General features: G+C 32.7%; 54 protein-coding genes. 10 read left to right on the top strand and 44 right to left on the bottom strand.

Annotated elements, in window-relative coordinates; all coding sequences use genetic code 11:
* Positions 1 to 328 precede the first annotated feature (328 nt).
* The 6 genes from FM121_RS14325 to add form a co-directional block, all read right to left on the bottom strand.
* A complete protein-coding gene (locus FM121_RS14325; RefSeq protein WP_086952877.1) occupies positions 329 to 1,147 on the bottom strand; it encodes a Cof-type HAD-IIB family hydrolase in 819 nt (272 codons plus the stop codon).
* Complete coding sequence (locus FM121_RS14320; RefSeq protein WP_086952876.1) at positions 1,140 to 1,760, bottom strand: sugar O-acetyltransferase; 621 nt, start codon at positions 1,758 to 1,760, stop codon at positions 1,140 to 1,142. Before FM121_RS14320 ends, FM121_RS14325 begins: the two co-directional genes overlap by 8 nt.
* Positions 1,761 to 1,778: 18 nt before the next feature.
* Complete coding sequence (locus tag FM121_RS14315; protein ID WP_086952875.1) at positions 1,779 to 2,789, bottom strand: ROK family protein; 1,011 nt, start codon at positions 2,787 to 2,789, stop codon at positions 1,779 to 1,781.
* A 108-nt stretch (positions 2,790 to 2,897) separates the two neighbouring features.
* Entirely contained in the window at positions 2,898 to 5,531 is a 2,634-nt protein-coding gene (locus FM121_RS14310; protein ID WP_086952874.1) for a MucBP domain-containing protein, read from the bottom strand.
* A 120-nt stretch (positions 5,532 to 5,651) separates the two neighbouring features.
* On the bottom strand, positions 5,652 to 6,035 hold the full coding sequence (locus FM121_RS14305) for a YccF domain-containing protein (protein WP_086952873.1): 384 nt from the start codon (positions 6,033 to 6,035) through the stop codon (positions 5,652 to 5,654).
* Positions 6,036 to 6,122: 87 nt separating this feature from the next.
* Positions 6,123 to 7,142: an adenosine deaminase gene (add, locus tag FM121_RS14300; RefSeq protein WP_086952872.1), complete on the bottom strand. Its 1,020-nt coding sequence runs from the start codon at positions 7,140 to 7,142 to the stop codon at positions 6,123 to 6,125.
* 123 nt (positions 7,143 to 7,265) lie between these two features.
* Here add and FM121_RS14295 point away from each other — a divergent pair, with 123 nt between their 5' ends.
* Entirely contained in the window at positions 7,266 to 7,757 is a 492-nt protein-coding gene (locus FM121_RS14295; RefSeq protein WP_086952871.1) for a MepB family protein, read from the top strand.
* Positions 7,758 to 7,784: 27 nt separating this feature from the next.
* Here the strand turns inward: FM121_RS14295 and FM121_RS14290 are convergent, their stop codons facing one another.
* Positions 7,785 to 9,212 (bottom strand): glycoside hydrolase family 1 protein, encoded by a 1,428-nt coding sequence (locus FM121_RS14290; protein WP_086952870.1) that lies wholly within the window; start codon positions 9,210 to 9,212, stop codon positions 7,785 to 7,787.
* A 99-nt stretch (positions 9,213 to 9,311) separates the two neighbouring features.
* On the opposite strand from FM121_RS14290, the gene FM121_RS14285 reads away from it, so the two are divergent.
* Positions 9,312 to 10,073 carry a MurR/RpiR family transcriptional regulator gene (locus tag FM121_RS14285; RefSeq protein WP_086952869.1) on the top strand — a complete coding sequence of 254 codons (762 nt, stop codon included), beginning with the start codon at positions 9,312 to 9,314 and terminating at the stop codon, positions 10,071 to 10,073.
* 250 nt (positions 10,074 to 10,323) lie between these two features.
* Positions 10,324 to 10,791, top strand: a complete 468-nt coding sequence (locus tag FM121_RS14280) for a hypothetical protein (RefSeq protein WP_086952868.1) — start codon at positions 10,324 to 10,326, stop codon at positions 10,789 to 10,791.
* A gap of 25 nt (positions 10,792 to 10,816) precedes the next feature.
* Here FM121_RS14280 and FM121_RS14275 read toward each other — a convergent pair whose 3' ends face one another.
* The gene (locus tag FM121_RS14275) at positions 10,817 to 11,071 is read right to left on the bottom strand and encodes a DUF3977 family protein (RefSeq protein ID WP_086952867.1); all 255 of its coding nucleotides are present in this window, start codon (positions 11,069 to 11,071) and stop codon (positions 10,817 to 10,819) included.
* A gap of 180 nt (positions 11,072 to 11,251) precedes the next feature.
* On the opposite strand from FM121_RS14275, the gene FM121_RS14270 reads away from it, so the two are divergent.
* A complete protein-coding gene (locus FM121_RS14270) occupies positions 11,252 to 11,728 on the top strand; it encodes a GNAT family N-acetyltransferase (RefSeq protein WP_086952866.1) in 477 nt (158 codons plus the stop codon).
* A gap of 336 nt (positions 11,729 to 12,064) precedes the next feature.
* Here the strand turns inward: FM121_RS14270 and FM121_RS14265 are convergent, their stop codons facing one another.
* The 5 genes from FM121_RS14265 to FM121_RS14245 form a co-directional block, all read right to left on the bottom strand.
* The gene (locus tag FM121_RS14265) at positions 12,065 to 12,424 is read right to left on the bottom strand and encodes a hypothetical protein (protein ID WP_143597103.1); all 360 of its coding nucleotides are present in this window, start codon (positions 12,422 to 12,424) and stop codon (positions 12,065 to 12,067) included.
* A 79-nt stretch (positions 12,425 to 12,503) separates the two neighbouring features.
* Positions 12,504 to 13,283, bottom strand: coding sequence for a MurR/RpiR family transcriptional regulator (locus FM121_RS14260; protein ID WP_086952864.1), 780 nt, complete (start codon positions 13,281 to 13,283; stop codon positions 12,504 to 12,506).
* Positions 13,284 to 13,372: 89 nt separating this feature from the next.
* A complete protein-coding gene (locus tag FM121_RS14255) occupies positions 13,373 to 14,704 on the bottom strand; it encodes a 6-phospho-alpha-glucosidase (RefSeq protein ID WP_086952863.1) in 1,332 nt (443 codons plus the stop codon).
* 24 nt (positions 14,705 to 14,728) lie between these two features.
* On the bottom strand, positions 14,729 to 16,315 hold the full coding sequence (locus tag FM121_RS14250) for an alpha-glucoside-specific PTS transporter subunit IIBC (protein WP_086952862.1): 1,587 nt from the start codon (positions 16,313 to 16,315) through the stop codon (positions 14,729 to 14,731).
* Positions 16,316 to 16,460: 145 nt separating this feature from the next.
* The gene (locus tag FM121_RS14245) at positions 16,461 to 16,865 is read right to left on the bottom strand and encodes a DUF4809 family protein (protein WP_179203900.1); all 405 of its coding nucleotides are present in this window, start codon (positions 16,863 to 16,865) and stop codon (positions 16,461 to 16,463) included.
* Positions 16,866 to 16,990: 125 nt separating this feature from the next.
* Between FM121_RS14245 and FM121_RS14240 the strand changes: the two genes are divergently transcribed.
* Positions 16,991 to 17,446 (top strand): ASCH domain-containing protein, encoded by a 456-nt coding sequence (locus FM121_RS14240; RefSeq protein WP_256958485.1) that lies wholly within the window; start codon positions 16,991 to 16,993, stop codon positions 17,444 to 17,446.
* A gap of 193 nt (positions 17,447 to 17,639) precedes the next feature.
* On the opposite strand, the gene FM121_RS14235 is transcribed toward FM121_RS14240, so the two are convergent.
* The 22 genes from FM121_RS14235 to FM121_RS14130 form a co-directional block, all read right to left on the bottom strand.
* Positions 17,640 to 18,053 carry a DUF4064 domain-containing protein gene (locus FM121_RS14235; RefSeq protein ID WP_179203899.1) on the bottom strand — a complete coding sequence of 138 codons (414 nt, stop codon included), beginning with the start codon at positions 18,051 to 18,053 and terminating at the stop codon, positions 17,640 to 17,642.
* Between the two features lie 16 nt (positions 18,054 to 18,069).
* A complete protein-coding gene (locus FM121_RS14230; protein WP_086952859.1) occupies positions 18,070 to 18,588 on the bottom strand; it encodes an RDD family protein in 519 nt (172 codons plus the stop codon).
* Between the two features lies 1 nt (position 18,589).
* Positions 18,590 to 19,624 (bottom strand): signal peptide peptidase SppA, encoded by a 1,035-nt coding sequence (sppA, locus tag FM121_RS14225; protein WP_086952858.1) that lies wholly within the window; start codon positions 19,622 to 19,624, stop codon positions 18,590 to 18,592.
* Between the two features lie 143 nt (positions 19,625 to 19,767).
* Positions 19,768 to 22,089 carry a helix-turn-helix domain-containing protein gene (locus FM121_RS14220; RefSeq protein WP_086952857.1) on the bottom strand — a complete coding sequence of 774 codons (2,322 nt, stop codon included), beginning with the start codon at positions 22,087 to 22,089 and terminating at the stop codon, positions 19,768 to 19,770.
* Between the two features lie 341 nt (positions 22,090 to 22,430).
* Positions 22,431 to 23,024 (bottom strand): alpha/beta hydrolase, encoded by a 594-nt coding sequence (locus FM121_RS14215; protein WP_086952856.1) that lies wholly within the window; start codon positions 23,022 to 23,024, stop codon positions 22,431 to 22,433.
* A 14-nt stretch (positions 23,025 to 23,038) separates the two neighbouring features.
* The gene (locus FM121_RS14210; RefSeq protein WP_373385090.1) at positions 23,039 to 23,647 is read right to left on the bottom strand and encodes a flavin reductase family protein; all 609 of its coding nucleotides are present in this window, start codon (positions 23,645 to 23,647) and stop codon (positions 23,039 to 23,041) included.
* Positions 23,634 to 24,551 (bottom strand): VOC family protein, encoded by a 918-nt coding sequence (locus FM121_RS14205; protein ID WP_086952855.1) that lies wholly within the window; start codon positions 24,549 to 24,551, stop codon positions 23,634 to 23,636. The genes FM121_RS14210 and FM121_RS14205 overlap by 14 nt, the downstream gene beginning before the upstream one ends.
* Positions 24,552 to 24,563: 12 nt before the next feature.
* Positions 24,564 to 25,523: a ring-cleaving dioxygenase gene (locus FM121_RS14200; RefSeq protein ID WP_086952854.1), complete on the bottom strand. Its 960-nt coding sequence runs from the start codon at positions 25,521 to 25,523 to the stop codon at positions 24,564 to 24,566.
* Between the two features lie 19 nt (positions 25,524 to 25,542).
* Positions 25,543 to 25,977: a MarR family winged helix-turn-helix transcriptional regulator gene (locus FM121_RS14195; protein WP_086952853.1), complete on the bottom strand. Its 435-nt coding sequence runs from the start codon at positions 25,975 to 25,977 to the stop codon at positions 25,543 to 25,545.
* A 509-nt stretch (positions 25,978 to 26,486) separates the two neighbouring features.
* Positions 26,487 to 27,212, bottom strand: a complete 726-nt coding sequence (locus FM121_RS14190; RefSeq protein ID WP_086952852.1) for a C39 family peptidase — start codon at positions 27,210 to 27,212, stop codon at positions 26,487 to 26,489.
* Between the two features lie 29 nt (positions 27,213 to 27,241).
* On the bottom strand, positions 27,242 to 28,039 hold the full coding sequence (locus FM121_RS14185) for a hypothetical protein (protein ID WP_086952851.1): 798 nt from the start codon (positions 28,037 to 28,039) through the stop codon (positions 27,242 to 27,244).
* Between the two features lie 100 nt (positions 28,040 to 28,139).
* Complete coding sequence (locus FM121_RS14180; RefSeq protein WP_086952850.1) at positions 28,140 to 29,531, bottom strand: sensor histidine kinase; 1,392 nt, start codon at positions 29,529 to 29,531, stop codon at positions 28,140 to 28,142.
* On the bottom strand, positions 29,521 to 30,180 hold the full coding sequence (locus FM121_RS14175; protein WP_086952849.1) for a response regulator transcription factor: 660 nt from the start codon (positions 30,178 to 30,180) through the stop codon (positions 29,521 to 29,523). Before FM121_RS14175 ends, FM121_RS14180 begins: the two co-directional genes overlap by 11 nt.
* Before the next feature lie 284 nt (positions 30,181 to 30,464).
* Positions 30,465 to 31,145: a YoaK family protein gene (locus tag FM121_RS14170; protein WP_086952848.1), complete on the bottom strand. Its 681-nt coding sequence runs from the start codon at positions 31,143 to 31,145 to the stop codon at positions 30,465 to 30,467.
* Positions 31,146 to 31,202: 57 nt separating this feature from the next.
* Entirely contained in the window at positions 31,203 to 31,547 is a 345-nt protein-coding gene (locus FM121_RS14165) for an LPXTG cell wall anchor domain-containing protein (RefSeq protein ID WP_086952847.1), read from the bottom strand.
* 57 nt (positions 31,548 to 31,604) lie between these two features.
* Positions 31,605 to 32,135, bottom strand: a complete 531-nt coding sequence (locus FM121_RS14160; protein ID WP_086952846.1) for a hypothetical protein — start codon at positions 32,133 to 32,135, stop codon at positions 31,605 to 31,607.
* A 38-nt stretch (positions 32,136 to 32,173) separates the two neighbouring features.
* Complete coding sequence (locus tag FM121_RS14155) at positions 32,174 to 32,692, bottom strand: NADPH-dependent FMN reductase (protein ID WP_086952845.1); 519 nt, start codon at positions 32,690 to 32,692, stop codon at positions 32,174 to 32,176.
* A 28-nt stretch (positions 32,693 to 32,720) separates the two neighbouring features.
* Positions 32,721 to 33,332 carry an NADPH-dependent FMN reductase gene (locus tag FM121_RS14150; protein WP_086952844.1) on the bottom strand — a complete coding sequence of 204 codons (612 nt, stop codon included), beginning with the start codon at positions 33,330 to 33,332 and terminating at the stop codon, positions 32,721 to 32,723.
* 149 nt (positions 33,333 to 33,481) lie between these two features.
* Positions 33,482 to 34,195: a DUF5105 domain-containing protein gene (locus FM121_RS14145; protein WP_086952843.1), complete on the bottom strand. Its 714-nt coding sequence runs from the start codon at positions 34,193 to 34,195 to the stop codon at positions 33,482 to 33,484.
* A gap of 62 nt (positions 34,196 to 34,257) precedes the next feature.
* Positions 34,258 to 34,551, bottom strand: coding sequence for a putative quinol monooxygenase (locus tag FM121_RS14140; RefSeq protein WP_086952842.1), 294 nt, complete (start codon positions 34,549 to 34,551; stop codon positions 34,258 to 34,260).
* 109 nt (positions 34,552 to 34,660) lie between these two features.
* Complete coding sequence (locus tag FM121_RS14135; RefSeq protein ID WP_086952841.1) at positions 34,661 to 35,824, bottom strand: NAD(P)-dependent malic enzyme; 1,164 nt, start codon at positions 35,822 to 35,824, stop codon at positions 34,661 to 34,663.
* Positions 35,825 to 35,843: 19 nt separating this feature from the next.
* Positions 35,844 to 37,139, bottom strand: coding sequence for a 2-hydroxycarboxylate transporter family protein (locus tag FM121_RS14130; RefSeq protein ID WP_086952840.1), 1,296 nt, complete (start codon positions 37,137 to 37,139; stop codon positions 35,844 to 35,846).
* Positions 37,140 to 37,280: 141 nt separating this feature from the next.
* Here FM121_RS14130 and FM121_RS14125 point away from each other — a divergent pair, with 141 nt between their 5' ends.
* The 4 genes from FM121_RS14125 (at position 37,281) to FM121_RS14110 (ending at position 40,446) form a co-directional block, all read left to right on the top strand.
* Positions 37,281 to 38,798 carry a Spo0B domain-containing protein gene (locus tag FM121_RS14125; protein WP_086952839.1) on the top strand — a complete coding sequence of 506 codons (1,518 nt, stop codon included), beginning with the start codon at positions 37,281 to 37,283 and terminating at the stop codon, positions 38,796 to 38,798.
* 2 nt (positions 38,799 to 38,800) lie between these two features.
* Positions 38,801 to 39,472, top strand: a complete 672-nt coding sequence (locus FM121_RS14120) for a response regulator (RefSeq protein WP_086952838.1) — start codon at positions 38,801 to 38,803, stop codon at positions 39,470 to 39,472.
* A gap of 395 nt (positions 39,473 to 39,867) precedes the next feature.
* Positions 39,868 to 40,182, top strand: coding sequence for a hypothetical protein (locus FM121_RS14115; RefSeq protein WP_086952837.1), 315 nt, complete (start codon positions 39,868 to 39,870; stop codon positions 40,180 to 40,182).
* A gap of 15 nt (positions 40,183 to 40,197) precedes the next feature.
* Positions 40,198 to 40,446 (top strand): hypothetical protein, encoded by a 249-nt coding sequence (locus tag FM121_RS14110; RefSeq protein WP_086952836.1) that lies wholly within the window; start codon positions 40,198 to 40,200, stop codon positions 40,444 to 40,446.
* A 14-nt stretch (positions 40,447 to 40,460) separates the two neighbouring features.
* On the opposite strand, the gene FM121_RS14105 is transcribed toward FM121_RS14110, so the two are convergent.
* The 8 genes from FM121_RS14105 to FM121_RS14075 form a co-directional block, all read right to left on the bottom strand.
* Positions 40,461 to 40,769 (bottom strand): bacteriocin immunity protein, encoded by a 309-nt coding sequence (locus FM121_RS14105; protein ID WP_179203898.1) that lies wholly within the window; start codon positions 40,767 to 40,769, stop codon positions 40,461 to 40,463.
* Positions 40,770 to 40,876: 107 nt separating this feature from the next.
* Complete coding sequence (locus FM121_RS14790) at positions 40,877 to 41,239, bottom strand: CPBP family intramembrane glutamic endopeptidase (protein ID WP_373385093.1); 363 nt, start codon at positions 41,237 to 41,239, stop codon at positions 40,877 to 40,879.
* 754 nt (positions 41,240 to 41,993) lie between these two features.
* Complete coding sequence (locus FM121_RS14095) at positions 41,994 to 42,236, bottom strand: hypothetical protein (protein ID WP_086952833.1); 243 nt, start codon at positions 42,234 to 42,236, stop codon at positions 41,994 to 41,996.
* A 113-nt stretch (positions 42,237 to 42,349) separates the two neighbouring features.
* Positions 42,350 to 43,096, bottom strand: a complete 747-nt coding sequence (locus FM121_RS14090) for a LytR/AlgR family response regulator transcription factor (RefSeq protein ID WP_086952832.1) — start codon at positions 43,094 to 43,096, stop codon at positions 42,350 to 42,352.
* A 1-nt stretch (position 43,097) separates the two neighbouring features.
* Positions 43,098 to 44,393 (bottom strand): sensor histidine kinase, encoded by a 1,296-nt coding sequence (locus tag FM121_RS14085; protein ID WP_256958486.1) that lies wholly within the window; start codon positions 44,391 to 44,393, stop codon positions 43,098 to 43,100.
* Positions 44,394 to 44,446: 53 nt separating this feature from the next.
* Complete coding sequence (locus FM121_RS14785) at positions 44,447 to 44,578, bottom strand: EntF family bacteriocin induction factor (RefSeq protein WP_179203896.1); 132 nt, start codon at positions 44,576 to 44,578, stop codon at positions 44,447 to 44,449.
* Between the two features lie 150 nt (positions 44,579 to 44,728).
* Positions 44,729 to 45,475 (bottom strand): ankyrin repeat domain-containing protein, encoded by a 747-nt coding sequence (locus tag FM121_RS14080; RefSeq protein ID WP_086952830.1) that lies wholly within the window; start codon positions 45,473 to 45,475, stop codon positions 44,729 to 44,731.
* Entirely contained in the window at positions 45,472 to 46,509 is a 1,038-nt protein-coding gene (locus FM121_RS14075; RefSeq protein ID WP_086952829.1) for an ankyrin repeat domain-containing protein, read from the bottom strand. The genes FM121_RS14080 and FM121_RS14075 overlap by 4 nt, the downstream gene beginning before the upstream one ends.
* A gap of 124 nt (positions 46,510 to 46,633) precedes the next feature.
* Here FM121_RS14075 and FM121_RS14070 point away from each other — a divergent pair, with 124 nt between their 5' ends.
* The gene (locus tag FM121_RS14070) at positions 46,634 to 48,256 is read left to right on the top strand and encodes a PucR family transcriptional regulator (RefSeq protein ID WP_086952828.1); all 1,623 of its coding nucleotides are present in this window, start codon (positions 46,634 to 46,636) and stop codon (positions 48,254 to 48,256) included.
* Between the two features lie 313 nt (positions 48,257 to 48,569).
* Here the strand turns inward: FM121_RS14070 and FM121_RS14065 are convergent.
* The coding region (locus FM121_RS14065; protein WP_086952827.1) for a Cna B-type domain-containing protein at positions 48,570 to 50,011 on the bottom strand (1,442 nt) is incomplete at its 5' end.

The raw sequence follows: 50,011 nt of genomic DNA, 5'->3' as shown, positions 1-50,011 counted from the left end.
TCTGATCCGTAGTCAGACACTCTATCCAATTGAGCTATGGGCGCTTGTTTATTTTCAACAAAATAAATAATACCATCCCACACAACTATTGTCTAGTTAATTTATTAGATACTCTAAACTCTATCTCCTTTATGTATTGACCTATTTAAACATATTTTATAATTCAAGACCTATGCAGGTATAAATATTAAAAGTAATAGAAAAAAGAACCACCACTTGTCTTCCTTTTAAATTTGAAGCTATCTTGATTTTTTAAATCAATTCTTTCTAAAAAATATATTTTGTGTCGACAATAATTATACAACTAAGTTCTAAGCTCCTATTAATATCAACTATTCCTATCTTTTTGTGATAATGTAAGTATCTTTTCTAATACGGCTAGTACCCCTTCATTGTCATTGTCTGGCGCCAGATAAGTTGCAGTTTTTTTAACTTTTCGGCTGCTATTCTCCATAGCGTAACTATATTTAACATGTCGTAACATCTCTAAATCGTTACCTCCGTCTCCAAATGCGACAATTTCAGAAGCATCTATTCCCCATTTTTCTTGAAGAATCTGCAGCCCGTTTGCTTTGTGAAGACCCGGTATAATCAAATCAATATCTCCATGACCACTTGATACTGCTTCTAACCTCCCAGAAAATTTTTCATTGAAGAATGCTAAAAAACGCTCTGTTTCATCAACTGGTACATTAGTCGCAACTTTAAAGAAAATATCATCAATTTCTTGGGTAATCTCTGGTAATACTTGTAGTCTATGGTAATAAGTTTTACCTAAATTTATTAATTCCTGTGGCTCTTTTTCACTTGTGTAGGCACTTTTACGTCCACAAACAATCATAAAAACTTCTGGCTGTTCTTTTATAAAATCTAACACCTCTTGAACCAAATCGTCTGACATCTTTCCACAGAACAGCTCTTCACCTTCGCTAATTACAAGCGCACCATTTTCTGCGACAAAAGATATTTCTTCAGCAATTTCTGGGAAAAACGATTTCAATTGATAGTATTGATTACCACTAGCTACTACAAATTTAATACTTTTCCGTTTCATTTCTTCATATATTTTCATAAATCGCTCACGGTTATATTCTTTGTTAGAAGATAAAAAAGTTCCATCCATATCAACTGCGACCAATTTAATCATTTTCAATCTCCTTCCAATAAGCTTTTTGTTTGTTTTTCCAATAAGTCTTATCTTCTTCTCCAATAGTTCTAATAACTTTACAGGGATTCCCTGCAGCTACTACGTTGTCAGGTATGTCTTTTGTCACGACTGCTCCCGACCCAATTACTGTATTATTGCCAATAGTCACTCCAGGATTCACCGTTACATTTCCACCTAACCAAACATTGTCACCTATTTTGATTTCTTTTCCATATTCTAATCCAGAATTTCGAACCGTTACATCTAGAGGATGGCCCGGGGTTAATAGGTTAACTTTAGGACCAAACATAACATTTTCACCTATAGTAATATTCGCAACGTCTAAGAAGCAACAATCAAAATTAGCATAAAAATTATTTCCAATTGTAATGTTTGATCCATAATCACATCTAAAAGGTGGCTCCATATAGATATTATTACCTGTTCCTTTGAATAACTCTTTTAATAAGTCACTGCGATACTCTATCTGCTCTTCGGTTGTTTGATTAAATAAACGTGTTAATCGACGACTTCTTTTTACATCGTGCCTTAATTCTATATCATTTGCTAAATATAGATCTTCTTGTAGCATTTTTTGTTTTTCGGTTCTCATCTTATCATCTCTTTCAATTTATAATTTTAATTTCATTAGTTCATCCATCTCACGAATGCCTATAGTAATTAAACCTAATAAATAATCTTCATTAAAATTTCTCGAAAGTTTAATCCTAGGTAATTCAAACACGGGAGATTGCTCTTCCAATTTAGCACATACTTCATTAATCAATTCTTGCCTTATTCTCTCATGTGTTGCATATACAACAATTTCATGGGGATCATACAAACTGATAAAACTTTTAATTATTTTTTCTAAATGACTTTTCAAATTTACTTTTGCAATATTATCAATCGACCAATCTTCTCCTAGAGGAAGCCATACTACCTCTCCTACCAAATTATTTTTACCTTTCAGTAATTTCTTTTGAATAGAGATACCTCCACCTGGTGGAAAACCGTTTGGATAGTAAATACCTGAAACAACTGCTTCATTATCGCACTTTTCTGCATAACCTAGAACAGCAGCATTGACATCATTTTCAATCTGAATACGGCAGTTAAATCTATCGGTCAATTCTTCTTTTAATTTACGATTCTTTAACATTGGAAAGTCAACTAATTTAATAACGCCATTCGTTTCAACACCTGGGATTCCTAAAACAATTGTTTCGATTTCTGGATAAATTTTATTCCAAATTTCTATCGTTTTTAGGAACTCTTCCCACTCTAAATTTTGAGATGACATTTCATCTTCTTTAATTACTTTTCCATATAAGTCGCATACATAGTAAAAGAAATGCATAATTCCTTTATCTTTTTCCACCATTTTTACTATTAATAGTAAGCTTTTCTTTTCATTAAATATATAAGAGACGGCATGACGCCCCCCAGTTATAACATCATGAGAAAATGCCGTTATCATTTTTTTATCTAACAAATCAGGAATTAGTTTGTTAATTGTCACAACACTCAAACCGCTTAATTCTGCTAACATCCTTTTAGGAATTGGCCCATTTTGTTTTATCAGCTGTAGTAAATAAGCTAAATTATTCTGTTTGACCATTTGTGGTTTACTAGGTTCCATAAACACCTTCCTTTTAAAACTAACTTTATTAACTTAGTTTATTATATATATAAAAGAAAAGATTAACAAGGAATAACACTATATCCTTGCTAATCTTTTTTATTCTAATTAATTCAATGTAACTGCGTTTCCATTAATGTAGCCAATCCATTTATCACCATCAAATAATGAATAATAAGTATGTCCGTTGAAATGCTCATAACGGCCTCGGGCTTGGTATGTTTTTCCGAATAGTTTTGTACTAGTTGTTACAACTTTCCAATCAAAATTAGAATAAACATCATATCCCTTAGTAGTCACTGTTGCATAGCGATTATCTCCAATATGTGGACCTTGCGCTTTTGTGATATCGCCCGCTTTTGAATCTACATATCCTTGCCAAACACCTTTATTATCATAGATAGTATAATACGTCTTACCATTTACATGTTCATAGCGGCCTCGGGCTTGGTAGAGATTACCATATAATGAATCTGTTGAATTTACTTTATTTTCTTTAAATGAACCCCACACATCAAAACCTTTATTTGTCACTTTGAAGTAACGACCATCTGAGATGTAAGGTCCTTGTGGGCTTGTAATTTTAATCGCCGCACTTGATTCTAAATAACCTTGCCAAATATTGTTACTATCAAATAATGAATAATAAGTTTTTCCATTAGCGTGTTCATAGCGACCTCGGGCTTGATAATATTTATCAACCATCAAATCTGTCGTTCCTTTTTTATTCCAGTTAAAATTAGAATAAAGATCTACACCTTTTTTAGTGATTTTAACGTAATCTCCATCTGGAATATAATTACCTTCCGCTTTAGCGTCAACTGTCGCTTCAGCATTAATATAACCTTGCCACTCACCATTTAAATCAAATAATGAATAATAAGTACTACCATTAGCATGTTCGTAGCGACCTCGGGCTTCTAAAGTTTTTCCCATCAATTCATCGCTCTTATTACGGAATTTCCAATCAAAATTTGACCACACATTATAACCAGTTTTATTCACTTTTACAAAACGACCATCAGCTATATATGATCCTTCTGGTTTACTAACCACACTAGCTGCTTTGGCATCAATGTAACCTTGCCATTTGTTTTGATTATCATACAACGAATAATAAGTATTACCATTAATATGTTCATAACGACCTTTGGCAGTAAATGTGTTGCCTTTTAATATGTCACTTTTATTTTTAACCGTCCAACTAAAATCAGAGTAAACATCATAGCCCATTTTATCAACAGTTACAAAACGGCCATCCGATATATATGATCCTTCTGGATTAGCGCTTGTTGTAGCAGATGCATTTAAATAACCTTGCCACTCACCCTTCACATTATAAAGTGAATAATAAGTTTCACCATTAAAATGTTCATAGCGACCACGCGCTTGTAAGGTTTGATCATATAGGTTATCACTTAAATTCTTTTTGTTCCAACCAAAATTCGACCAAACATTATAGCCTTTTTTGGCCACTTTAACATAACGACCATCTGAAATATAGTTACCTTCTTCTTTTCCATCTGATACAGCGTTAGCATTGATGTAACCATACCATTCACCTTTTACATCGTATAATGAATAATACGTATTACCATTAAAATGCTCATACCTACCTTGTGCTTTAAAGTTTTTTCCATATAATTGATCATTAGAATTTTTTTTGTTCCAACTAAAATTTGACCAACTATCGTAACCTCTTTTAGTTACTTTAACAATTCGACCATCTGAAATATAAGGACCTTGTGGAGAAGTTTTTGTTGTAGCATCGGCATTAATGTAACCTTGCCACTCATTTTTAGCATTGAATAATGAATAATACGTTGCACCATTAGCATGTTCGTATCTACCACGAGCTTCAAATGTTTGACCGTATAAATTGGTACTTGAATTTTTTTGATTCCAACTAAAGTTTGAATACATATTGTAACCTTTTTTAGTTACTTTAACGTGACTGCCATCTGCAATATAAGGACCTTGACCTACTTTTTTGTAAGTGTGAGTCACAGTTTGCGCTTCGTCTTTATAGTTAACATCTGTGACACCTGAGACAAATTGATACCCTGTAATATTTTCTTTAGCGATTGGTACTTTACTACCGACTTCACCTTCGTAGACAACTGATTTTTTTATTTCATTGTTCTTATCATCTACAAATTTAACAGTAACTTCACTTTTCTTAGCATTTTCTTTGTATTCTAAAACAATATTTTGAGATTCTTCACTGAATTCACCCGTTAAATTGCCTTGTTTAACTTTGCTAAATGTATAACCATCAATTGCTTTACTTTCAATTTTATAACTAGTTCCCACTGAGCCTTTTTTAGTTTCATCTACTAAAATACTGTTTCCTTTATCATCTACATAGCTAACAGTAACAGATCCTTCAGCGATTGGTGCTTCATTTTTAGCATACGTCAACGTTACCACTTGCGCTTGTGAGGTATATTTCCCTTTTAAGTTAGTGTCAACATTTTTATAAGTATAATCAGTAATCGGTTTTGGTGTGACTTCAAAATCAGTATCTAAATTGCCCTTTAACGTCTCTTCTTCTGCAATAGTTGTCCCTTGCTCATCAACGTATTTTACAGTAACCGGTTGAGACTCTTCTTTTGGTTGTTCTGCACTTATTGTCGTAGCTACAGATGATGATGTTTCTTCAGCAAATACTTGACCTACACCAGTTATCGAAGGTAACACTAAAGTGGACAACAAAAGAGTTGTCAAAATCTTTTTTTTCATACTCAACACTCCCGAATTTTATTTGTTACTTACTATTTTAGCACTTATCTATCCAAATAGTAATTTTTTATTAATAACAAAAAAAGATTTCTGCTAATTTTCTTAGCGAAATCTCTTTTTTTAATCCATATAGTAACTATTTGATGAGACTACTCTTGCTCCAAAAGGCATCAAAGCAAGCTGAGCTAGTTTAAAACTTTGTTTGCCAAACGGAATGCCGATAATCGTAATACATAAAAGAATACCACTAATTACATGGCCTAAAGCTAATACCCAACCACTTACTAATAACCAAATTATATTGACAAGAAAAGACATACTACTTGTTCCATAAACTACTTTTTTTCCAAATGGCCATAAACTTAAACCAGCAATTTTGAAACACTGTAAACCTACAGGAATTCCGATGATTGTAACACACCATAAACACCCAGCAATAAACCACGATATGGCTCCCATTAAGCCACCAAAAATTAGCCAAATTATATTTCCTAATACATTCATCTCTATCCCATCTTTCTATTTTATTTGTTTATTTTAACAAACTGATTTATAGATTGATAGGGCTGAAAGGCTGATTTTATAGTACATCTAGTTAAATTCAAAATAATTGATTTCGGATAACACTTGCTTTTTAAGCTCTGCATCCGCAAAAGAATACTTCATTCCATTATGATTTAGTAGTCTTAATTCATCTTGAGTCAAATCAAGATTTTCTAATAATAAGCGATATTCTTTCGTTAAGGTCGTATCTGATACCGTTCTATTATCTGTACTAATACAAAACGTCACATTATTTTCTAACCACTCTCTCAACGGGTAATCTTTAATCGTTCCAATTGCTCTTGTTTGAACGTTACTCGTCGGACAACCTTCAATACAGGCGTTTAACTGACTAAATTCTCTTTGAGCAGCTTCATCACCTTTTAAAGCAATCCCATGTCCAATCCGTTTTGCTCCTACTTCAACTGCTTGGAAAATATTATGAGCACAACCACACTCTCCAGCATGAAGGGTTAAAGGTATGCTTCCTAAATCCGTTACAACTTCTAGGACTTCTTGATATTCTTTAATAAAATAATCTTTCTCTTCTCCCGCTAAATCAAAGCCGACAACTTTATTATGGTTTAATTGGTGAGTTTCAGAAAAGACTGATGATACTCTATCAAGATCCCCAGATTTCATACCGATAACTAGTAAATTACCAAAAATAGGATATTTCGCTTCCGCTTTTGCTATGCCACTGGCAACAGATTGGATGGTTTCTTCTACTGATAAGCCTTTTTCCATAGACAAACTTGGCGCAAAGCGAATTTCTATATATCTAACACCATCTTCTGAGGCTTGCTCCATCACATCAAAAGCTGCCATTTCTAACGCTTCGCTTGTTTGTAGATACGGTAATACAAAATCAAAACAAGCAAGATATTCACTTAAATTTTGACAATTTGATGGCGCTTGCATTTTTTTTGAAATATTATCAATGTTTTCATCAATTGCTAACCCTTGTAATTTGGCAATTTTTTGTAAAGTCATTGGACGAATAGAGCCATCTAGATGACAATGTAATTCTACCTTAGGAAATGATTGGATGTCTGATTTTTTTAGCACGTTGGAACGCCTCCTGTAGTTAGTTTATATTGTTCATCATTATAACGGGTTTTAAAAGTCTTGTATACCTTTATTAGTCATTATATAATAAATTACAACTAACATTTTAAAAGGAGGATTTTTTTGAAATCAATTAGCCTAATCAAACATTCATTAAGAACTGTAAAATCCCCTGAATTGACACAATGTTATCTAGAAGAACAAAACAAAGATTATGAAGGCACTTACTTTTTGATTGGTCAGTCCACCTTTAGAAGTCGCCTAGCTAAAACAACGCCTAAGAAAAAAGGTTATTTTGTCGCTTTTTGGGAGAAAGATAGCATGAATACCAATCAATCTTTTTCTTACGAAGAAAGTCCTGATTACTTAATCATTTCGATTATTGATGAAAATAAAAAAGGACAATTTATTTTTCCAAAAGATATTTTGAATCAACAAAAAATTCTTCGAACCGAATCTCAAAAAGGTAAAATGGCTATTCGCGTCTATCCTTCTTGGGAAACTAATTTAAACTCAACAGCAAGTAAAACTCAAAAATGGCAAACGCCTTATTTTATTGATTTATCTCAAGCTACAGATACAAAAAAACTTAAAAAACTATATAAAAAAGGCTGAAGCTCATTCGAACTTCAGCCTTAAATTTTAGATTGTTTCCCCATTGGTTGCGATAATTTCTTTATACCAATCAAATGATTTTTTCTTATGACGGCTCATATCACCTTTACCTTCATCATCTAAATCAACGTAGATAAATCCGTAACGTTTAGACATTTCCCCTGTCGAGGCACTCACTAAATCAATACAGCCCCATGGTGTGTATGCCATTAAATCAACACCGTCTAAAACAACTGCTTTTTTCATTTCAGCCATGTGTTTTTCTAAATAATCAATACGATAATCATCGTTAATTACAAAGTTCTCGTCTGGTGTATCTACTGCACCTAAGCCGTTTTCAGAGATGTATAAAGGCACACCGTAGCGACCATATAAATCACTTAAGGCGACTCTTAATCCAATTGGATCAATTTCCCAACCCCACTCACTGGCTTCCAGGAATGGATTTTTCACCCCACCAAAGAAGTTACCTTGGCTTTTTTCGTCTTGATGTTCTGGACTCACTGAAAGAGTTGCTGACATGTAGTAACTAAATGATAAATAATCCACAGTATATTTTTTGATTGTTTCTAATTCTTCTTCCGTCATCTCAACATTAATGCCTTTTTCTGCAAAGTAAGCTAAAGCGTAAGATGGGTATTCACCGCGCACTTGTAAATCATTACAGAAATAGTTGAACATACGGTTTTTAGTTTGAGTTGCTTGAACATTAACTGGATCAGAATCATATGAATACATTGTTGCATAAATACTCATACAACCCATTTGAATTTCTGGATTCACTTCTTTAGCGATTTTAGTTGCTAGTGAACTTGCCACAAATTGATTATGTAAAGCTTGGTAGTTTTCTTGTTCAGTCGCATCACGCATCGCTGTTGAAAAGAATGAGCCCATTAAACCTGTGTTAATTTCATTAAATGTCATCCAATAAGTTACTTTTTTACCGAAACGCTCTAAAATAGTACGGGCATACTTTTCAAATAAACCAATTAATTCTTTATTTTTCCAACCGCCATACTCTTTTACTAAGTGTAAAGGTGTTTCATAATGAGAAATAGTAATCGTTGGTTCAATCCCATGTTTTAGTAATTCATCAATCACGTTTTCATAGTAAGCTAAACCAGCTTCGTTTGGTTCTGCTTCATTGCCTTTAGGGAAAATACGCGCCCACGAAATCGACATACGGAATGTTTTGAATCCCATTTCTGCAAATAGAGCGATATCTTCTTTGTAACGGTGATAAAAATCAATCCCTTTATGGTTTGGATACGTGTATTTACTTTCATCAATTTCAAGAGGCATTCCTGAGAACATTAATGGCATTCTTTGTTTCCCACCTGGTGAAATATCTGCAATTGTTAACCCTTTACCGCCTTCATTATAAGCACCTTCCAATTGGTTAGCAGCAGTCGCTCCGCCCCATAGAAAATCTTTTCTAAATCCTTTGTTTATCATAAAAAATTACTTCCCTTCTCGTTTTAAATTAGCATGACACCCTCACTTCTTTACTCACTTGTCACTATCAAGTAAAATGAATGATAAAAGGAGTGAATCATGTTGTTTGATATTGAAAAATTAAGACAAGCCACGGAAACTGATCTTCAAATTGCTCGCTACATTACTGAGCATGAAGAATCCGTTGCTTTTATGCGTGTCCGTGAATTAGCTGAGAAAACACATGTCTCTCCAGCAACGGTCATACGCTTTACCCAAAAAATGGGTTATGCTAGTTTCCCTGAGTTACGATTAGCTTTAAAACAAAATCTCAAAATTCGAAGTGAGTCTGTTTACGCTAAAGAAAGTAACCCTTACTTAGCTACTACACAATTACCTGATGACTTCAATCAAAAAATCATTGAACTAGCTAACAGATTAGAAAAAGCAAGTTTCATCCACTGTTTAGGGACAGGCTCTTCAGGAACAATGGCTGATTACGCCCAACAGCGTTTCGCCTCTCTTGGCTTTAGAAGTATTTCTTCTATTTCAAGTTTTATCCCTTACCTTGCTACCAAGATGAATCAAACAAATGATGAATCATCTGAGGTTTGTTTACTTTTTTCTGTTTCTGGTGAAACACCTGATTTAGTTCACATCGTTAAAGCTTTGGCTGATACCTCGATTTATTCAGTCAGTATCACCAATAAAGAAGCCAATACTTTAGCTACTTCTGCTGATTTTTCACTATCTTATGATAGTCCATCCAATCGTCAGTCCTACAGTGTGGACATGTCCTCTCAGTTGCCTGTTGTTTATATTATTGAAACCTTAGCTAAAGAACTTTATCTAAAAAAACATAGTACAGAAGAAGCGGATTAGACAATCACCTCTTCTGTTTTTATTATAGATTGTTTTTTATGAAATGAATATGGTCTCAAGAGAAGTCGGTTCAGGTTACTTCGATGAAACGTGGTGTTTCAAATATATAAAATGTTTCATATGAAACATTTTGATTGTTTTAGTTTTTTATTTTGTTTTAAAAATTAACTAGAATCCTAATTATAGTTTTTAGTCATTTATGATATGATTAATTATCAAAGGTTTGACGAAAAATTGGAGGATATTTAAAATGAATAATGAGCTATTACGAGCTAAGCAAAATGCAAAAGAGAAAGGCGCACCTTACCGAGCCTATACTTACTACCTATCTGTTCCTATTGTTACGGTCTTTTTATACGCTATGTTGCTTTTGAATATTTCCGTGAATAGTTTAGGCTATTTAACTTTGATTTTTGCCATTCTCGCTCACGTTCATGGCAGAAAACTAACCTTATTATCTAAAAAGAAATATTTAGCTCCTTGTTTAATTTATCTTGGTGAGATTTACACTTTAATCATCATGTTTGCTGCTTTTGATGGGATTCTTCTTAACTATGACCTGTTACTTCTTGTTGCTTATGCGATTCAATTGGCTGCGATTATCTTTTTTATTTTAACAGCTAGAGATATCAAAAGTGTCTACCCAAATATGAAAGATGAAGCAAACGAAGCTCAAAAAAGATATTTAGAAATGAAACGTTTGGCTAAAAATAAATAAAAAATCTCAGGCTTCTGAGATTTTTTTATTTGTCTGAAACTCCTATTAAAACTTTGAAGTTCTTTCGCTTTTTATTACTAATTTTAATTCCTTCTTTAGTCGATAAAATTAATACTTTTTTTAAGAGCCAAAGTCTTAAATAAACTTCTGTTATAGCTATCTTAGAAAAACCTTTTTTTCTAATTTCAGAATTAGCCGTTTCAATTTCTGTACTCACACCTAGCCCCCACTTATGCTGATCAAAATCCAGACCGATTTCTACAAATGTTTTTTTCGACACAGATCTCTCACTTCCTAACTTAAATTCTGTCTACATTTGACTAATAATTTGCTATGATAAGACTAATAAAACACAAGGAGAAAATAATGAAAAAAATGATTCTGTGGTTATTCTGGTTAAGCTTACCTATTTTCATCATTGGTTTCTTTCTTAAATTTAATAAATTTTTAGGAGGTTCACATGGAACTATTAGCCTATCATCCCGATTTTATATCTCAAGAACAATTAGAAAATTTTTCATTACCTTTAAACCAACTTAAATTTTCAGATCTACCTTTAAATGCCATTAAAAAATCAAAAGTTGATCATGATCGATATCCTATTTTTTTAATTCACGATCAGCAATTACTCGTTGCTTTTATTCTTCATATTAACGAAGGTCCTAAAATCTATACAAACAAACCAAACACCATTTTATTAAGAAGTTTTTCGACTAATCATCACTATCAAGGAAAAGGATATGCAAAAACAGCTTTGCTGCTATTACCAGCATATATTAAGGAACATTTTCCAACAATAACGGAAATTATTTTAGGTGTTAATGCTAAAAATTTGCCTGCTATTTCTCTGTATCAAAAAACAGGATTTGTAGATAACGAAAAACCTTTATTAACTGAATACGGTGAACTCAAGATTATGATACAAACAATTCAATAGAAATACTCATGGTGTTTTTTAGTTGTTATTTGATTACTTTTCTTATTTCAGGTGCCATCTTTTTTGAATACTTCTTTAAACTTCCTTAATCTAGATTTCATAAAAAGAAATAAAGTTGGTCACAATTAGTTCACTTTTTATCGTTATTATATATGTATACCAACAAAACAACCCTAACAAATAAACTTTTTCATTTTATTTACTCCTCCAAAGTAAATAAACAACTCCTTTTTACCTCTAGCTAGTGGCTAGAGGTTTTTTTACGCTTTAAAAGAAGATTTATATCTATATAACGAAAACCAAACAGATTTTTAGTCTGTTTGGTTTTTTTATGTATTAAAGAATAAGTTGTCTGATTTGAATTACCGCTATGATGATTGATAGTAATACAATAAAAGTAATGATTCCCAATAACCAAGGTTTCACATGTAATTTTGTTTGATTTTTTTCTGGTAATTGGCGATAAGCTAAAAAACTCAACGCACTACCAATGATATTAAACATTAATAATTGCTGAAAAATTGAAAATGTTAGAAAATAACGTTTGGCTTGATTTGAATTTTCCACTTGTCGATCTAACAGAATAAACGACATTCCTTGAATCACTAATAAAAAGCTAACTAACATTCCCATTGCAAGTAATGGATTATCTGTTTTTAAAGTTTGTTCCATTGTATTGTTGTTTTTTAGATTCATGATAAAAAAGTACACTCCAAACAAAATTGGGACAAGCAACCAATACCCCACTAGAATTTTTTCATAATTTACTTTTCTTTTAAACAGTATCATCCAATCCCTCCAAATAATAGCCATAGGTCATATATGACCTGATAACATAATCAAAAACCATATGCATCGTTAAAAATGACACCATCTCAATACCATCTCTCACGCCTAATTCTGTCATATAATAAACTAGTCGATGATTAGCATGTTGAGATAAAAAATTATTTCCCGATCGAGTGACAGAAATAATCGGGATTCTTTTGATATTAAATTCTAAAATAGTATCTTTTAGCACTCTCGTTTCACCACTCAACGAAGAGATAAAAATACAGTCTTGGTTTGTAATCATTGGAAGTGTCATCTCTAATTCTGTCTGATTAGGAATTACAATAACTCTCTTACCACAACCAATTAATTGCTTTGAAAATTCTTCCACGGATTTACGTTGTGAAAAACCAGTCCCGTAACAATATATAATATGACTAGAATCTACGGTTTCCAAAACGCCTGTCATATCGTAATGATTTAATTCATTTAACGTTTTTGACAAATCTGCAGATTGACTTTTAATCAAATCCACATCTTCTTTCATAAATTTCTTGTTTGCTTTACTACGTTTTAATGAAAATTTAAATTCTGAATAACCAGAAAAACCTAATTTTTTCATTAATCTGATGATTGTTGATTTTGAAATATAGGTTTTTCTGCTTAATTCATCTATTGTTAATTGATCAATTTTATCTTGATTTTCTAATACAAAAGATAAAAATTCCTTATCTAATTCACTGAGTAACTTAAAATTTTTATTAATCAATTCCATCAATTCCATCTAGTCATCTTCCCTTTTCCCATAATATCTTTATTATACCGTTCAATAAGTATTTACAAAAGAATATAGAGTGGAACAATAGATATAAATTAATGCAATTCAGGCCAGAAATCTTTATTAACTTCTAATAAATCATCTAACAGTTCTTTAGCAACTCTTGCATTTGGAACTGTTCGAGATAAAATTAGGGCTTGCCATAATTTTTGATACGAATTTTCTGCCCAAGCTTCTACGACTAATTTTTCAACGGCTACTTGTTGCTCCATCATACCTTTTTGGAACCGAGGAATACTACCTTGTACAATTGGTTCAGGTCCATTAACACCTACAATACACGGAACTTCTACCATCGCCGTTTCATCAAAATTTACGACGGCTCCTTTATTTTCAACAATCAGCAACATTCTCTCATGAGTGTTATACGCAATCGCACGAGCTAAATCTACAATATAACTAGCATGCTCATCAATTTCTAAAGTCATCCCCTTTGATGTACCTCTCGCCACTATTTTGTCACATTCACCAAAGACATGTTTTTCACGACCATCCATCACTTGGTTAGCACGTGTGTAATTGGGATCTTCATGTTCCATAGCGTCTTGAGGGTATAAATAATACTTTAAATAAGTATTTGGCAATGTTTCTGGATCAACAGCATATAGATCTTTCGCTTTAGCAAAAGTATCCATCCAACTCACATCCACATGTTGTGATGCTTCAACTTCTTCCAATAATGAGTAGCCATGTTGACTGACATGTTTTTTGATTTGCGGCATTAAATCATTTCCTTTTAAATCACGAATATCTGTCCACCAACCAAAATGGTTTAATCCATAGTAACGAACTACCATCTCTTTACGAGATTTTAAACCAATTGATTGTGCCATCCGTTCTTCGATCCCAACAGGCATGTCACAAATATTAATAATTTTAGAATAGGGTCTTAATTTTCTTGTTGCTTCTGCCACAATTGCGGCTGGATTTGAATAGTTTAGCATCCAAGCATCTGGAGAATAGCGCTCCATGTAGTCAATTAATTCTAGTACGCCACCTATTGAACGCATGCCGTAAGCAATTCCTCCAGGACCACACGTTTCTTGACCGACTACGCCATGTTTCATTGGAATTTTTTCATCTTTTTCTCTCATGGCATATAAACCAACACGGATATGAGCCATGACAAAATCAACATCAGTAAAAGCTTCTTTTGGGTTAGTTGTTGAGACAAAGTTAATATCTGGCGCTTTTTCATTAATAATAATGCGACAAGCATCTGCAATATGATCTTGTCTCTCTGCTAAGTTATCATAAAACTTAATTTGTCTAATTGGTAATTGGTCCAAATTGTCCAGTAACATTAAAACGATTCCTGGAGTAAACGTACTCCCACCACCGGCAATAACGATTGAAAATTTTTTCATTTTTAAAGACTCCATTCTATTTTTTTATAGTATTTTTTCAAATTGTTCTCTAACTTGAGGGACATCAAGCCCGACGATTACTTGGAACGCATTTCCTTTACGGACTACACCATGTGCGCCACCTGATTTAAAAGCAGCATCCTCATGTACTTTTGTTTCATCTTTTACTGTAATTCTCAACCGAGTGGCACAGTTGGCGACTTTTTCAATATTTTCTGAACCACCAAAAGCTTCTAAGAAAATAATGGCACGATCCATATAAATAGATTCTCCAGTTTCTTTAGTTGATGCATCGTCTTTTTGAGCTTGTTTTTCTTTAAACTCTTTTTTACTGTATAATTTCACATCTGCTCCAGCTAATTCACGACCTGGTGTTGGAATGTTAAATTTTAAAATAATAAATCTAAAAATTAAGAAGTAAATAACTGTAAAGGATAAACCAATCAGCAGTTGAGTGAATATCATTCCTTTATGATTCGCAAATAAAGGAATCCAGTTTTTCGCTAGTAAATCGATAAAACCACCACCCATATCTCCTACTACACCAAAAGCATACATTGTTGCTGACATTGTCGCTGCTAACACAGCGTGAAGAGCAAACAATGGCGGAGAAATAAATAAAAATGTAAATTCAAGTGGTTCTGTAATTCCTGCTAATACAGCCGTTAAGGTTGTTGGAATTAAAATCGCTAGCACTTTCGTTCTATTTTCTGGTTTAGCAGTAAAATAAAAGGCTGCAGAAATACCAGGTGCTGCAAAAATTTTCGAATTACCATGAAGAGCAAAAGCTCCTTCTGGAAATAGTTTCTTCATCGGCTCTGTACTTTGCGAAAATTCGTTTAAGTGAGCCATCCAATATTTTGAAATCCCCTCTTCCACGACAGCTGGGCCAAACACAAAAGGTGTATAGATAAAGTGATGCAATCCCGTTGGAATCAAAATCCGCTCTAAGAAGGTGTATAACCAAACCCCAAACACACCAGAACTTGCTAAAAAGCCTTGCATCGAACCAATTCCCATTTGAATCTTAGGCCAAATAAGGGCTGTAATAAAAGCTACTGGTAACATGACGAAAAAACCAATAATAACAACAAAAGATGAGCCTTGAAAAATCCCAAGAAAATCAGGTAATTTTGTATCAAAGTAACGATCATGGATATAAACAACAATAGCAGAAATAATAATCGCACCGATGATTCCTGTATCTAATGTTTTGATTCCCCCTAATAGTTTTAGGCCGCTTTCACCACCAACTTCCTGAGCAAAATCAACACCAAAAAATGAGCCAAAGTGTTTCAACATACCACTGACAAAATAATTAAATGTGGTATACACAACGAATGCCTCCATAGCTGCTCTTGCATTGGCTTTTTTAGCTAGTCCAATTGCTAAGCCTATAACAAATAGTAACTCCATTTGATTAAATACCGTCCATGCACCATCTTCGATAATCGACCAAACACTGAACCAAGTTGTCCCCTCTGTTGCAATACTCCCCACTAACATCGGGTTTTTAAAAATAATACATAAAGCAACCATAATACCTGAAAAAGAAAATAATAAAACAGGGGTAAACATTGCACCACCAAATCGCTGTACTTTTTCCATCATAAAAATTTTCCGCTCCTTCCTTTATCCTATGAGCTTATTATTAATTTAAACCACGCTTTAAGCAAGCGGTTACATAACAACAGTAACTTTTACCGCACAAAAAAACCAAAGTATCATTAACAGACACTTTGGTTTCATCATCTCATTATTTTTCTTCTTCAATCACAAAATTTAAGCCTTCTAAATCAAAAAATTGGGTCAGGATATTATTCACTACTGCAAATATCTCTGCTGGCTCTTGATAATTATTTGCTACTTTATGTTGGCTAAAACCTTTTTTTATGATTAATTTATCATATTCTGGAATCACTGAAACTTCATTTGTTCCATTTTTATAAACATCATAATCTTCTGCCATATCATACTCTTGATATTGTTTATAACCATTTGCTAAAGCAACTGTCATGACTAGAGATGTCACATCCAAATTTTCTAATGGACGATTTAAGTCATTTAAAACCAATACGTAAACATCACTTTTAACTGTCGGACACGCATTACATCCACCATTGATAAGGTCTGTTGTTTTAATAATTTTAACTTCCTTCATTTTCTCTTTCACCTTCTTCTGTTTTATCACGTTCATTTTATCACAATTTAACTTGGTTTTACCAAAATATAAATTTAACTACTGTGCTAAAATAGGAATTAACCTTAAAATTAGGAGGAATCATCGTGATTGAAACTTTTTTGGAAAAATTTTGCCAAAGTAAGCAGCTAAAAAATATCGCCATGCCAGAAGCTTGGATGTTTGGTGATGGGATTGATACTAAGATGGCAGATGAGTTAGTTAACCTTGTTTTAGAAGGTAAAAAAAGAGGAACTTGTTCTGTTTTTGATTTTTACCGAATCAGTGGGGAGCCACTACCACAAATAGGGCAATATGATATTGTTTTAAATGGTAAAAGTGAACCACTTGCTGTGATTCAAATTAAAAAGATTGAACTAGCTAAAATGGATGATGTCACTGAGGAATTTGCTTTAAGTGAAGGTGAAGGCGATTTGACTTATCAATATTGGTACGATGAACATAAAAAATTCTTTATGGATGAAGCTGAGAGTTTAGGTACCACCTTTGATACTCAAATGGAATTGATTTGTGAGAATTTTGAAGTGGTGTATCGGGTATAATAAAAGAGAGATGGGTCAAAAATCATTTTGCTCTGAGTAACTGAAGGCAAAAACGAATAATCGGTCTTTTTTATTAATCATTTTTGGTTCAGTATGCCTGTGGAGTAGACTTTTTATCCCCTGACTATTAAAAATTATTCGTATAAATAAAAATGAGACTGACTTTTGAGTCAGCCTCTTTCTATCTCTATGTCTAAAACGCCATCGGGTCTTCTGGCATTTCCACTTTTCTAGATAACATCATAATCCCTGCAATCACGCCTAAAATTCCAGATATCGTCCATAAAAAGGTAAGTAAAAAGAAGGGAATAATAGCTAAAATTAAAATTATCACACCATACACGACCGTATTTTTATTTTTCTTAAGTTGAGTTGAGATAATAATTAATGCAATTGAAATAATTAAAGCAATCGCTGCGATTACCGCAATACCCCCACCCATAATCCCTAATATCTCTAATTCATCAGTTGTAGCCTCTAGTTCTGGTAAAGTCGAAAAATCAACTGCCGTAAACAGGACTCCTATTAACAAAGTAAAGCCACTAACAATCACACCGACAATTCCGCTAATCAAGGTTAAAACACTTTCTGTTTTTCTAACATTCATTTCCTTCATCTCCTTTTTATTTTATTTCACTGCCTGATGCTTTAATCATGTTAATGATGATCACGCTAGTTCCTGAAAAATAATCACCTATATGTTGTTTTTTAGGAGTAAAAATTGATACTAGATAGCCTAATCCAAAAATAAACGTTTGGAGTATAAAACGACAGACACATTCTCTAATCAATACTGTTTGCCAACTTAATGTTTCTTCTTCCAAACTGACAACCTTAATTCCAAAAATCATCTTTCCTAAAGTTTGCCCATCATTCAGTTTAGTTAATAAAGTAAAATAAGTTAAATAGATAACCAAAGATACTATACCGTAAATCGTAATCAATGAATGGGTCTTTTCTAAACCTTGGATTTTATAAACTAGTCCAATCGTACCTGCTGTAACGATACTTATACAAATTAAATCCACCACAAAAGCAAACAAGCGTACCCAAAATCCTGCATAAAAGTAATTAGGAAAGTCACTGATTTTTTGAGGTATTTCTTCTTTAATAACATCATTAAACTCTGCTAATTCCTCCATTTTAATAACCTCCATAGTAATACATTGGTTTTGGCGCTTCTGAATTTCCTAGTTTTTCAATGGTCGAAACAATTTGATCTGAATTAGTCGCTTTTATTCCTTGCCATTCAGCCATTTTTATTCCTAGCCATGATGAAGCAAAATTATTCACATCATTTTTATAACTGACAATTTGAGCGTCTTCTAATTTTTTATCTTTTTTCAGAGCATTTAAAGCATCTTCTGGATAGCCTAATTCATCAATTAATCCTATTTTTAGGGCTTGATTACCATCATAAATTCGACCATCAGCTATTTTTTTTACTTCAGGTACACTCATCCCACGACCTTCCGCCACTATATTAACAAAACGATCGTAAGTTGCCATAACAAAATCTTGTAGCACCTTTTCATCTTCTTCGGTAGGTTTTCTATTAGGAGACATCATATCCTTTAAAGCACCACTTTTATATGTAGCATCAGAAACACCTAATTTTTCTAACAATCCTGAAATATTTAATCCTGAAATAATAACACCAATTGAACCAGTGGTAGTCTCTTCTGTGGCAAATATTTTATCAGAATTTGCTGAAATATAGTACCCACCACTTGCTGCCATATTTTTAAAGGATGTGTAAATCGGAACTTTTTTTTCTTTAATTTTATTTAATTCCTTAGCGATCTCAGCACTTTCATATACACCTCCACCTGGAGAGTTAACTTCTAATAAGACGCCCTTTACCGATCTATCTTCTTGAATTTTTTTTATTTGTGTTAAAAAATTTTGATGATTATATGTTTCTTTGCTAAACAAATTACTTTCACCTGTATCAGAAATTGCTCCTTCTACCGTAAGTTTAACTATTTTTTTCCCTGAATTTCCTTCTTCTAATATGTCCTCAGTTAATTGATTAGAACCATAAAAAACTTTATTCAATCCTTTTAAAGTATTGGGCACTTCTTCTTCTGGTGCTTTTCCTGGAATAGATGCCACTATCAATGATAAAACTAGTAAACTAGATGCAATGCCAACTGCTACCCATCTTCTTTTATTCATATTATTAACGCCTCCTAAATTTTTATGCCTAATTCAAAATATAAATTAATGACAATAATCCTTTTTATAACAATTATTACTAATATACGAGAACATAAAATGATTTTAATGTTCATTTAATGATACCATATTCATTTAAAAATTTAATCTTCTAATTTAAAAAATTCATATAAACAAACATCATTTGGTTCTAAAAGTGATTTAAATTCTAAACCATGTTCAAATTTTTTATCAAAAACATCCATTTTAGGATGAGTGATATAAGATAAATATTGATGGGCTTCTTCATCCAATATTTGTTGACTAGAAAAACGATCATAAGCATAAACAGTTGCCCCATGATTCTTACTTAGTGTAAATTTCTTTACTTGATACAACCCATTGGGCACGTTACTACTATTAATTTCTAACTCTAACGTTTTATTTTTTAAATAGTTTTCATTTAAACTTAAATTGGGCGAAAAATACTGAGCATTCCAGGTTAATAATTGATAATGTCCATTCAACGTCGTCAAAATAAAATGACTACCCATTGCTATCACATTACCTCGTAAACGTTTATAAAGATTTAATGAAAAATATACTGGTCTACGGCAATTATAATAATGAAATAATTCTAATCCATCATATCTGACAGATTCTGCACTGTGATGCTTTCCTTCAAATAAGAATGTATTTAACCAAAAGCCATAACTATCTACTAGAGGTTCCAACTTTGCTAACTCGTGCACAATTAGCGCTGCTCTAAAAAAATAACTGTTCTTATAGCGTGTATTTCCTGTCAATGTATTCCATTCTGATAGTACAAAAGGTAAATCTACTCCCCAACTTTTTAACCGATTTTTAGCAGATTGAACATCTTTAGTAACAAACGAATCAAATTGGCTTAAATCAAGTTCCTCAACCACAAAATTAGGTTCTGATTCGTAGGAAACGAATTCGACAACCTCTAGTACCTCCTTTCTAAATACAGTTTCTTCTTCTTTAGTCTTGAAACTATAGTCAGGATACCCAATAGGAAGCTCTACTCCAACACTGATTTGAGGGTTAATACGTTTGATTTTTTCTCTAAGTTCTTTAAAGGCTTTCGTCCCTTTTTTTATTTCTTGTTTTTCAAATCGAATGGCAATTCGCCAACCTGGTAAAAATTCATTTCGTGTCATGTATTCAATGTATTTAAAAAACTCTTGATGGTCCTGTTTGTAAAAAGAAGAAACTTGCCCATAATCTGTAAGGGATAACTGATAATATACCCCAAAATTATTTTGTCTTAGAAAATCAATCACTATATCAAACCGGCTAAAAGGTGAAAAAAGAGACATTTTTGTTTGCTGAAAGACTGTATATGAACTTGGTGGCTCTGTAAATAGGCTTCTAATTCCTATATAATGACAGCCCATTTCTTTTTTTATCATCATCAATTGTTTTTTTATTTCATCTAAAAATAAATCTTCTAGACTATTCACATGAACAATTACCTCTGAATGTCCTTGCTCTCTAACATGATCAGATTCAATATGAAGCGTTGCTTTCTGCCCATTCGATTCTGTAAAATTCTTTTTTTCTGGCTTAACTCCAACATATTTTAGTAATATTTCTAAATCCTCTTCAATTAATTTATCTCTTTCTTGTTGTAAAATATTTTTTTCTGAATTTTTAGTCTCCTTACTAAAAAAAGTATTTTTATATTCAGTTGGGGAGGCTTCAAATAATCGTTTAAATTGAACTCTATACGTTTTGCTGTTTGTAAACCCATAATTATGAGCTATTTTATCAATTGAGTCTGCTGTATATAATAAATCATTCAAACTCATTTGGATTCTTAATTCATTGATATAAGTATTAAATTTAATGCCTGTTTGTTCTTGAAAAACCCTAGAGAGTGTCGATGATGACATAAAACAATCATTTGCAACATCCTCTAATTTAATGGGTTCTTTATAATGCATATGAATATATTCAAATACATCCGTTAATTTATCACTGTATCGAAACTGTTGACTATTAAATATATTAATTTGAAAATTGTCAATTAAAATTAATAATATCTCTTGTAAATGAATAGCTACCTTTAAATATTTTGTTTTATCTGCACTAAAATATTGGATAATCAGTTGTGATAACAACTGCTTTAATTGATTAAGATTGATTTCATTTTCTTGTCCCTTTAATAAAGAATGGCACTTAAAACGACTAGACAGATAAGCCTCATACCGTTTTAATAAAAATACATTAGCAATAGATAGTTTAAACACTTGAACTTCTGGTGCTAGGAGTGTCACAATTTCTACTGTATCATTCATATTGATGAAAATAAAATCTCCTGGTTCAAAAGTTAAGTATTGATTATTAAAGTGAATAACCATACTACCTTTTACTAAAAAAAAGCAAGTTAAATTATTAAATGTTTTCTTTTCTTTCTTGGTTATCTTTTCATAAGAGACATAATAATCCTGATTTTTCATTGTGATTTCTCCTTTTTAGTTTAATTATACATCAGTAAATGTTCTTCTGGCGAACTATTTCACCAAACTCATACACGCAATAAGAAATACGTTCTTAAAAAAGGTGAAAAAGCGCTTATTTTTTAATTCAATGTGATTAGAATGTAGGTATCAACTCTTATTTAATTTTTTTAAATAATCAAGTTTTTAAAAAATCATTTTAATTATTTTAGACATACGATTTAATCCCCGTTTTTTCGTTCCCAACTAAATAAACTTAAAATGATTATTTCCCAAATAATAGTTAAAATTAAACTTAAAAAGACTAGGCCTTGAAAAAGGATTCTAGTCTTTTTATCTCTTTATTCGTTTAACCATTTCTTAGCTCTTTCAACTTCTAAAAAAGTTAATTGATGATTTTTTGTCCACTCTTCAATAATTTCTGCACCTCGATCTTTCAATAACTCCATGACACGGTAACTTTCAAATACCGTCACGATTGGATCTTGCTCCCCCATTGTCGCAAAAATATGGGTCTGACTTAAATCCGTTTTATCATCTACTACAACAGGATACATTGGATGAAACAAGACTGCTTTTTGGTAACTTTCTGGATAATCTAGTAATAATCTGACACCGATATTGGCTCCATTAGAATACCCTACTAGTACCACATCTGCTAAATCTAATTGATTTTCTTTCACTAATGTTAATATAAATTCATGAAGTTCTATCGCTCTTGCTTCCAAATCTTCTTCATCAAAAATCCCTTCTTCTAAACGATTAAAAAATCTTGGATAACCATTTTCTAGAGTTTTCCCTCTAATACCGATCAAAGTTGCTTGATCATTTAAAGCTTTTCCTACATCCATTAACGAATTCTCATTACCACCTGTTCCATGTAACAAAATCAAAACAGGTTCTTCTTCTATTCCTTTTTTGATTGTATATTCCATCTTATACATCTCCTTTAATCCGGTCGTTTAATACTCATTTTTTTCCCCAAAGCAGCATAATCATTTCCTGCAAGACGGCTCATTGGTTTGAGTAAATCAGCATCGATTCGACCTTTTTTATATAGCCCTTCTTGAATATGATAATTTTCAACTTTTAATAAAAGTAAGTCGGCAGTTACCTGTTCTTGATCCATAATCGGAACATGCTGATACAAACCTACTTCCATTTTAATTTTTAATTCATTGATTAATGGAACTGATACTAGATCAGAAGATCCAAGAGTAAAATCAGTTCTAAAAAGTTCACTTTCTGATGACTTGAGATTCGCAGCCGTTTGATTGGTCGATTCAATGTTTTCTTCATCAGCAATATGGATAACCGCTTGTTTGTTACCCAAAATATTTTTCGTCGTATCTTTCATTTCACCAGATTTTCTCTGAATGGATAGTGAAATAATAGGCGGATTAGCCGTTACAATATTGAAGTAACTAAAGGGCGCAATGTTAACGACACCTTCTTTTGATAAACTACTAACAACAGCAATCGGTCTTGGAATTATTGATCCGATTAAAAACTTATAATTATCCCGTTCACTCATTTCATCAGGTTTAATTGAAATCACTTACTGCCACCTCATCTCGCAACGGTAATAAATTTTCCACCAAAGTATCCCGCATATGTTCGTACTGAGGAGGTAACATTAAATTTTGTCCTAACGTTTCTAAAGATTCGTTAATTGTAAATCCTGGTCCATCAGTAGCAATTTCAAAGACAACATTTCCCTTTTCAACAAAATAAATGGCTTGGAAGTATTGACGATTTTTAATTTCAGTGACACTATATTTTTCTTCAAATAAATAATCTTGCCACTCTCTATGAGTCTCATCATTAGGAACTGACCAAGCAACGTGATGAACAGTTCCCACACCAAACCGTCCTCGTGGTAGTTTCTCTTTTGGCACAATAATATGATGCTTTTCTGCTCCTGCTGTTTCTAAATGAAAATTTATTGCATCTTCTGAGAGTAGCGTTAAGCCTAAATCATCTCTTAATGTTTTCATGGTATCTTTAGGTTGGCTTGATAGTAGCACCGTTCCATGAAAACCAATAATTCGATTTCCTTCTGTTTCTTCCTCACTTTCAACTAACGCAATCGCCAATCCGTGAAAATCTTCTAATTCCATTGTAGTTTGACCAAATAATTGACTAATTTCAAAATTCACATCAAAGGAAGTCAATCGTTCATTCCAATAGCCAACACTGCCTTTAGGAATTCGAAAAGCAATTTGCCCGACTTGTCCACTACCTACACGTCCACGACTTGTTGTTGGCCAAGGGAAAAAAGTAATTAATGTGCCTGGCTCTGCTAAATCATTACCATAATATAAATGATACGTTTCCGGCTCATCAAAATTGACTGTTTGTTTCACTAATCTCATTTTTAAAATTGTTTCATAAAATCTGACATTTTCTTTTGGATCTCCCACAATTGCTGAAATGTGGTGGATTCTTTTAATTGATTCCATATTGCATTCTCCTTATCTTTTCGTATTAAAAGGTTTGATAGCACCTTCAATATAGTCACGTTTATTTTCTAAAAAAGGTGGTAGAGCTAAACTCTCCCCCAACGTTTCATAAGGCTCATCTTCCATAAATCCAGGTTCATCTGTGGCTAATTCAATTAAAATATGACCAATTCTGACATAAAGTGATTCAAAATAAAATCGATTAACATAACCTGAGTTTGGTAATCCTAATTCTTCAAATAATTTTTGCCAAACATTTAATGACTCCCTGTCTTTGATTCTAAAAGCAATATGATGAACTTCTCCATAACCTTGTAACGCATCTTTAGATTCTTGATCATCGACTAAAATAACTCGGGCACCATTACCACCTTCGCCAACTTCCATTAAATAGCGATTATCTTCTCTGGCAATTTCCTTAAATGAAAACACGTTCTCCATTAATGGTTTAAATTGATCCATGTAACTTACCGTAATTTCAGCTGTTCCTAAACCGTAAATAGCAAATTCAGCTGGAACAGGTCCCTCTTTCCAATGAATTCCTGGTTTCATGCCTTCATTATTTTCATCTGAAACTAACTGGTAGCTTTGCTCATCTTCATCCCAAAATGATAAAACTTTCACACCAAAATCTTCAGTGATTTCTCCATGTGTCACATTAAATTCTTCAAAACGTTGTTTATAATAAGTTAATGCTGCATCTGAAGGTACTCTAAATCCTGATTTAGTAATCGCATTCGTTCCTTTAATTCCTTTTGAATTATTTGGAAAATCAAAGAACGTCATGGTTGTACCAGGTGTTCCATAATCATCTGCGTAATAAGTATGATAGGTTTGAATATCATCTTGGTTAACTGTCTTTTTAACTAAACGCATTCCTAATATCTTGGTAAAAAAATCATAATTCTTTTTAGCATCACTTGTCATAGCTGTTACGTGGTGAATTCCTAATGGTTGGTCTTGTGGTCTCATGTTAATTTCCTCTTTTCTGTTATTGTTTATCTAATTGTCTGTTTAATTTAGTTAATAATTTAAGTAATTGTTCTAATTCCTGCTCATCTAATCCTGAAAAACTATTTTTTATCGTTTCAGCATGCGTTGGGAATATCTCAGTCATTAACACCCGACCTTTATCAGATAACATCACATATGTAATTCGTTTGTCTTCACTACTGATTAGTCGCTCGACATAATTCTTTTTTTCTAGCTGATCAATCACATACGTGGTACTACTACTTGCGATCAGAATTTTTTCTTTAATATTTTGTGTCGTTTGTTTTCCTTTATGAAAAAGCAACTCCATGACTGAAAACTCCGTCAAATTTAGTTGATAACAAGCCACATCTTTTTTTACAATTTTTTCTAATTTACTACTACCTCGCATTAACCCAATAAACGTTCCTAACGCTTGATCTGTTCGATTCATGGAAACCACTCCTTTTTTATCTCGAATTCGAGATAATTATTTTTTAAAAAAGAGAACTTAATCTCTTGATCTGGTTTCATCTTATATTTTTACTTACTAAAAGTAAATTAAAAAGACTTGTTTTTTGTAAAAAAAAAACGAACCCAAACTAGGCTACTGAAAAAGTCCCGATTTTCAATTAAGAAGATCGGGACTTTTATTTTTATACCACATTACTACTATTTACATCTTGAAATAGATGCATTTCTCTCCACAAACCACTACTTTTTTTAGTCTAGTATTTTGAGATTCAGAGAACTACTAATTCGAATTCTTCTTATTTTTATTAGTTTTTCAACAGGTTCACTCAAACGCCGCATATTTTATGTTTATACGAATAATCTTTAATAGTAAGAAGATAAAAATCTACTCCACAGATAATTCCCGTGAAAAGCGAGTAATCAGTAGTACCAATAGATCATTTATCACTCTATCGCATCATGGCCCATTTTTTTAATCTCAGTTTAATTTTATTTATAAATCGTCCAATAATTGATTACTTCTAGTTCTATTTCCAATTGTGAAAAACTTTTTTGCGAGTTCTCCTTTTCTTCAGCATCATTCGGATCATTTACCCAAAAACTATTATTCTTCTCATCATAACCTGAAAGAACCATTATATGTCCTACTTTTGTAAAAATCCCTGGTTTTACAGATGTAACTACTGGATGTCCTTCTGATAGGTGTTTTTTAACTAATTCAATATTAAACCCCAAATTTTCACATATATAATTATTATGAACTGAAAAATCAGAAAATATATCCCATGAAGTCCCTTGATTTTCAATAAAATAGTTACTACCTGACCATTCTAAAACATCTATCGGTGAGACTTCTTTTTTTTCAATAAAAGAAGCAATCATAGCCAAAGATACTATTGCACAACCGTTGATAGCTAATGAATTTTGTTGAGGATTTTCTGTCAATAATCCATAAAATTCATCTTTCCATCTCTTATCAGTTTGTAAAATTAATGGCACCTCTAGTCTGTTAGAAAATTTGCGCTCAAATATATCAGTATTTGTTTGTTCTAAATAACTATTTTTTATTTTTTTCTTAGGAACCATCCTTTTTTTTGACGGTTTATAGCTATTTTTATCAGATGATTTTATCATCGCTTGATTTACATACGTTGTGAAACAAACTAAGATTATAATCAACACAGCTACACCTAGTAGTAAGAGACTTTTTTTCATACTCAAAATCTAGCCCCTTCCATATTTTTTTAACCTAGACCTTCTGTTGTTTCTGGTGTTATAGCAGAAACATGGCTAATAATTTTATTTTCAGGTGTAATTGTGACTGCTGTTTTTTTACCATCTTTAGTAGTCACTATAAAATTCAAATTAGTATAATTTGACATTATTTCATTTTCTTTCTTATTTTTTTCAATTTCTACAATTTTGTCATTATCTTCTTGACTCGTTGATTGTAATCCAATTCCTACATAATCAAACTTTACAGATTCTACTTCTTGTCCAGAAAATTCTGACGCTACTTTCTTCACATCATCAATATATGACATACTATTTTTTTCCCAATGTTTATTTGTTTCATCAATGTTTAAGAGTTTTGGCTCTGTATACTCTGTCGGTGTGGGTTGTCCCATAAAAATTAACTCTCCTGATGTTGCATCTATAATAAATTCTGTAGCTTCATTTTCTGATACAGGTATATTGCCTTGCCATGTCCAACGACCATCGAAACTCTTCACAGATTTCATATTTATTTTTTGATTTCCAACTTGATACTTCATTACACTTGATAATTTTTTTGATCCAATAGCAGCCGCTTCATCAGCACTAATTGATCCTGATGGTAATTTTTCACTATTTGAATCTACAGCAATTGCTTGAGAAGATCCATTTTGATTGCTCTTCAATGAGATATTATTTTCATTACTTACAATTTTTTGATCATTAAGTTTAGAGTCAAGTGATGTTGCCATCGCTAATTTAACACCTCCTGTACAAAGACTAATCGCTGCCACGCTTAAAATAACACTTTTTTTGATTGTTTTCATTGTCATACCCCTGTCTTAAAAAAATTTTTATTAGTGATTGCTAGCTATCACTATCTGTATAATAATATGTAGTCATTTCCATATTATTACTAAGTTGTTGCTAACTTGTAAATAATATTTTTATCTCTGTTCCTTTTTCTAATTCTGATGTGATAAACATTTCTCCCTTATGAATTTCTACAATTTTAGCACAAATAGATAAACCTAAACCTAAGCCACCATCTTGACGGTTTCGAGCCGAATCAACTCTATAGAAAGGCTCTTTTATCTTTAAAAGTTGATCTTTTGAAATCCCTTTTCCTTCATCAATAATTATAAAAATTAAATCTGCCTCTTCTGTATATGCTTTTAAAAAAATTTTCTTATCATTATCTGAAGCTTGAATTGAATTATTCACAAAATTAATAAATAAACTCTGAAGTAATTCTAAATTACCATAAATAAATTCTGATTCTATTTCAAATATGAGTTCAATATTTTTTTTCTCTCGTTCAATTCTTGTAGAATCAAATATATCATTACATAACCTTTGAACATTAAGTTTTTCAAAAATAATTACTTCTTCTCGAACTCCTGATAAATACAAAAGTTTCTCTGACAAACTGATTATTCTTTTACTTTCTTTCATAATTTGTTGTGATGACAAATATAAAATTTCTTCATCATAACCTTTTGATAATAATAACTCCGCATATCCATGAATTGAACTGATAGGTGTTCTTAGTTCATGAGAAATATTATCTATAAAATTTTGTCTACTTACGGATTGTTTCTTTAATTCATCTATATTTTTCTGAATAGTATCTGCCATTGTATTAAAATAATTAGCCATCTTAACTGCTTCTTGACCAGACTTTATAGAAATTCTTTTATCATATTTTCCTTCTGCGATTTGTTTTGAAATTGTGGTGACCTCTTTAATAGGTGAAAATACCCATGTTAAACTTCTGTATAGTGTTACTGAAAATAATATAGCTCCTAACACACCTATTGTTATCATATTACGTATGAGGATTTTCCAATCGTTAATTAGCGGTGAAATATCATAGACTGTTTCAATAAAGTAACCCTCAGTATCTAAAATTTTATTAATAGATCGAATATAATATTTTTTGTTTTTATTTTTATTAAGTGACAAATTGATATTCCCACTCATCTCGTATACCCGTTTCTCTGACGAAAAATCTTTTGGGATACTTCTTGTTAACGTTTGATCTTTTTTATACACATCAAACATGTAACCAGAAGCGCTATACTGTTTTGAATAAGCAATTAATATATCATCTAAATCTTTTTGACTATTTTTATCTCTAGATCTAATTGATACAATATCTCTATTAAACATAGATGATAAATAGTTTATTTGAGATGTAGCTCTTTGTTCACCTGATTCTATTTGATTTTGTAATATTTTATTTCCTAGTATTAGCAAACTACCAAAATAGACTACTAAAAAAAGAATAATAGATAGAAAAAAAACTCTAAATTTCATCTTTCACCTCTAATCGATAACCCATTTTATAAACAGTTTTTATCATATTCTCCATATTCATTTTTTTTCTAATCCTTTGAATATGAACATCAACAGTTCTTGAATCCCCTTCAAAATCAAATCCCCAAGCTAATTCAAGTAATTTTTCACGACTTAAACTAATATTTCTATTAACGATTAAAACTTCTAAAAGTGAAAATTCTTGCGGTGTAACTTCTAATATAGCGCCTTCTTTAACAATAGTTCTCTCCAAAAAATTAATTGTAAAATCATTAATTTTAATAATTTCTTTTCTTTTTTTGGTTCGACGTAAAATTGCATCAATTCGAGCAATTAATTCAACCATTTCAAAAGGTTTAACTATATAATCATCCGCCCCTAATTGAAGTCCTTTTACTTTATCAGATAGCTCAGATCGTGCTGTTAAAAAAATAATAGGGACATCTTCTACTTCTTTGATTAAACTAAAACCATCTTTCCCTGGGAGCATAATATCTAATAGAACTAAGTCGTAGTTCTTTTTAGATATTTTTTCACTTGCAACAATTCCATCAAAAGCAACATCACATTTATGTCCTACTAATCTCAGATTTGTCTCTATTAAAAAATTAATAGACAATTCATCTTCCACAATCAATATTTTTGCCATAATATCACCATTTTTCTGTTTTATTATTATAATACATTATATTTGTTACAGAGTTATTAATAAATAATAAAGGGCGTAAGTCAATTTTTATTCCATCGCTTAGTAAGCAGCGCACAATGAGAACTTTCAAGCATCAATTTTGAAGTAACTTATCTTTAATATATTATTATCTATTTCGAATATTAATGATACTAACAAATAAAGACTAGCATTTAATACGGTGGTAAAAAATAAAAAATCCTGATTTTTAAATAAAAAATCAAGATTTCATCAGCGAACTTTTGTTAACTCATTCTGTTTGCTTTATAAAAATGTAACATCAACACAGTTTCATAGATTGCTAAAATTAAAAAGAGAACTGACACGATAAGAATCGCTTGACCACCTAGCATGTGGTAACTATAAATTGAAACCACCGCACCTAAAATAAAAGCAAAAACAACTCGTAAAAAGTGTAGAAAGGCATCCTTATCCTTTTTTTCTTTGGTTTTAGTATACTCATAAAAATTTGTTGCCATACCTTTAAGATTGCCCGTAGTAAATAAATTAGTATACGCTCGACCGTCAATTTTATCAAAAACGACCCATTGAATTGCCGCAGTAAAAGCAATCAAAATTGTAACCAAGGTTTGTTTCTCATTAATCACTGGTAAACTAATTAAAAAGAAAAAAATTGCTTCATAATAAAGGACAAATAAACGCCAATAATGAACTTTTTTCCGGTAAAAATAATCAATTAAAAATTTAGCTAATATAATACCTACTAAAAAGAAACAGGTAGAAATCACTTTTTTTCCGACACTGCCCCACTCACCATCAAAACCTTGAATAATTGCTAAAATAATATTTCCTGTTTGAGCTGAGGCAAAAACATCATAATGAATATAGGTATAGGCATCTAACGCTCCACCAATAAAAGTTAACAATAATCCTACAATACGCGCTTCATGAAACTTATTTTTCATTTTATCACCATCATTTAATTTATCTTTTCATTTTAGCATATCTTTAAAAAAAATAAATTACTTCGTGACATCTGTCGCACTTTTTATTTTAGAAACTAACCACAAACTAGTTAACAGAATAAGACAACCTAGAGACATTAACCATGAGTTTGATTTTTCGTTTGTTTTTGGTAGTCGTCTTTGTCCTTCTACCAGTTTAACTTTTTGGATGAACTCCTTTGGTTCCTCCACATCTATTATTTCTTCTTCTGCTTGCTGCTGAGGTGCTGATAAATCTCCCGTTATCGCCATTTGGCCTTCATGAGAGCTTGCCTTAACGTAAATTGTACCCACTAATCCAAATAGTAATATCAAGCAACTTGTTGCATAAAATACATTTCTTATTTTTTCATTGTCATTCACCTTGTTATATCGTAAGAGAGGTTGTGATCAGTAAAAATCACAACCTCTTTTCCTATTTTATTTTTCGTTACCTGATTGAGGTAATGCTTTGAAACAAAAGACTACATTTGATTCAACATAGGCTTTTTCACCCAACTGAACTTTATCATCAATTTTTCCTTTGAAACCGAAGTTAATACTTTCTTTTGTATCAATTACCGCAAATTCTTTGTTTGTATCCACTGCTGATACACCATTTTTAGCTAAAGTGACATTTTTACTTTGACTTGATTGAATTTGTAATTCAGATAGCGCTTCTAATGCTTTCGCATCTGAGTTAACTGTGTCAATCACATAATCAGTTACATCCACTTTAAGGTGGCGTCCTGAATTATTTGTCATTTTGTAGTTAGCTTCTGAGGTGATCTGTTTGCCATCATTTGTCCCGAATACAACTGCTGTTGGGAAAGTGACGTTGATCCACTTATAAATTGAACTTCTTTTTCTTATCTTTTGTCGGTTTAAAAGACATTTTTTACAGTTAAAGTTCCAAACGAGCTTTAATTGAACGACTAAAAAAACACCTGTGTTATAAGTATTTAAACTCATAACACAGGCATTTTATAACTAACTATTACATTTTCCTTCTATCTAATTGCTTTAAAAGCTTCTGACCATAAAATCAACTCATCTAACATATCATTCACGCCAGCTTCCATATGAGCACCTGGTTTAAAGGTACTAAAGTTTTCAAAATCGGTAAATAAGTTAAAGGCTGGGTTGGTACGAACAGTTGCCACTTTTTGTTCAGCAAATACTTGTCTTAATTGCTCACTCGCACGAACTCCTCCAGCTGATCCGTAGCTCACAATCCCCGCTGCTTTATTGAACCATTCCTCACGAGCGCTATCAATCGCATTTTTTAATGACGCAGAAAAACCGTGGTTGTATTCTTGAGCAATAATAATATAGCCGTCTAACTCTTTAATTTTTTCATTCCATTTAAGGTTGGCTTCGCCTGTTCCTAAAAACGGTAAGTTAAACTCTTTTACGTCAACAATTTCAAAATCATGATCTCTTTTTGAAGCAATCTCTTTAATATATTCTCCAACTTGTGGGCTAACGCGACCTTCTCTTGTACTTCCTAAAATAATTCCAAATTTCATGATAATTTCCTCCTATTAGTTGTTTGTTTTATTTTTCAATAGTTTTAAAGGCATCCGCCCAAATTAATAACTCATCTAACATATCATTCACACCAGAAACCATGTGTTCACCTGGTTTAAACGTACTGAAATTTTCAAAATCGGTAAATAGGTTAAACGCTGGATTGGTTCTAACATCCGCAATTTTTTGCTCTGCTAAAACTAATCTTAACTGTTCACTGGCACGAATCCCGCCAGCTGATCCGTAACTTACGATCCCTGCGGCTTTATTGAACCATTCTTCACGAGCGCTATCCACGGCATTTTTTAATGATGCTGACATGCCGTGATTGTATTCTTGAACGATGAAGATAAAACCATCCATCTCTGAAATTTTAGCATTCCACTTAGGATTAGCTTCACCTTCGCCCATAAACGGTAAATTGTAATCTGCAATATCAATGATTTCAAATTGACGATTGCTATGTGTTTTTGCTAATTTTAATATATACTCAGCAACTTGTGGACTCACACGACCTTCTCTTGTACTACCTACGATAATACCGAATTTATCTGCTTGTTTTTTCTCTTCTTTAATTTTCACTTCCTTGATAACTTCTTTTATAACGATTTCTGGTTCTTTCTTTTTAAATAATCCCATTTGTTTTTCCCCTTTATCCTTGTTGATAATGTTACTATACACGCTTACTTTTAGTTAGTCAAAATAAAAGACTTACTTTTTATAAGTTTTCGTTAAATAAAAAAACTGTGCCCTGAATTTTTACATTCAAGTCACAGATTATTAATTTATTACTCGTCTTCATACATCAGTTTCTCATAAATTTCTAAAACTTTAGAATCTACTCCCACAACTTCCCATTGATCTTTATTTTTTTCATTTGCTTTTAGTTGGATTTCTACCGTTTGCTCTTTTTTCGTTTGTTTCAAATCTGGAATAATTTTTGCTAACGTCCGTTCTGTCATAGTTGTCATAAAATCAGGCTCTTTTAATATTTTTTCTATCTTTTCTATCTCTGACTCGTCTTCTATTTTTTCTATCTCTTCTAGGGACACCACATTAACCCCTTTTTCCTTAAAGTATTGTTGCATCTCGGCATTCATGACTTTTTCTATTTTTGGGTCAAGTCCAGTTAAATCCAAGCCATACAAATCAACATAGGCAGTTGCCATATCCTTTTTGTCTTTGACTTCTTTTATCTCAAAACGTGTTTCTTTTTCAATAACTTTTTTTAATTCATTGGCTATTTTTTGAATCTCTGAATCACTCAAGCCAGTAACGTCGGATTTTAATCCTTCTTTGACACTATAAATCAAACTAGCCTCCGTATCCACCGATTCCATTCCAAAATATTCTCCGTACTTTTCCTTATCTTTTCCGTAAACTTCAGCGTTCATAAAAACGTTGACGGCATCTTTTGCTTCTGGTCGTTTACTCCCACAGGCACTTAAAAGAATGGCGAAACTACAGACAATCAAGACCAAACTAATTTTTTTTGTTTTCATGTCATCACTCCCTTTATTTTATCATACCAAAGAAAGCGATTACCTAAAAACATTAACCTATTCTACAAAGTAGGTTCAAAACGTTCCACTTTCATTTTCAAATGATATTTCTTTCTTAACTCTGCAATTTGGGTCATCATCTCTGTTTTATGATGAACGTCCAAGGCTTCTTGACTTGTCCAACTATCAATTAACAAAACAGATTCTGAATCTTCCATTGGATAATAATATTCGTACTTTTCATTTCCTACTTCTTTTCTGATTGCTTCAACAATTCCTTGTGTCACCATTTCTTCTGCAAATTTTCTAGCGTTGCCCTTTTCTCCTGTGTACGTAATATTGATGACTAAAGTCATGATTATCAGTTCCTTTCTAGATTTTAAGTTACCTTTATCATATCATGATTAACGTACAAAAAAAGTTACCACCCTTAAAAATTCTAAGGATGATAACTTCATCTATCAATTATTTTACCGCTTGACTAACACTTTCTGCGACAACTTTTGCCACACCTTCTTGGAATGGATCTGGAATGATGTTCGTTGTTGATAATTCTTCATCAGAAATCAAACTAGCAATTCCTTTGGCTGCGGCAATTTGCATCTCAATCGTAATGTCACGAGCGTGTGCATCTAATGCGCCTCTGAAAATACCAGGGAATGCTAAAACGTTGTTGATTTGGTTAGGGAAATCACTACGTCCAGTTCCCACAACGTAAGCACCTGCGGCAATAGCTTCGTCAGGGAAAATTTCTGGTGTTGGATTTGCCATAGCGAAAATCACTGGTTTATCGTTCATGTCTTTGATCCACTCAGGTTTTAGTACGCCTGGTGCTGAAACGCCGACAAACACATCTGCCCCTTTAAGAGCATCTTGCAGCGTACCTTCACGCATTTCTCTATTGGTTAATTTAGAAATTTCTGCATGATGTGGTGCTAAGTCTGCGATTTGTGATTCAGAAATAATACCGAAACGGTCAACCACTGTCACATTTTTAACGCCTGCTGCTAAGAATTTACGTGTGACTGAAAGGCCAGCTGATCCTCCGCCATTCACAACTACATTAACTTCATCAATTGATTTACCAATTAATTTTAATGAGTTATAAAGTGCTGCTAAAACAACAATGGCTGTTCCGTGTTGGTCATCGTGGAATACTGGAATATCCAATTCTTCGATTAAACGTTTTTCAATTTCGAAACAACGTGGGGCACTAATATCTTCTAAGTTAATCCCACCAAATGTTGGAGCAATCATTTTTACTGCTTGAATAATTTCTTCTGTGTCTTTTGTTGCTAAAACGATTGGCACTGAATCCACATTCGCAAAACGTTTGAATAAAGCTGCTTTTCCTTCCATAACTGGCATTGCTGCTTCTGGACCAATATCACCTAAACCAAGAACCGCTGTTCCGTCACTAATAACGGCAACTGTGTTCTTTTTAGTTGTTAATTCGTAAGCTAATTTTTTATCTTCTGCAATGGCTGAAGAAACGGCTGCTACACCTGGTGTATAAGCGATACTTAATTCTTCACGGTTGTTGATGGTTACTTTTGATTCAACAGATAGCTTTCCACCGTTTGCTCTTGCTTGCTCGATTGCTAATTCTTTTACGTCTTTTTTTGTCATGATTGTTTCCTCCTTATATTTAGAAAATCATTCTTAAAATAGCTGTCATGGTAATTACTGTAATTGCTCCACCAAGTCGTGTTGCTACTTGGGCAAATGGCATTAAGTTCATACGGTTGGTTGTACTAAGGATCGCAACGTCACCTGTTCCACCCATTCCACTTTGACACGCTGAGATAATTGCTGCTTCTACTGGGTACATATTCATGAAACGTGAAACGAAGAAACCTGTTGTAATAACTGTTAATACTGTACTAATAACAACTAAGAAATATTGCCATGTTAACACACCCACAACGTCTTTTAATGGAATATATAATAAACCTAATCCTGCCATTAATGGGAAAGTGAAGTTACCTGCGATAAATTTGTATAATTGTTTAGAGCCACGTTGTGTTTCTTCTGGTACCACATTAACATATTTTAAAAGTGCTGCCACAAGAATCATTAATACAGGACCAGGAAAGCCTGTTAAGTATTGTAATAAGCCACCGATGATGAATAAGGTACATGCTGTTAAGACACCTGCGCCCATTAATTTGACATCAATTGGTGATTTATCTTCTTCTAAAGCGTCACTTAAATCATCTGCATCTGCTACTTTTACTAATTGGCCTTTACCTGATAAATGAGGTTTTTTCTCACCTAAACGACTAATAAATGCTGAACAACCAATCGCAAAGAAGTTACCAATGATGGTTGCTGGGATTAATTGACCCACTAATTGTTCACTACCCATGCCGGTAATCTGACTATAACCAAGGGATAATGGTAAAATACCTTCACCAATTCCACCTGCTAAAACGGGTGTTACGATAAAGAATAAAACATGTTTCCATTCCATACCAAGTGCCACACCAACAAGAGTCCCAACACCCATTGCTAAGATCATACCGATTGACATTGGGATAATCATTTTCATTAAACCTTGAACCAAGATTTTACGGTTCATACCTAAGATACTACCACAAACTAAACAGGCAATATAAAAATATAAGAAGTTTGCTTGTTTCATCAACATATCTGCTGATTTTAAGACGTTTTCATTAACTAAATTGAAAAATACTAGGATCGAAGGGACCAATAATGACATAATTGCTGGACCACCGAAATTTTTTAAATAAGGAATATTTGCTCCTAACGTTCCTAGAAACCAACCCATTGTTAAGATAACAGCGAAACCACCTAGCATGTTTACTGGTAATTGTTGTAAATAAGCTGTTATTAGAATAACTGAAGATAATACGATATATACTGGTAATGGAACAGATCCGACTTGGAAATTCTTCCACCCTTTTTGCTCTTTTGTATCCATTTGTTTTCCTCCTTTGTCTTTACACCCTTACTATATTGGAAGCGCTTTTCTAAATATACTTTTTTTAATTAATTTAAGTTAATACAACTAATTAAATTAACAAAGAAAATGCTATAATAAATTGGAAAAGGAGGGAACCTCGTGAAAAAAAAGCTTAGTTTATGGACGTTGCTCTCGTTAGCATTTGTCACAACACTGATTTTATCAATTTCAGTCTCTTATTTTTTAGTGGTGAAAAGTGCCGCCAAGCGAGTAAAGCATAATGAAGAAAAGTTACTCCTAGCCACAGGAAAACAACTAGCCAGCGATCCCTTAGTCATTAATCAACTTAAAAAAGATGAAACAAGTCAAGAACTTCAAGAATACACGAATCAATTAGCGAAAAATTACCAACTGGATTTTATTGTTGTCATGGATATGGACGCGATTCGCCTCACTCACCCCGATCCAAGTAAAATTGGTGGGCATTTTAAAGGAGGAGATGAAGTTACCTCTCTTAAAGGCGAAAAACATATCTCGATTAACGAAGGAACTTTGGGACAATCTTTACGTGCCTTTGTCCCTGTCTTCTCAGATGAGAAACAAATTGGGGTCATTGCTTTAGGCGTTAAGATGACCTCTTTATCAACCATGATTCAACAATCTCAAAAAGATTATCAAATTTCCTTAATTCTTAGTTTAGTCGTTAGCTTATTCGTGGCATTTGCCTTATCTCTCTACTTAAAACGCATCTTACTTAATTTAGAACCCCGAGAAATTGCTTCCTTATTAGAAGAAAGAAACGCTATGTTAGAAGAAACCAAAGATGCCGTTGTGGTCATTGATTTGAACAATCGAGTGCTTTTAGCCAATGCCCAAGCTCAAACCTTGTACCAATACACCACCCAACAAACCAATTTGATCGGTAAAGACGTACAAGACTTTTTATATCACTTCGAACAAATCGATTTAGATAAAAAAGTGGAACAACTCTATCAACAACACGGGCAAGATTACCTGTTTTCAGCTGCTCCGATTGTGGTTAGAGAGCAAAAAACGGGCTATGTTATATTCTTACGAAATGCCACAGAAGCTTTATTTGTTACCGATCAACTAGCGAATACAACGGCTTACGCTTCTGCGCTTCAAAGTCAGTCTCACGAATTTATGAATAAACTTCATGTTATTTTCGGTTTGGTAGATTTAGAAGCATATGAAGAATTAGGCGTATATTTGGAAGATTTATTAAAACCGGAGAAAGAATTTTCCCGCTATGTGGCTCTTTTAGTCAAAGATCCCATGATGGCCAGTTTTTTAATTGGGGAGCGTCAGAAATTCTCCGAAATTAAAACTCATTTACACATTGAAATTTTCCCGGAAATCCCGTTAAATAATAGTGAGGAACGAACCCAGTTAATTACCATTTATCGCTACATTCATCATGCCTTTTTACAACGACAATTACCTGATGAATTGCAGTTATCCTTAGAATGGGAAGACAACGTTCTAACCTCTACTTATTCATTTAAGGAGCAACTTTTCTCAAGGGAAGATTGGGAGAAAATTCAAGAAACCTTGCAATCCTTTTACTTTAAACAGCTCATCCAAGATCGCCACAGTGAGCTCCATTTTACAGACAAGACCCTATCATTTAGTGTAGACTACTCTAAGGAGGACTAATTATGACCCACATTTTAATTATCGAAGACGATCCGATGGTGCAATTTATTCATAACAATTACCTAAAAAAAGTGAACCCTGCTTTTAATATTTCAGCTTCTTCAACGATTGCTGAAAGTCGAAACATTCTGGCAACGGAAGCTATTGATTTAATTTTACTTGATATCCACCTAGAAGACGGGAATGGTCTACAGCTTTTAAGTGATTTGAGAAAAGAAAAACGTGACATTGACGTGATTTTGATTACCGCTTCAAAAGAAGCAATTTTAGTGAAGGAAAGCCTTCATCTTGGTGTTTTAGATTATTTAATCAAGCCTTTCACCTATGATCGTTTTGAAAAAAGTTTGAACCTGTATCAGAAAAAAATTGATCAACTTGGGCAACATGAGATGGATCAAGACCAAATCGACGCCTTTCTCCAACCAAAATATGAAGAAGAAACGGGCGATGAAGAATTAGAAAAAGGCCTCACTCAAGAGACGCTAGCTTTTGTGATTAAAACCATTAAACAGATGGATAAGCCTTTTACGATTCAAGAATTAACAGATGAAGCGAAGTTATCTCACGTTTCGATTCGTAAGTATGTCGCTTATTTGGAAAAGAAAGAACAGCTTAAAAGTGAGAATATTTACTTGAAAGTTGGGAGACCTTATAAGGTTTATGTTTGGGGGTAGGCGTAAAATTATTGTTTTGTGCATGTTTCAATAATTTGTGAGTAGGCGTTTAAAAATACATAGAGATGGACACACTTATCTTGTGAGATAAGTGTGTTTTATTTTTGTAGTTCCCCTAGTCTCTAATTCCTTCTATAACAACGTTTATAAGCTATTGTGGTTTTGTTTTATGCCTAAAAATAATTTGACAATATTTTATTCTATAAAATAAAACCAGAATACACTGGAATCGTTGATATAATCATGTTCATCATTTTTAGAATGTCATTAATTAAATACGTTGGACTCTTCTACTTCACTCATGACCTCTTTTCCCACACTTCATGATATTCTTTACCAAATCTCACTATTTCCTATTACAATAAAGCAACAAAATAATAAGAGGTGATTGTCTCATGAAAGCAACATACAAAAATAAAGTCGTTGATGTTTGGGAAATTAGTCGAACAGGGGAGCAACCTGACTGGGTGAAAGAAGCTTTTAAAAAGAATTACCTATATTGGTCAGATAATCGTCTCCGTATTTTAATGGCCGCATTAAATCCGTCCATCCTTCACAACTTAAAAACAGGAACAGTTGTGACAGTGATTGGAAACTGTGGTGGCTACGGTATGTACGCCATGGGATATGAAGGAGATTTTTTAGATGCGACCAATCATCTATTAATTTCTAGTAAAAAATTTTCCAAACACTATACCGTTATCAAGTGAAAAGGAGGCTAAAATATGAAACAGAAACACAGTCTCCAAGCATGGTTATCTAATGAAAAACAAAGTACCATCGCCTTAGTTACCGTAGCTGGATTTATCATTGGTGATATCATTAATGATTTTGTTATCCAGTTTATTGATAGTTTTATTCTTCATACGATTATTGGAATTTCGACTATTTATTTGACTTGGTTCGCTTATCCATATTTCAGGAAATTGATAAAAAAAATTAAAAATAACCCATCAGATAAACTAAGTAATTAGTGTTGTCTGATGGGTTATTTCTCAACAAAAGAAACACCTTTAGTTTTTGATATCCTTATTAAATGTCTCATTTTTTGGGTTTGATATTCCGACAACGACACATTATCTTTTTCTATAGCCATTGAAATATCATTGGTCATTTGGTTCAAAATAAAAATTTCTGAAGAATTTGAATTAGCCAATACTTCTTTATACTCCATTAAGATTGATTTTAACGCTTCATTTTCTTGGCTATGATTCACATCAATTAACAGTTCTACAATAAGAAACAGTGCTTGTTCCATACGATTATTGTCGTTTGTAAACCAATTTAGTCCGCCCATTATTTTGCCCTCGCATTCACTGATTAAGTAATAATAAGATATCATCTTTCAGGTTTTACAAGATTAAAACATCTTGAAATAGCTATTTATAGATCTTCAACTTCATATCAATTCAAAAAAATAGCGGTTAAATTGTTAATAAGATGAATACATATAGGAATCACTAAGTTATTCGTTTTAATATATGATAGAGAAAATAGAACTCCACTAATAAAAATACCTATAAAAAGATAGCTATTTTCCGGAGAGTGAATCATTGAAAACAATAATGAACTGATTACTATGTAGCAATATTTATTGGCTATTAATTGCCTCATTAACCCTCTAAAGACAATTTCTTCTAATATTGGAGCTAAAATAATCACTCCTAGTATTAATAAAAAACTAGAATGATATTCTATAGTTCCCCCTTCATTTCTGACTTTTGATGAACTAGCAGCCGTAAGATAGCTCACTATCAAATTAATCATACTATAAGCTACAATCATTCCTACATCATTTAATGACAAGGATTTTTTGATAGTTATTTCTTTAAGATACTTATTTTTCCTTAAAATTCTATAACTGAAAAATAAAAATAATACCGAAAAAAGGAGAATAACCATCCAATTTGTTGATGGAATTCTGACTAAGAAACTGATACTTAAATTAGCAATAAAATATAGAATTAGCATATTTAATATTTTTCTGAAATTATTTTTAAGATAACTATTAATTTTGTTTATTTTAATTCACCTCATTTTAGTTCATCTGGACAAGAAGTAAATCCGTATTAAGACGGTATTTCCACATAAAGCAAGTCCCTGAAGAATCCGACTTCTTTAGGGACTTTGTGCTATAAATGTACTTCATCTGCAATTTAAGAGTAGCATTTTTTCTATTTTTCGCAAAAAAAGAAGCTGTACTTGAAATTTTTTCTTATTCTTTAACAAACCCATACAACATTCAATAACAACTCACAATAAACACAACCATCGTTAAAAACATCGGCGGACAATAACTAAATCCCCACCAAGCATACTTCCTTTTTCCACTTATCTTCAACTTAATTAATAAAGACTCTAAAATAAATGAATAAGTAATGAAAATTATAGCAATCATAAAATAGGTTTTGCTTGCTACTGTGTAGTGGTTAGTCAATAAATACGAGAAAAAAATAAATAGCAGTAATTGATATACGGTTAGATCATATCGTTTCTTTATCACACTCATAATACTCTCACCCTATATCGACTCCTCAATAATTCTCATCACTTCTTTAAGATTTCGATCTGCTTCTATCTTTTCTAGTTTACTTCGAACCCACAAATACAAACTTCCATTAACTAGCATCAGTACTATTAAGACAACGTACATCCAATCAGACAGGTAAAAATTAGTTGAAACATTTGGTAGTAACACCGTCAATAGCAATAATAGATTCATCACTTGCATCCCTATAAAAACTGATGTTTTCGCTTCTTTCATTTGGTTGTTCAACTCCTTTTGTTTCCTACAATATAACCTTATTTAGCACGCCATCTCGCTAATTGTCTCCAACACCCCTTTTCCACCTCATGAACCAAAAAAACGATGAAGATTCAAATAGTCTTCATCGCTTCTTTGATTTTTTTGCTTTTGCCGAGAGAAAAGGTGCGCAAGATATCATCTTGCAAGCACACACTTCTTTTTGAGTAATCGACTTGTTTTATGTTTTGGGGATTCACCAGACAAGAACGATTCAATCTGAGTAAACTAGGATACATTAATTCTAGGTCAATCAGATTGCCATAAAATTCATATTTTCCTTTTTTACTGTACAGATCAAGTCGATGGGGAATGGTTGATGTTTCAATTAACACAACTTCTGATAACTCTAAATTATAAGTTTGAGAGCTAATTGAAAAACTGAAATTGTTTTTTCTAACATCATTCATCAAATCGATTCGCTTTTGAGATTCTTCTAAGGCACTGTAAATAGCTGCCCTCAACTCCTCAATAGGTTGGTCTTTCATAATAAAATCCAAAGCTTCAACTTTTTCTTTAAAGGTTATCGGTGCCATCTCATTATGAGTTGTCACAAAAATAATTTTCGCCTCAACATCTATTCCGCGAATGATTTTAGCAATATCAATACCATTTAGTTGATGACTTAAATCAATATCTAAAAAATAAATGCCTTTATTGATGTCGAATTTTTTTATGTATTTAATTAATTCGTCCGGACTTTGAGTGGCTATTTTCACTTCAAACAATTCATCATGAAACAAAATATAGTTATCAATGATTGTCCTCATTTGCTGCAATTGCGTGAGGTTGTCTTCACATATTATTATTGGATAACTCATTTTATCTAGCCACTCCTTCATCAATGATTATTTTTACTGTAAATAACTGCTCTTCTTTTTCGTACTGAATAAATAAATTCGGGTATTTATTCTTAATCTCTTGAACATTGGTTAATCCTAAGCCTGAATGATTCGCCTTCGAAGTGTAACCTTGTTCCATTAATTTTGAGACACTCTCTTGATTATTACAATAGCTATTCGCAATAATTATCGTCAGACCTGCATCCGTTTTTGATAAACCAATGGCCATTCTTTTTTCCTCTGTTTCTAAAGAAGCTTCGATACCGTTGTCTAAAAAAATACTCAGTATTCTAATTAAATCCACTAAATCAATCACAGGATTATCAATCAGATCACGGCATTCAAACTGACATTTTATCCCCTTGTTCAGCATTAATTGTAATTTATTAATAAAAATACTTTTTAAATAGCCGTCTTTTATGTACGTCAAATCTTTGAAAACTTCCATGGCTGAGTTAATAAAATATTTTTCAGAGTAATCGTCGAGTTCGTTTAAGAAAGTAGTCAATTCACCGTAATTCTGATTCTCCACATTAATTCTCAAACTCAGTAGCATATTCTTATAATCATGCTTAAATTTCCGGGTAGATTGGTAATCTTCTTCTAGTTGTTCTGTGTAATTTTTTAGACTGTCTAGTTGGTTTTTATAGAGTAAATTTTCATACTCTTCTGCTTTTTTCTTTCGATCTCGAACAAATAAAATTGTTATCACCATCGTCTGCAGTATGACGAATACTAACATGATATTAATATATAAGCTGTATTTTTCAATTGTTTTTAATATAACAACGACTAAAAGAGTAATACAATAAACGTATAGCAGTAACATGGTTAGTAGTATGGAATTGTTATTTTTCAACCATGAAGTAACTTTTAATTTTTGGTAAGCAACTACTAAGAAAAGCAAAATGATACTCATAATACTCATTTTGATAAAAATATAATCAAACCCTTTTGTTCCTTGAAAAGATAGCCAAGGTAACATGATATTAGAAGCTATTAGAGAAGCAAAAAGTATTATTAGCAAACAAAATAAATAAGTATTCACTATAAAATTATTTTTACTCTTAACAACATAGTTTTCATAGAGATAGATAACACCCACCATCAATACATCAAACCAATTTCCCATAACTAATTGTCCAAAAAAAGTAATAATAAGCATCACACTAATCAAAGGAAGTTTTATTTTTCTCTCAATAAAGAAATAAAAGATTCCATACAATAAAATATTCAGATAAAACGTTAATAAAATAAAAGCTTTGAGATCTACCATCAACACTATCAAACACATCCTTTAACTAAGAATATCAAAAAAATGGTAAAAGTTTAACATTTTTTAAATAAAGAAAGAACACATTGAACAGCATTACCTTTATAGGCCTCAGTTACATGCTGTAGTACACTACTCCCTCCATTAATCTTCTTTAAGCCTTTCTCAGCTATTTTCTTATTTAACATCATCATCAACCTTTCTGTTATTTGATACTTAAATTATATCGAAGTTAACTCCACAACTAAAAAAAGATCCTGAACACCTTGATTTGAACTCATGAAATGATGACTACACAAAAAAACCTAGAGTAACTTCCTCGCTCTAGGTACCTTTTCTTATCTCTTCTCCAACATTTTCAACATTTCTTGATAACCTAATTCTTTGGCATAGTCTGCCGCTGTTTTACCGTAAGTATCTCTTAGGGTTGTATCTGCCCCGTATTTTAACAACTCTGCCACAATGTCTTGATAGACTTTTGAACCATCTCTTAAAGCAACTGCTTCAATTAGCGCTGTGTACCCTGGATTATTTTGATGGTCGATATCTGATTTTCCATCCGCTAGTAACAACTTCACATTATCCAAATGCCCTTTTTCTGCAGCTGGAATTAAGGCATTCCCACCAAAGCGATTGACCACCCGTTGATCTGGATGGCTATTTTCAAGCATGTAAGCGAGAATCTCCGTTTTTCCTTGGGCTCCTGCATATAAATAAGGGCTGTCTTGAATCTCGTCTTGTTGGTTCACATCGGCTTTATAGTCGATTAATACTTTAGCAATCGCCACTTGATTGTTGTGTGTAGCAATCAATAGTGGGGATTCTTTTTTCTCGTTCACTTCATTAATATCATAGTTTTTATCTTGAACAATTTCTTTTACCTTCTCTAAATCATTTGCCTCTACTGCTTTGATTAAATCTCCTGATACGTATGTTGTCATTTGTTTTTCCTCCTTATATGGTTTGGTTTCTGTTTGTTTTGCTTCTTGTTTTGTCATACTTGTTTCTTTCGTTTTAACTTCTTCCTGTTGACTACAAGCCGATAAAATCAAACTTAAGCCTAAAAATAAGATAATTTTTTTCATAAGCCTAGCCTCATCTCTGAAAGTTGTTTCTGTTTTAATAACCAGTTATTTTGAGGTTGTAAATTGCTTGCTTTGGTTAGTATTTCGGAAGCACCTTGATAATCTCCTAGAGCTTTTAAACTATTGGATAAATGAAATAAGTAATCCACGCGTGTAGGCGATTGTCTTAGTAGTTCTGTCATCACTTCAACAGCCGCCTCATGATAGCCTATTTCTCTGAAATAATTAGAAAGGTGATACGGATAAAAGGGTTCACTCTTTGTTTGTTTAGCTCCCTGTTTAAAGTAAGCAATCACCTTGTTTGAGTCACCAGTTTTTTTAGCCAAGTTTGCTAAATAATAAGCAAACTCTGGGGAATTTTCTAATCCTTTTTCGTAGTATTCTTTAGCTAACTCAAACTCATGTAATCTCTCGTAAACAAAACCTAGATAGTAGACTTTTTCTAAAGACTCTTCTAATTTGTGTAACTCTGAAAGGCTAGCTAAATAGTGTCTTCCTTTAATCAATTCTTTGATTGTCGAAAAATTTGAATTGTCTTCTTTTTGTTTAAGAATGCTAAGAACATTTTCTTTCTGCTGTTCTGTTGCATATATTAGCGCTGTTTTCTTTTCATAATCCTGAATAGTGATATCAGCCCCACCACTAATTAACGTTTCCACAACATCTCGGTAAAGAAAACCGTCATTGCCTAAAATAACTGCTTCAAGTAAGGCACTCCATCCGAGATGATTCACATGATTCACTGGAACACCTGCCTGAATCCCTAACTGAACCACCTCAATAAACCCTTTCTCACTAGATGGCAGTAAGGCAGTGCCACCAAATCGATTCACTTGGGTTACTTCTGGGCTATGCAACAAGATTAATTCAAAAATATCGGTCAACCCATTAGCTGCTGCAGCGATAAAAGGCGATAGTTCATTCGTATTTTTCACATTTGGATCTGCGCCATGACTTAGTAAATCAGCTACTTTGTCTAATTGATTACTCAGAACCGCTTCTTCCAGCAAGTGTTGCTTGTTTTCTTCTAACACACCTCTAACCTCCTAACATTAAGTCTAGTATATCTTAGTTACTTTAACTTTAAATCAGTTGATTTAATTGAAAATAAGCCTCTTTCTTCATACAATATATACAAAGAAAGAGGCGAGACATACGATGAAGATAAGCGATTTATTGAACCTACCAACCTTCTCTGATTTCAAGCTATTAGCTGGTCAATCAGGAGTCAATCATCAAATTACCAGCGTGAATATTTTAGATAATCCAAAAGCGATGAACTGGCTTTCTCCAGGTGAGCTGATTGTGACGTCAGGTTATTTTTTCAGCGAAAGTTCTGACGCTTTAGAAGACTTTTTAAAAAGTTTCCATCAATTAAATATCCCAGGAATTTGTATCAAACCACAAGTCTATCTGAATCCTATTCCTGAGCTATTAATTGATTTGTGCAATGAGTTAACTATCCCTCTCATTGAAATACCTTACGGGATCGCTTTTTCAAAAATTTTAACGACCGTTATGAATCTGTTAACTGAAGATACTAATAAGGCGACACAACTAACTTTAGAGACAAACACTAAATTTTTAGAGTACGGTCTAAAAGGTAAGGGGCTCGATTATTTAAAAGAAAAACTCGAATCCCTCTTGAATCAACCCGTCATTATTACTGATTCACATTGGGTGCTACTGACCAAACCGACAACTCATGATTTTGACAGCTTAATCAATCAAGAACAACAACTCACGCTGTTTGATACGAGTAAAATAGTTAATTTACCTGTGAATCTATCTAAATCAGCACATCCCATTTCTCTTCAATTTGATAGTCAAAAAAATGGCGTGTTGCTGCCTTTATTTTTTAACGATGTCACCTATGGCTATATTATTGTGTTACAAAAAAATCAAGCAATCTTGCAGCAAGACTATCTCAATTTACAACAAGCAGCCTTAACGATTGCCATGGAAATCGTTCATCAAACAGAAAAAAGTCGAATTCAAAATAAAATATCTCGAGAATTTTATCAAAAATTATTACACAACTCCGCAGATATTAACGAACTTAAACAGTATGATACTAACTTTAATTTTGATCTTTCTTACACTGTCTTTATGATTGATTTTAAGCACACTCAGTCAAATTACGACGACTTACAAGCTTCGTATAATGAAGATTCTTTATTACGGCACTTACAACTTGTGATTGAAACACTGAGACAAGATCAGTTACAAGTTATTCATCTCTTTAAACAAGGGAATTCTTTTATTGGTTTAATCGGAAATGTGGATAATCATTTTTTTACCCTTTTACACAAACAACTTCTATTCTATTTTAAATCAAACGCTGATATTAATTTGTTAATCGGTTCTACCCAACCTGTTCCTAATTTACCGAAAAGTTACCAAGAAGTACGTCATTTAATTCGCTATTTAGTGCCTAATCAGAGTGATATTTACCGTTCGGAGAACTTTTATTTTGATAATTTTTTACAACAGCGCATTCCAACAACTGAGGCTCAGAACTTTATCTCACACTATCTAGCACCACTTATCGACTATGACAACACTCATAATAGTCAGTTTTTGGAAACACTAGACTGCTTTTTGAATCATCAGCAAAATATTGCAGAAACAGCTAGAGCCCTCTTCATCCATCGTAATACGTTGTTGTATCGAATTGAAAAGATAGAATCACTGTTGGGCATTTCTTTGAAGGAGTCTGAAAATGTACTTCCATTGATGCTAGCGTTAAAGTTAATACAGCGTGGTGAGAAAAGCGATTAACTCCAAGCAACTGGAGCGAATAATAAATAATCCGTGATCTTGGGATTCTTTATTATTTGTGAAGTTGTCGCAGGAGTTGCTTTTTGAACCCTTACTACTCAGCGTGGTGAAAATAGCGATTAACTCCAAGCAGCTGGAGCGAATAATAAATAATCCGTGATCTTGGGATTCTTTATTATTTGTGAAGTTGCCGCAGGAGTTGCTTTTTGAACCCTTACTACTCAGCGTGGTGAAAAATGCGTCTAACTCCAAGCAGCTGGAAAATATGAAAAAGAGTCAACTGACGATTAAATCAGTTGACTCTTTTTCTGGATTAATTCGTTTGTTTCTCTTTTTTGTAATATCTTATTGAGAATACTACGGTGATTAACATTAAGCCAATCATTACCCAAACATAGTTACTTTGATCATTTGTTTGTGGTAATTTTTTACCTGTTGTTTGATTATTGGTTACTTTAACTTTAGATGGTGATTCTGTCGATTTAGTTGGTACCTCTTCTTTAGATGATGGTGCTTTTGGTTTTTCAGGTACTTTTTCTTCCGATGACGGTTCTGCCGGTTTACTTGGTACACTTGGTTTTTCTGGAACGATTTCTTTTTTAGTTAATTTATTCGTAATCGTAAAACCTTCCACCTGACTGTCATATCCTTCTGGCACATCGATTTCTTTCACGCTGTATCTAAATGCTTCGCCACTTTCATCATACTTCGGTAAATCTTTAAAAATGTACTCCCATTTGTCTGAGTCACCTGTTACTTTTTCTGTTGCGACTACTTCGTCATTTTTCAATAACTCAACGGTGATGTTTTCTGGACGAGTGTTGAGTTGGTTATTGTTATCTTCCCAAACTTTTGTTACTGGGATTTCGATTGTTTCTTTGTTGACGTAAGTGTTTGTAATTGTTGTACCTTCTACTTTATTTGTGTAATTTTCGGGTACTTTGATTTCTTTCACACTGTAGCAGTATTCTTTGCCTTTGTTGTCATACTTAGGTAGATTTTTAAAAGTATATTCCCATTTGTCTGAGTCACCTTTTATTTCTTCTACTTTTTCTGATTCACCATTTTTAAATAGTTCAATGGTGATTGTTTCTGGTCTTGTGTTGAATTTGTTGCTGTAATCTTCCCAAATCTTGGTTACTGGTAATTCCGTTGTTTCTTTATTGATGTACGTGTTTGTGATCGTTGTGCCTTCTACTTTACTTGTGTAGTTCGATGAGACTTTGATTTCTTTCATGCTGTAGCTAAATTCTTTTCCTTTGTTATCGTACTTCGGTAAGTCTTTGAATGTATAACTCCACTTGTCCGAGTCACCTGTTACTTTTTCTGTTGCGACTACTTCTCCGTTTTTCAATAATTCAACTGTGATACTTTCTGGACGAGTTTTGAATTGATTACTGTAGTCATTCCAAATTTTCGTTACTGGTAATTCTGTTGTTTCTTTATTGACGTAAGTATTTGTAATCGTTGTGCCTTCTACTTTACTTGTGTAGTTAGATGGGACTTTGATTTCTTTCACGCTGTAGCTATATTCTTTACCTTTGTTGTCATACTTAGGTAGATTTTTGAAAGTATATTCCCATTTATCTGAGTCACCTGTTAACTCTTGAACCACTTCTGATTTGCCATTTTTAAGTAACTCAATAGTAATATTTTTTGGTCGAGTATTGAATTGGTTACTGTAATCATTCCAGATTTTTGTTACTGGTAATTCTGTTGTTTCTTTATTGACGTAAGTATTTGTAATCGTTGTGC

It is taken from the genome of Vagococcus fluvialis bH819, from assembly GCF_900163795.1.
Taxonomy (GTDB): Bacteria; Bacillota; Bacilli; order Lactobacillales; family Vagococcaceae; genus Vagococcus; species Vagococcus fluvialis_A.
The sequence above is the reverse complement of the archived record's forward strand: the minus strand, read 5'-3'. Positions and strand labels throughout refer to the sequence as shown.

Coding starts and splice junctions, on each gene's coding strand:
- FM121_RS14325 (WP_086952877.1), bottom strand. CDS start 1,147: ATGATTAAATTGGTCGCAGTTGATATGGATGGAACTTTTTTATCTTCT.
- FM121_RS14320 (WP_086952876.1), bottom strand. CDS start 1,760: ATGAGAACCGAAAAACAAAAAATGCTACAAGAAGATCTATATTTAGCA.
- FM121_RS14315 (WP_086952875.1), bottom strand. CDS start 2,789: ATGGAACCTAGTAAACCACAAATGGTCAAACAGAATAATTTAGCTTAT.
- FM121_RS14310 (WP_086952874.1), bottom strand. CDS start 5,531: ATGAAAAAAAAGATTTTGACAACTCTTTTGTTGTCCACTTTAGTGTTA.
- FM121_RS14305 (WP_086952873.1), bottom strand. CDS start 6,035: ATGAATGTATTAGGAAATATAATTTGGCTAATTTTTGGTGGCTTAATG.
- FM121_RS14290 (WP_086952870.1), bottom strand. CDS start 9,212: ATGATAAACAAAGGATTTAGAAAAGATTTTCTATGGGGCGGAGCGACT.
- FM121_RS14285 (WP_086952869.1), top strand. CDS start 9,312: ATGTTGTTTGATATTGAAAAATTAAGACAAGCCACGGAAACTGATCTT.
- FM121_RS14280 (WP_086952868.1), top strand. CDS start 10,324: ATGAATAATGAGCTATTACGAGCTAAGCAAAATGCAAAAGAGAAAGGC.
- FM121_RS14270 (WP_086952866.1), top strand. CDS start 11,252: ATGGAACTATTAGCCTATCATCCCGATTTTATATCTCAAGAACAATTA.
- FM121_RS14265 (WP_143597103.1), bottom strand. CDS start 12,424: ATGAATCTAAAAAACAACAATACAATGGAACAAACTTTAAAAACAGAT.
- FM121_RS14260 (WP_086952864.1), bottom strand. CDS start 13,283: ATGGAATTGATGGAATTGATTAATAAAAATTTTAAGTTACTCAGTGAA.
- FM121_RS14255 (WP_086952863.1), bottom strand. CDS start 14,704: ATGAAAAAATTTTCAATCGTTATTGCCGGTGGTGGGAGTACGTTTACT.
- FM121_RS14250 (WP_086952862.1), bottom strand. CDS start 16,315: ATGATGGAAAAAGTACAGCGATTTGGTGGTGCAATGTTTACCCCTGTT.
- FM121_RS14245 (WP_179203900.1), bottom strand. CDS start 16,865: ATGAAGGAAGTTAAAATTATTAAAACAACAGACCTTATCAATGGTGGA.
- FM121_RS14235 (WP_179203899.1), bottom strand. CDS start 18,053: ATGAATGTTAGAAAAACAGAAAGTGTTTTAACCTTGATTAGCGGAATT.
- FM121_RS14230 (WP_086952859.1), bottom strand. CDS start 18,588: ATGGAGGAATTAGCAGAGTTTAATGATGTTATTAAAGAAGAAATACCT.
- sppA (WP_086952858.1), bottom strand. CDS start 19,624: ATGAATAAAAGAAGATGGGTAGCAGTTGGCATTGCATCTAGTTTACTA.
- FM121_RS14220 (WP_086952857.1), bottom strand. CDS start 22,089: ATGAAAAATCAGGATTATTATGTCTCTTATGAAAAGATAACCAAGAAA.
- FM121_RS14215 (WP_086952856.1), bottom strand. CDS start 23,024: ATGGAATATACAATCAAAAAAGGAATAGAAGAAGAACCTGTTTTGATT.
- FM121_RS14205 (WP_086952855.1), bottom strand. CDS start 24,551: ATGGAATCAATTAAAAGAATCCACCACATTTCAGCAATTGTGGGAGAT.
- FM121_RS14200 (WP_086952854.1), bottom strand. CDS start 25,523: ATGAGACCACAAGACCAACCATTAGGAATTCACCACGTAACAGCTATG.
- FM121_RS14195 (WP_086952853.1), bottom strand. CDS start 25,977: ATGAATCGAACAGATCAAGCGTTAGGAACGTTTATTGGGTTAATGCGA.
- FM121_RS14190 (WP_086952852.1), bottom strand. CDS start 27,212: ATGAAAAAAAGTCTCTTACTACTAGGTGTAGCTGTGTTGATTATAATC.
- FM121_RS14185 (WP_086952851.1), bottom strand. CDS start 28,039: ATGAAAACAATCAAAAAAAGTGTTATTTTAAGCGTGGCAGCGATTAGT.
- FM121_RS14180 (WP_086952850.1), bottom strand. CDS start 29,531: ATGAAATTTAGAGTTTTTTTTCTATCTATTATTCTTTTTTTAGTAGTC.
- FM121_RS14175 (WP_086952849.1), bottom strand. CDS start 30,180: ATGGCAAAAATATTGATTGTGGAAGATGAATTGTCTATTAATTTTTTA.
- FM121_RS14170 (WP_086952848.1), bottom strand. CDS start 31,145: ATGAAAAATAAGTTTCATGAAGCGCGTATTGTAGGATTATTGTTAACT.
- FM121_RS14160 (WP_086952846.1), bottom strand. CDS start 32,135: ATGAGTTTAAATACTTATAACACAGGTGTTTTTTTAGTCGTTCAATTA.
- FM121_RS14155 (WP_086952845.1), bottom strand. CDS start 32,692: ATGAAATTTGGAATTATTTTAGGAAGTACAAGAGAAGGTCGCGTTAGC.
- FM121_RS14150 (WP_086952844.1), bottom strand. CDS start 33,332: ATGGGATTATTTAAAAAGAAAGAACCAGAAATCGTTATAAAAGAAGTT.
- FM121_RS14145 (WP_086952843.1), bottom strand. CDS start 34,195: ATGAAAACAAAAAAAATTAGTTTGGTCTTGATTGTCTGTAGTTTCGCC.
- FM121_RS14140 (WP_086952842.1), bottom strand. CDS start 34,551: ATGACTTTAGTCATCAATATTACGTACACAGGAGAAAAGGGCAACGCT.
- FM121_RS14135 (WP_086952841.1), bottom strand. CDS start 35,824: ATGACAAAAAAAGACGTAAAAGAATTAGCAATCGAGCAAGCAAGAGCA.
- FM121_RS14130 (WP_086952840.1), bottom strand. CDS start 37,139: ATGGATACAAAAGAGCAAAAAGGGTGGAAGAATTTCCAAGTCGGATCT.
- FM121_RS14120 (WP_086952838.1), top strand. CDS start 38,801: ATGACCCACATTTTAATTATCGAAGACGATCCGATGGTGCAATTTATT.
- FM121_RS14115 (WP_086952837.1), top strand. CDS start 39,868: ATGAAAGCAACATACAAAAATAAAGTCGTTGATGTTTGGGAAATTAGT.
- FM121_RS14110 (WP_086952836.1), top strand. CDS start 40,198: ATGAAACAGAAACACAGTCTCCAAGCATGGTTATCTAATGAAAAACAA.
- FM121_RS14105 (WP_179203898.1), bottom strand. CDS start 40,769: ATGGGCGGACTAAATTGGTTTACAAACGACAATAATCGTATGGAACAA.
- FM121_RS14790 (WP_373385093.1), bottom strand. CDS start 41,239: ATGATTAATTTGATAGTGAGCTATCTTACGGCTGCTAGTTCATCAAAA.
- FM121_RS14095 (WP_086952833.1), bottom strand. CDS start 42,236: ATGAAAGAAGCGAAAACATCAGTTTTTATAGGGATGCAAGTGATGAAT.
- FM121_RS14090 (WP_086952832.1), bottom strand. CDS start 43,096: ATGAGTTATCCAATAATAATATGTGAAGACAACCTCACGCAATTGCAG.
- FM121_RS14085 (WP_256958486.1), bottom strand. CDS start 44,393: ATGGTAGATCTCAAAGCTTTTATTTTATTAACGTTTTATCTGAATATT.
- FM121_RS14785 (WP_179203896.1), bottom strand. CDS start 44,578: ATGTTAAATAAGAAAATAGCTGAGAAAGGCTTAAAGAAGATTAATGGA.
- FM121_RS14080 (WP_086952830.1), bottom strand. CDS start 45,475: ATGAAAAAAATTATCTTATTTTTAGGCTTAAGTTTGATTTTATCGGCT.
- FM121_RS14070 (WP_086952828.1), top strand. CDS start 46,634: ATGAAGATAAGCGATTTATTGAACCTACCAACCTTCTCTGATTTCAAG.